A 57,671-nucleotide genomic window follows, 5' to 3' on the forward strand; every position below is an offset into this window, starting at 1 on the left:
TGACAGTCTCAAATAAGAAGAGCGTATTGCCACTTCATACACATTGAAATGAAGTTAAACCGGCAATCACAAAATGGGGACTGGGGTCAAAAGCTTTGGTCAATTCTGTACTTAGGGAGTTTTTCGAAAAAAAGGTAGAAAAAGATGAAAAAGAGTATCAAGTTACAAGTGGTTCGCCCAACATTGTTAGCTGCATTGATAGCGGCCTCTTTCAGCGCCTCTGCTGCTGATCGCGTTGATCTGAGTAAGTTTCAAGGCGCACAAAACAAGTCGTTTGCTGGCGGTGCATCACAAGCGCATGAAGTTTTAGGTTTGGGGGCTTCTGATTTGCGCGCTGTTCGCAGCCAAAATTATGGCAGTAAAGTCGTTACTCGCTATGAGCAGTTACATCAAGGTGTCCCTGTTTGGGGTGAGGCAATTATTGAACATAAAGACAGCACTCAATCTATCGTTGCATCATCGGCACGATCCTTCCATGGCGCAATGTTGAGCAATTTACGCAACGATATTCCAAGTGCAAAACCTCTGTACTCAGAAGCGCAAGCATTGGGCCTGCTAAAAAATGCGAAACGCCCAGCGAACTCAAGTAACGAACAATCTAAATTGTTTGTCAAGTTAGGTGCGAATAATGTCGCTAAACTGGTTTATTTGACTTCTTATGTGACGGTCGCTGCAAACGGCGCACCAAGTCGTCCATATGCATTGATCGATGCAAATACCGGTGCTGTTCTTGAGCAATGGGAAGGCATTACACATTTAGATGCTGGTGGTCCTGGCGGTAATCAACGTATAGGCCAATACACCTACGGTCCAGCTGGTAGCGGTTCTACTTACGGTCCCCTGAATGTATCTAGTACTTGTCAAATGACTAGTCCAAATGTTGATACCTACAATATGAATCATGCAACGTCTGGTTCAGGTACATTGTATAAATTCACTTGCCCAACGAACACTTTCAAGGCTATCAATGGTGCGTATTCCCCTCTGAATGACGGTCATTTCTTCGGTAATGTTGTATTTAATATGTACCAAGATTGGTTAGGTTTGCGTCCAATTTCTGGCAAATTGCAAATGCGTATTCACTACGGTACTAACTATGAAAATGCATTTTGGGATGGTACAGCAATGAGCTATGGTGATGGTGGTTCTACATTCCATCCTTTGGTTTCTTTGGGTGTTACTTCACACGAAGTCAGCCATGGTTTCACAGAGCAAAACTCTGGTTTGGTGTACTCAGGCATGTCTGGTGGTATGAACGAGGCGTTCTCGGACATGGCGGGTGAGGCGGCCGCTTGGTATATGCGCGGTACTGGTACATTCATGGTTGGTGACGACATCAAAAAAGGTTCTGGTGCAATGCGTTACATGTACAACCCAGAGTTGGACGGTATCTCTATTGGCCACGCAAGCAAGTACACCAGCAGCATGGACGTACATCACACAAGTGGCGTATTTAATAAAGCCTTTTACTTGTTAGCAACTAAATCTGGTTGGACAGTTCGCAAAGCTTTTGAAGTGATGGCTGATGCAAATCGTTTGTACTGGACTGCGAACAGCACGTTTAATCAAGGTGCTTGTGGCGTAGAAAAAGCGGCCATCAATCGCGGATATGCAGTGGCTGACGTGACAGCTGCATTCTCATCTGTCGGCGTAACTGGCGGTTGCGGTGGTACAACGCCTCCTCCAACAGGTGGTGTATTGACGAAAGACGTTTCTGTGACTTTCTCAGCAGCAGCGGGTCAAGGCGCAAATTACACTTTTGTAGTACCAACTGGTGCAACTAACTTGACATTTAAAATGTCGGGTGGGACTGGTGATGGCGACTTGTATACCAAGTTAGGTTCAGCTCCAACGACGACGTCATATTTGGCTAAATCCGACGGTTCTAGCAACGCTGAGACAATTACTATCGCCGCACCAACTGCTGGTACTTATCACTTGTTGGCAAATGCTTATGCTGCTGTCAGCGGTGCTTCAATTGTTGCTAGCTATCAAACTGGTACTACACCTCCAACTGGTAATGTATTGGTGAGTGGTGTAGCACAATCCGTGACTCTGGCTAAAAATGGTTCTAAGGTGTACAACATCACAGTTCCGGCTGGAAAAACTAGTTTAACGTTCACCTTGTCTGGTGGTACGGGTGATGGTGATTTATATGCTCGTATGACGACCGCGCCAACAACGACTAGCTACACAAAGAAATCTGATGGTGCAACAAATACTGAAACTATCACTTTCAGTGCGCCAGCGGCTGGTACTTACTACTTGTTAGTAAATGCCTACGCAGCGGTTGGTAGTGCAAATGTGAAAGCTGTTGTTCAGTAATCTGTTAGCGGCAAATCTCGGGTAGCTACAATTTGTTTGTAACTGCCTGAGACAAATAATTGATGCCTGATTTTGGCTGATTTTATTGTTTGGATAGTTTGCAAAAAAAACCGTCGACATAATCGGCGGTTTTTTTTGATCATTTTTTTTGATACAGAATCTAGCTTGTAATGATATTTTTAAGTAATGAATGTTGCATTTGTAGGTATCGGGACTCGAGAATTTATCAATTTATTTTAAGCGCAAACGCCACAAGGAAGTGATTTCAGCAGCACGAGCTTGATGTAATGGATCATTGGCATCACGACTCTTTGCATGTTGGGGGCGTATGTCCATCTTGCCGACTACGGTCAAGCCTCCAGCCTCAATCCACTCCCAAAATTCTTGTGAACTGCGTAAACCCAGGTGTTCAGCAAGATCAGACATAATTAACCAAGCTTCTCCATCTGCTTCTAAATGTTGTGCTACGCCAGCCAAAAAACTACGCAACATGCGACTCTCAGGGTCGTAAATTGCATGTTCAATTGCTGCATTGGGGCGTGCCGGAATCCAGGGCGGATTGCAAACGACCAAAGCTGCCCGACCCTCGGGAAATAAGTCAGCCTTGATTAGCTCAACCTGCTCCAAGATGCCTAATCTTTTCAGATTGTCAGCCGCACAGGCTAAGGCGCGAGGATCTTGGTCCGTTGCGATGATTTTTTGTATGCCACGTCGTGCTAAAACAGCAGCGATGACACCGGTGCCAGTGCCTATGTCGAAAGCTAAGTTGGTCGAGGCCAAGGGCGCTTTTGTTAAAAGTTCTAAATACTCACCACGAACCGGAGAAAACACGCCGTAATATGGATGAATTTTGGCGCCTAATGCGGGAATGCCTACGCCATTTTTACGCCATTCGTGAGCACCGATGATGCCTAATAATTCACGTAAAGAAATCGCAAAAGCTTGTTCTACTTTTCCATAAGCTTCTTGGCAAGCTAGTGTCACATCGGGTGCCCGACGTAAGGGAATTGAAAAATCAGGATTGACCGGAATAATTAGCATAGCTAACACACGGGCTCTTTGTGCTTGTGCTTGTCGATGCAAGTGAAAAGCTTGCGCGTTATTAATAGCAGAAGCGGGCGCCTTTTTTTTCTTACTTGGTTTTTTATCGATTCTTCGAGCAATCGCTTGCAGTAAATTTTTGGCGTTTTGAAAATCACCACGCCACAATAAGGCTGTGCCTTCACAAGCCAAGCGATAGGCACTTTCTGCATTCATCGTATCATCGGCAGTTTGTACATATTTTGGTGCCACACTGCCATTTTCAGAATGCCAAATTAAGCTATGTGTTTCTTGATTTTCTATCCAGTTGATGACTTGTGATGGGGAATTCATGTGAAATGCCTGTTCGATGATGGGTGCAAATTTAGTCGCTAAATTTGCTTAGGTACTGCAGCGAGTGTGTGCGAATAGTCGGCAGTGTAACAAATCACGGGTGAAAATAGAGAAAATGCTGTTTTTTCAATTTTCTATGATTGCTTGCCTTCAGTAATGGCGCTAACGCCGATAAAGACAGTCTTGAGTGTCGGCGTGATTAAAAATCGGCATGAAAACTGTTATTACATTTCAGAAGCATCGATAAGGTCTGCATCACTGACTTGTCCATTTGAACCATCTGAACAATTAACTTCGGCAAGGTGAGCAACGGTCGTTTCTTGAGTGAGTGCGATAGATAACTGAAATCAACTTCGCTTGCAAACTATGCCTTGCCATCATAGCTCTGCGTTCGAATGAGTCTTCCTAGCTGAACTTTGACCGACCTTAATTCGCTCTTGTAATAGAGTTGATCAAGATGGTTGTTTTTGGTGCGTCAGGATAACCAAAAACATTTCTTTCGGTCGGTACGACTTTGATCTTGTCAACCACGTCCATACCAGAAATGACTCTACCAAACACGGCATAGCCCGAATTACCAGTGCTCGAGTTAAGAAAAAGATTGTCAACGACATTGATAAAAAATTGTGAAGTTGCCGAGTCGTCGACACTTGTACGCGCCATTGCAATCGTGCCTCGTAGATTGCTCAGTCCATTGTTGGCTTCTAACTTGATGGGGGCATATGTTGAAGCCTGAACATAGTTTGTAGTGAGGCCGCCACCTTGAATCATAAAGTTACTGATCACACGATGGAATATCTTATTGTTGTAGAAGCCGACATCAGTGTAGCGTAAAAAGTTGGTAACTGTGATTGGTGCTTTGATCGGATCGAGCTCAACTAAGATATTTCCCAACGATGTATTGATTAACACTTGTGGTATTAATTTAGCCAGGTTCAAATCCAATGCGGTGTCTGCAATACCGATTTTGTCCTTCGCAGCTGTTGTATCGTTTGGTTTAACTAAGGAGGCGATCTCCACACCTTTCGTGATGGATTCATTCGGTGTGTTGTAATTTAGGCCTTGTTGAATGGAGAAGTATTTTCCGACGATGACTTTGTTATCTAACAGGTTTGCGACCCAACCATAATCCACATTGTCCTTAGATCCATGAGCCGCATCAATGATGACGCGAATCAAATTGCCACGTGATTTTCGGCCGCTGTCGATCTCTCCGGACCAGTAATTAAGACCTTCTTGATCGACTTCATCGCGGCCCAAGACATTCTTGTAAATTTTACGTACGAAGTTTTCTGTGCTCATGTTCGCGGTGTAGCCGGTGACAGCAGATAACTTTGGGTCAATGGCAGAAGTGTAAAAATTCTCAGCCAATTGCTCAATTGTTCTTCCATCTTTAATGGTACCGATCCAATAAATCATCCCTTCTGCATCTGGTACACGATTAAAGAATGCAATGTATAACTCAATCAACGTGTCCAAATCTTTTTGGGAAATTGTTTTGGATTTGTTGCCAGCTAGAAGACTGACGGTGAAGTCATTAAACTTTACGGTTGTTTGAGTGGACGTCAGATTCGTGGTGTCGCTAGGTGATGCTTTGTTGATAATTGAAAAGCCGTAATTGTTGGTTTTGATAATGTAGTCGTTGCGAGATGCATTGACAGTTACAATATCCGCTGATGGTGCGGCTTGCGCAGCTGGCGCACTTGGAGGACTGCTTAGTTTGACGAGCTTGGTTTCTGTGTTGGAACTATTGTTACCGCCACAAGCGCCAAGTCCCAGCGTGACTGCTAATAGCGTGCTAGTTATGATGAATTTTTTATTCATAAATCGCATTTTAAATTTCATCGCAATGAACCTAACCTAAGTTATCGAAAAAGAGGGCATTATATCGATGAATTTGTACAATTTTTGAGGAAAAAAGAATCAAATTGTAAAATGCATGTTCTTAAAATGACACCAATTAATACCCCCAAGGTGTTGGCGGTAAGTCTATGGCTTTTGTTAGATCAAAATTAACACGGAATTCACGACCCTCTCGCGTCAAGCGATAGCTGAAACTTTTAGGGTAAATAAAGATTTGCCAGACATTGCTAATCGATTGAGCTCCACCTAGGCGAGCAAACAATTCCTTGGAATATTGATCGGCAGGGAAAGTTTGCACATTGTTCCAGCCAGCATCTTGGGTATGTCCGCCATACATGGTTTGTGTATCGTGACTTCCGTCTGCGTGCCGGTGATCATGCTTAAGTGAAAGGCCAGAGCCAGTTTTTGTGATGACCCAGGTACGCGAGTGATTATCGCCAACATGGAAGGGTATTTGTAATTGTGTGTCAGTACACTTGCGAACGTGCATCACGAGTCTTCCTTCGAATCCTTCGGACTTTGGATTATCGACTGCAATTTTTCCTTCGAAAGCCTTGCCACATAATTGGCGCAGTTGATCAAAGAACGCATCATGTGTAGCGATGGAGACTAATGGTGCTTCTTGCTTGACTTGCGCTTGCACCAAATTAGCCTGACCTATGAATAACGCCAGAAGCAAGCTTGGCAGGCAGTAGTTTTTCATATTTTTATATGGATGAGTTAGATTGAACTTTAAGTATGAATTCACATGCCGCCCCAGGCGGCGCTAATCACGCTAATTGCAGTGAGTCCAGCGGTTTCTGTTCTGAGCACACGCGGCCCCATACCCAGCATGATCGCACCTTGCTTGATCGCGAGTTGTTCCTCATTATCTGAAAAGCCACCCTCAGGCCCGATCATGATGGTCAGCGCTTGTGCTGGATGATGTCTGGTCCAATCTGCAAGAGACTGCTCGGCACGTGGTGATAGCAGAATTCGTTTATGCAAATCTTGTTGCATCAGCCATTTTTGAACATCGACCAGCTCCGCTAAATGGGCCATACGTTTGCGTCCACATTGTTCAGTGGCGCTCTGTATGATACCTTGCCAGTGCTGCATTTTTTTCTCGGCACGCTCTGGATTCAGTTTCACCACGCTACGTTGTGCTGCGAGTGGTTGAATATGATTCACGCCAAGTTCGATGGCTTTTTCGATGATCCAGTCCATTTTTGAAGCTTCGGGCAGGGCTTGCGCCAAGCTTAAATTAAATGGCAATTCGACTTCCTCAGGTAAAAAAACTTTGACCTCGGCGCTGACTTGCTTCTTGCTAATCGATGTGAGTGAAGCCAGAAAACTGCCACCTTCACCATTGAAAAGTTCAACATGCTCGCCGATATTCAAGCGCAAGACAAAAATATGATGCGCAGTATCGCCAGGCAGATCAATATGCGCACCGATGATGAGTGGAAGAGGGCAGAAAAAGCGTGGCATGAAATGTAATTAAATAAAATTAGCTGAGAAGAGTGGATCAGTAAGATTGGCAAGCGGCGTTTAGTATCCCCATACCCAAACTTAAAGCACCTAAGAAAATGCCTGAGGCGAGCTTATTGTTTGGTACATCTTTGATTAAATCAGGCAGAAAGATCCGTGCGATCACAAATGCCAGTAATTGTATGACCAAAGCAATCGCACTCCAGATCAACATATCTGGCAAATCGACACTGTGTGCGACCGAGGATGCCAAAGCAATACAATAGCCGAGCACTGCGCCAGATAAGCTGGCAGATGCCGCAGTATTGCCTTCGCGGATCAATGCAATTTCCTTGTAGGGCGTGATGCGAACATAGATCGCAATAAAGACGAACAGAAATGCCAGTGCCGAGCCAAAGTGGCTGATAAAGGCAGGAAAACCATAGGCTAAAAATTGTGCGCTCATGAGGTACTTTCTAATTAATGGTAGAAATCAAAGTTAGAAGTCAATCGTAGAAATTTGTTTGAGGATAAAACTTAGTCGACAAAATAATGTGGGACAAAGCGACTGGTATTTTTCGTAATCAAAGTTTCGTCTTCACGTATACCTATGCCCGCAGCTTCATCACCGACTACCCAAGAACCAATCGAGGTGTATGCGGGCGTTATGCCGTCGTCAAATTTGGGTTGCGGTGCATAGGCTTGATAGATAAATCCTTCTTGCCCATATTCGCCATCAGTATGCATGACATTGCCATCGGCATAGATGGAAATATTTTCTCCTTCGCGTGACAGCAAAGGTTTTTTTACAAAATTACCGCTGATGCGCCATGCTTCTGTGTAGGCGGGCAACAGATTGGGGTGATCGGGAAATAATTCCCAAAGCACTGGCAAAATAGCTTTATTAGATAAAAGCATTTTCCATGCAGGTTCAATAATGCGAGCAGGGCGACTTAATAGATGTGTGGCAAATTGTTCGCGGCATAGCCACTCCCAAGGATAGAGTTTGAATAAATTTTCTATCTTTACATCGTTATCATCGACCAACTCGGCATTCGCTTCGTCCCAGCCCAGATCATTAATACTATTTTGCTTGGTCGCGAATCCAGCTTGAATCGCGGTGTCGCGCAAGTAGGAGAGGTTGCCGATATCCTCTTCGCTGTCGGCACACGCAAAATGTAAGACACCTATGCCATCAAATTTTTTCCATTGATCGATCAGTTTCTCGTGCAAGGAATTGAATTGATCCGCGTGTGGATAGACATCTTGCAGCCAATACCATTGCGCAACGGAGGACTCGACTAAACCCGTGGGCGTGTCAGCGTTGTACTCCAGCATTTTGGGTGCGCCGGTACCATTCCAACTTAAATCAAAGCGGCCAAACAAAGAGAACTCTTTATCACGCCAACTCTCTTCAACCTGAGACCAAAATGCAGCTGGGATCGCAAAGCGTTCGATTTGGCCTTGACGAATTACATGTTCAACCGCTTGCAAACTCATCTGATGGAGATCAAGCGTTGCTTGTTCTAAGACATCAACTTGCGCTGCGCTAAAACGATAGGCGTAACGCTCATCCCAGTATAAACCATCAATTGAGTGATAACTAAAACCCAGATCTTCAAATTGCCGCTGCCAGTTCGAGCGTGGCGTTAATGATTCGCGAATCATAAGCTTTAACCCCCGCCAGAAAAACCACGTGAACTCGATCCGAAACCACCGCGACTGACGCTGCGGGTGATGCTACGACTTACCGCACGATCGCTGAGTTGAGAGTTACTGCCGGTAAAGCGGCTGCCAAGCATATTACGTTGAGCGACATCGCGCTGGCCTTCATAATAGCTTGGTCCCCAATAACGACCACTATAAATATGACCACCCGAGGAGTTGCCGGTGTTCGCTAGCGTATTGCTATTCGGTGGTGCTGGCTGTGGTTGGCAGGGGTCTGTGCTACCCCAATCTTCCTTGCAATCCTCCAGGCTTTTATATTCATCGCGAACACTCGCGAGATTATTCGTTTCACCACCACAGCCACTTAAGCCAGCTACCGCTGCCGAGGTCACTAAAACCAGTGGCAGTGTTTGTGAACTACGGCGTTTATGTTTTTGGTTTGTGCTCATGAGCACTCCTTTTTCGTTTCAAGGAAACTAGATAGATTTGAGTTGATCCATCATTGTAATGTGCCGATCTTGGCTTGTGATGGTGTTCCCTATTTTGTTTTACCGTTGTTGCTTGGCTGTTGTTTCTTGGTTTGCATTTGCTTATTCGACTGTAAATCAGCTAACAAATAAACTGGCATGTTTCGCCGCGCTGTAGAACTGCAATTGAGAAATGCCTTGTGCATCTAAGCGATCTTGAACAGTCGTTTGATCGAGCAACTTGGGATCCGACTTTGTTAATGTAGCGTGAGATTTGCTAGCCATCGCCATGCCCCACATGGCGCCATACAGGGGAATAAAAACCGAATATGGGTGAACGCAATCAAATACCTTGTGTAGTCGTGTGAGCGTGGTTTGATAGCGCACTTGATGATAGAACTCGCTACCCAAATGCAAGACGATAGCCCCTCCGTCATTTAATCGCTTGTAACAAGCAACGAAGAACTCTTCACTCATGCATGGCTCGGCTAAATTGCTACCATTCGGTGCAATCGGATCGGTTAGGTCCAATAAAATGAGATCGTACTGTTCTCTAATTTGTTCGTGACCGTTTTGGATGAAAGCAAATCCATCGGTGTGAATGATATTTACCCTCGGTGAGTCGAAAGCATTCTGGTGGATGGCCTGCAAGTACTGCCGCGAAAGCGCAATCACTTGTTCATCGATTTCACATAGCGTGATGCTTTGTATGCTGCGGTATTTCAATAATTCTTCTGTCGAGCCACCGTCGCCTCCACCTATGATCAGTGCAGTTTGCGGATTGCCATGCGTTATCGCTGCCGGATGCACTAAAGATTCGTGATAATAGAACTCATCTTTTTCCGACGTCATCATGGCACCGTCGATGCGCATGATTTTGCCAAATTCTGGTGTGTCCGCGATTTGTATCAACTGAAATGGACTTTGCACTTCGGCAATCACCTCGCTAATTTGTGTTTGCATCAAGGTGTAAGAACTTAGCCGCTCGGTCGCCAGTTTCGCTGGCTTCGTTCGCGGCAAACCCCGCTGCAACTCTTGAAGTGATACTCGTTGCGGCTGAAAGAGAGCGATCAATTGGTCGACGATGGCACGAGCTTTTGCGCTGTTGTCGCATTCAAAATTACAGACATAGACGTCGAGCGTCACCGCCTGACGCTCGGGCCAGGTGTGAATTGCAAGGTGTGATTCTGCCAAAAGTAAGGTACCCGTCACGCCCGCCGGACTGCCATCTGGGTAGGTGAAAGCATGAAACTTTTCGCCCACGATAGTTAAACCCGCTTGGTTTGTGTAGTTACGGACTAGATTGCTCAAGCGCTTTTCTTCGAATAAGAGTGTGGGATCGCATAGACAATCAAAGCAATCCGCGGTGAGGTGCAAACCTTCCATAAACCCGTCTAGAAATGATGTGAAAGTCGCAATTGTATTCTGTGACGCGCTGCTCTGGTAAAATAACGGACTTTATAGAATAAAACGATAATTTTAGTGCAATATATTTGCCTGTCACTCAGGATAAATCCCCGTTTTGTTCTCCTGCACGATTTTATAAACTTACTTCCTCAGCCGCTATGACATCCACTTTCCAGCCTGAAAATACTTCTAAGATGGCCAATGCGATTCGCGCATTGTCTATGGACGCTGTTCAAAAAGCCAATTCTGGTCACCCAGGTGCTCCTATGGGCATGGCAGAAATCGCGGTGGCCTTGTGGGCAGGACACTATCGCCATAATCCGACTAATCCAAAATGGGTGAATCGTGATCGTTTCGTTTTGTCGAATGGTCATGGTTCGATGTTGCATTACTCTTTGTTGCATTTGACAGGCTACGATTTGCCTATGTCGGAGATCAGCAATTTCCGTCAATTGCATTCTAAAACGGCAGGTCATCCAGAAGTTCACATCACACCGGGCGTGGAAACTACCACCGGTCCACTTGGTCAAGGTATTACCAACGCCGTTGGTATGTCGCTGGCAGAAAAATTACTCGCTGCTGAATTCAATGTGGATGGCGCAAATATTGTTGATCATCGCACTTACGTGTTCATGGGCGATGGCTGTCTGATGGAAGGGATTTCGCACGAAGCTTGCTCTTTGGCTGGCACGTGGAAGTTAAACAAGCTGACAGCATTCTGGGACGACAATGGTATTTCCATTGATGGTCACGTTGAAGGTTGGTTCACTGACGATACCCCAGCGCGTTTTGAGTCTTATGGTTGGAATGTGATTCGTGCGGTTGATGGCCATAACGTCGATGCCGTGAATCAAGCGATTATCGCGGCGAAAGCATCTGATAAACCAACATTGATCTGCTGCCGTACGATCATCGGTAAAGGTTCACCGAATATGCAAGGTACGCACAATGTGCACGGTGCGGCATTGGGCGATAAAGAAATTGCTGCAGTACGTGCGAATATTGATTGGAATTATCCACCGTTTGAAGTGCCTGCTGACGTTTATAGTGCATGGGATGCCAAAGCCGATGGCGCGAAAGCCGAAGCTGAATGGAATGCCGCATTTGCTGCGTACAGCGCAGCGCATCCAACGAAAGCAGCTGAATTGACGCGTCGCATGAATAATGTGTTGCCAGCTAATTTTGACGAAGTCGTTAAGGCAGCTTTAGCAAACGTAGTAGAGAAAAAAGAGACGATTGCTACACGTAAGGCAAGTCAAAACGCGATTCAAGCTTTCGCGCCAAGTTTGCCAGAATTTTTGGGTGGCTCTGCTGATTTGACTGGTTCAAATCTGACTAACTGGAAAGAATGCGTTGCTGTTCGTGCGAATCAAGCCGGCAATCATATCAATTACGGCGTACGCGAATTTGGCATGAGCGCTATCATGAATGGTATCGCTTTGCATGGTGGTTACTTGCCATTCGGCGCAACTTTCCTGACTTTTTCGGATTACAGCCGTAATGCGATACGTATGGCGGCTTTGATGAAAATCCGTACGCTGTTCGTGTTCACACATGACTCTATCGGCCTCGGTGAAGATGGTCCTACGCATCAATCTGTTGAGCATATCTCCAGCATGCGTTTGATTCCGAATTTGGATAACTGGCGTCCATGTGACACGACGGAATCAACCGTGGCATGGGCGGAATCTATTAAGCGCGCTGATGGTCCATCGACTTTGATTTTCTCTCGTCAGAATTTGCCGTTCCAAGAGCGCAGCGCACAACAAGTGGCTGATATTGCTCGCGGTGGTTACATCTTGCAAGACGCAGTTGATGCGAAAGTCGTACTGATCGCGACGGGTTCGGAAATCGAACTCGCTGTGAAATCAGCAGCAGAGTTAGCGGCGCAAGGCATTCCAGCACGCGTCGTGTCTATGCCTTCAACCGATGTGTTTGATCGTCAAGATAAAGCTTACCAATTGAGTGTTTTGGGTAATGGTTTGCCACGTGTCGCGATTGAAGCGGGTGTGACAGCGTTCTGGCATAAATATGTGGGCTTAGAAGGTGCGGTCGTGGGTATCGACACTTTTGGCGAATCTGCTCCTGCTGGCGTTTTGTTTAAATACTTTGGCTTCACGGTAGAGAACGTGGTGGCAAAAGTGAAATCGGTTTTAGCTTAACTCAGTGTATTTTGACCGAACGCAAGTGATCCAGACTCAATATGAATAAAATCAAGGAAATCCAATTACGTCGTGCCACAGTCGCTGATGCCGAAGCCATCGCGGCGATACGCATAGAAGGCTGGCGCACGACTTATCGTGGCATGATCCCTGATAGCTATCTCAATGAGATGGACATGAATCAAAACGTACTGCACTGGCGTACGATTTTGCAGGCATTGCCAGTAAAAGAAGATGGCCTGTGTGTGTATGTCGCGGTGAGCGAAGATGAAATTGTCGGCTTCGTTTCGGCTATGAAATTGCCTGAGCCTAAGCTCGATAAAGACGGTGAAATCAATGCGATTTATATTCGTCCCCAATGGCAACGTTGCGGCATAGGTAAACGCATGTTGCACAAAGCGGCTCGTTCTCTACAAGCGATGGGCTGCACCAGTTGCGTGATCTGGGTGATTGATGGCAATTCTCAGGCACGTAATTTTTACGAAGAGCTCGGTGGAGAGATCCTCATCGAGCAAGATTTTAGCTGGGATGGATTGGATCTGACCGAAGTGGGTTACGGTTGGAGTGATTTGAATGTGATGATGGCGTCGGCGGATGCATTGCCGTTTCCACGCGCTATGCAATAAGGATTTAAAACCTCTCAACACAGAGGCTCAGAGACACAGAGAAAAGCAGGAGAAAATCAAATTCTTGATTATCTAAATCATAGATTGGTTAGAAGAATTTTTTTGACTAAACAAGCATTCTCAAGTTTTTCCTCCGTGTCTCGTAAAGGCATGCCTTTACCTCTGTGTTGAGAGGTTTGGCAGTTTAAGATTTTTTTGTGTTTTATTTTTTGTTGCTGTTTGTCTTTTTGGAGATTGAACCATGACGATTCGCGTCGCAATTAACGGCTATGGCCGTATCGGTCGTAACATCCTTCGTGCACATTATGAAGGTGGTAAGTTTAAGAATGAGATTCAAATCGTTGCGATTAACGATTTGGGTAATGCAGAATCTAACGCGCATTTGACACGTTACGATACAGCTCACGGTAAGTTCCCAGGCACAGTCAGTGTCGAAGGCGACACCATGATCGTCAATGGCGACAAGATCAAAGTATTCGCAGAACGTAATCCAGCGAATATTCCTTGGGGTGAATTGAATGTTGACGTCGTGTTGGAATGCACAGGCTTCTTCACCACCAAAGAAAAAGCATCTGCGCATTTGGCTGGCGGCGCAAAGAAAGTCATCATCTCCGCACCAGGCGGTAAAGATGTGGATGCAACAGTGGTGTACGGCGTGAATCACGGCGTATTGAAAGCAACTGACACTGTTATTTCTAACGCGTCTTGCACAACGAACTGCTTAGCACCATTGGCAAAACCATTGAACGATGCAATCGGTATCGAAAGCGGTTTGATGACAACGATCCACGCTTATACGAATGATCAAGTCTTGACAGACGTGATGCATGAAGACTTGCGTCGTGCGCGTTCTGCAACCATGAGCATGATCCCAACGAAAACGGGTGCGGCTGCCGCAGTTGGTTTGGTATTGCCAGAGTTGAACGGCAAATTGGATGGCTACGCAATGCGTGTGCCAACTATCAATGTTTCTGTGGTTGATCTGACTTTCATCGCTAAGCGCGACACGACAGTTGAAGAAATTAACAAAGTGTTGAAAGAAGCTTCTGAAGGCGCATTGAAAGGTATTTTGGATTACAACACAGCACCTTTGGTTTCTGTTGACTTCAACCACAATCCAGCATCTTCTACTTATGACGAAACATTGACGAAAGTAAATGGTCGTTTGGTCAAAGTATCGAGCTGGTACGACAACGAGTGGGGCTTCTCCAACCGCATGTTGGATACCACTGTTGCATTGATGCACGCTAAGTAATCTGCGTGACTTTGAAGCTAGTTTGAACTTAGTAAAATGAAGTAAACAAAAGCCCCGAACTTTCGGGGCTTTTGTGTGTCTTACCGTAGCGCTGTTTATCCTGGAGATTTATCATGAACTTTAATTTACGCAAATTAATTGCCGACAATAAGACTTTCTTATTCTTTGTTGCCGGCATGATTTTGATGCGTAGCGCTTTAGCGGATTGGTATGTGGTGCCGTCAAGCTCTATGTATCCGCATTTGTTAGAAGGCGATAGAGTGATTGCTAATCGCATTGCTTACGATATCAAGCTGCCATTCACGGATGTAATTTTGAAGCAAGTCGGTGATCCACAGCGAGGTGATATTGTGACTTTTAGCTCGCCTGCCGATGGTGTGCGTTTAATTAAGCGCGTGATAGGCCTGCCAGGTGATGTGGTTGAAATGCGGGATCAAAAGTTGATTATTAACGGACAATTGGCCGATTACTCAGAAGTCGCAGAACCTGATCCTGCGCACCTTACGCCTAAGCGGGAATACCCAAATCAGCAGTTGATGTACACCGAAAAACTCGGTAGCTTGCAACACAATATTTTAGTCATGCCTGAACGTCCGGCATTGCGCTCGTTTGATCCAGTGACGGTGCCTGCAGGCCACTACATGATGTTAGGTGATAACCGTGATAACAGTAATGATTCCCGTTTTTACGGCTTGGTGAAACGCGAATTGATTACGGGTCGTGTCAATCGTTTGATGTTTTCGCTCGATTACGATAATTATTACTTGCCGCGCGTTGAGCGTTTTGGTGCAAAGCTGACACAATCGGCGCAATAAGTTGCAGTATCAACTCTACGTGTTTAAATTTTTTATTTCGCGGTTTTAGGCACATAACCCAGTGCCGCTGAAATCTGTTCAGCGGTACTGATCAAATCACCCAGCCAAGCTTCTTGCAAGCGATCTGCTGGTGCTGAGATCGACAGTCCTGCGATCATTTTGCCGCTGTCATCGTGAATGCCGGCGGCCATACAACGTACTCCCAGCTCTAATTCTTCATTGTCGCGCGCGTAGCCATTGCTGCGTACGGCGGCTAACTCACGTTCTAGTTTCGCGACGTCGGTTATTGAATTCTTATTGTGTCCGGCTAAGCCTGTACGCGTGATATAAGCGCGTAGCGCTTTCGGCTCATCAATCGACAAAAAGATTTTGCCAGTCGATGTCAGATGTAATGGAGCACGACCACCGATCGCACGCACGACTTGCATGCCTGAACGTTCAGAAAATGCACGATCAATGTAGACAATTTCGTCACCCTGACGTACCGATAAATTAATGGTTTGATTGGTGATGCGATGCAGATTACGCATAAATTCTAAAGCAGCTTCGCGGACATCCAAACGACTCTTAACAATATTACCTAGTTCTAGTAGGCGCATGCCAAGTCGATACGTGCCGGTATCAGCGCGATCCACAAAGCGGGTGATACAAAGATCATTCAAAATGCGATGTGCGGTAGACGGATGTAAGCCAGTTACACTAGCCAGTTCTTTGAGACTAACCGGATCGTGATAGCGTGACAGCGCATCTAATAATGAGACCATGCGCTCGATTACTTGTATCGAAGTTTTTTCAGCGGAAATTGGCGCGTCGTTTTTCATAATGTGGATGGTGCATTGCAATAAATCTCTTTATACCATGATGTGAAATCACTGTGTTGAACTAAAGATTCTATTTCGGTGATTGTTGTAAGACTTTGCTTCACGATAAGTGATTATCTTGTTAAATATGAAAAAAATATTTGCTAGCTAGCATCTGCGTCTATAAATTTGTGGAAAGTGGTGTTGCTAGGCAGAATTTTTTTCCGCTTCTGCTTTTCTTCGGTGTACTATCGAATTAGACGATTAATATACTTTAGGACTTACGCAAAACAGACTCTGGCGTCGTTGGATTCGCCTCGCCGTACATTTGTACTGTCTTCGGCTCTCCGCCTAGCCAGCGCAATTTTGCGTGAGTCCTAATGAACAATAGTCTTGATATCCTTGATTTGGCGCCTCTGGTTTTGTCTGCTGCTTCATTTTTTTTAGGGAAATGCGGTCTATGTCGAATACCTCACCAGTTTCATCAAAATCGGCACCATGGAAAATTCTGTTGGTGGATGATGAGCCTGACATCCATGATGTGACCAAGTTGACTTTGCATCGCTTTGAATTAGATGGCCGGCGCTTGCAGTTTTTTGATGCTTATAGCGGCCCTGAGGCGAAAGAAATACTGAGTCGTGAGCCCGATATCGCTTTAGTATTTTTGGATGTAGTGATGGAGTCGGAAAACAGCGGATTGGAAGTCGCACGCTGGATGCGCCAGGATTTAAGAAATCAATTCACCCGCATCGTATTGCGCACCGGGCAACCGGGACAAGCGCCAGAAGAAAGTGTCATAGTCGATTACGATATCAATGATTACAAAGAAAAAACTGAACTCGACCGCACTAAATTATTTACGACCACGTTCGCAGCCTTACGGGCTTATCGCGACATCTATACCGTGGAAGAAGCGCGGCGTTTTCAAGTGACATATCGTGAGGGTTTAGAGCGCGTGATTGAAGCCTCTGCCCATATCTATCAACAAAGAAATATGCATGACTTCGCCAATGGCTTGCTGCAACAAGTGGTGGCCTTGTTGCGCCTGGAAAAAAGCATGTTACTGCGCCTACGTGGTGCAAGTGGTGTTTCGGGTGAAAATTCCTATGAAGTGCTGGCAAAAATAGGCAATTTTGATGATGATCATCAGTTGTTCAATCAGGAGTTGCTGGAGCACTTACAACAAGTGACGATCAATCGCATTTCGCATTTATTCGGCGATACTTATGTAGGCTATTTTCCTAACGAGAGTGGCAAAGCATCATTGCTGGTATTGCAAGGTGTGGAAAGTGTCAGTGAGATAGACGCCAAATTATTAGAGGTTTTTTCCTCAGGTGTCGCCATTGCTTTCGATAATATTTTGCTTAATCAAGAAATCAGTGACACCCAGGGGGAGCTGATTATGCGCCTTGGTGATGTGGTCGAATCGCGCTCCTCGGAAGCAGGAAATCATGTGCGACGTATGGCTGAGGTGTGCTATCTGATAGCAATTACTTCTGGCATGGACCCAGACGAAGCCGCCATATTAAAGCAAGCCGCTCCTATGCACGATATTGGCAAGATCGCGACACCCGATGCGGTGTTGCTCAAGCCAGGTAAATTGGATCAAAGTGAGTGGGATATCATGAAGATGCATCCAGAAGTCGGGATGTCGATTTTGGATGGCTCGCATAGACCTATCTTACGTGCCGCATCCATCATTGCACATCAGCATCACGAGAAGTTTGATGGCTCTGGTTATCCGCAAGGCTTAGTCGGTAGCGAAATTCATATCTATGCCCGCATTGTTGCTGTAGCCGATGTTTTTGACGCCCTGATGCATGCCCGGGTTTATAAAGTAGCCTGGCCAGTTGACCAGGTGATCGCCCATTTAAAGAGCGTGAGCGGCAGTCATCTTGATCCGCAGTTTGTAGAACTCTTGATACAAAATGTTGATAAGGCGGTCGATATTAATCAACGCTATCCCGACTAATTTATTCCTTTTTTTGCGCTATTACGATGATTTTGCGGCTAACTTAGCATGCAAGGGAAAACGTAATTGATAAACTAAACCTGCACCTGGAGTTGATTGCGCTTTAATGCTGCCACCTAATAAGCTGGTGACGAGGTTGTACACGATGTGGGTACCAAGTCCGCTGCCGCCTTGACCTCGCTTAGTCGTATAAAAAGGGTCAAATAATTTACCCAAGGCTTCTTTATCCATGCCATGGCCGTTGTCTTGGTACAGAAATTTCAAATCATCATCTTCAACTTCAAATTGTATTTGTATTTTCCCCTGACTGAGATTTTCGAAACCATGCGTCAGAGAATTCATCACGAAATTGGTTAGGATTTGTGAGAAGGCACCAGGGTAACTATCAATGATCAGGTTCTCCGGGCAATCTATGCTGATCGCTACGTGCCGACCCTTGAGCTTGGGTTGTAGCGATACCAAAATCTCATTCAAGTAAGTGGCTAATTGAAACTTACGTTTATCGTTAGAGGTTTGATCGACTGCAACTTGCTTAAAGCTACGCACCAGTGCTGCCGCTCGTTTGGTATTGGTGCTGAGTATGCGCAGACTTTGATCGAGAATCTCTAAAAACTGATCGCGTTGCGTATCATCAAATTGCGCGGCGGCGATGTCTTTACGGGTCAAGCGGACTTCTTCTATCAAGTGGCTGGTTGCCGTAACGCAGATACCCAATGGGGTATTAATTTCATGGGCGACACCTGCAACCAAGCCACCTAAGGAAGCGAGTTTTTCTTGTCTTACTAATTCTGTCTGCGCTTCTTGTAGTGCCAGCAGGGCTTCATTTAACGCATTATTTTGGTGCTCCAGGTTCGCTTTGGCCTGACGTAATTCTCTATCGGCATTCATGCGCGCAATGGCCACCGCGATATGGCTGGCGACAAAGGCTAATAAATCCAGATCGGCATGCGTATAGGTGTGGTGCAAATCATAGCTCTGCACAATGATGACACCATAAATTTTGTCTTTAATTAAGATTGGCGCGCCTATCCAGCTTTCAATATCACTGCCACCTAAAACCTGGCGAATTTCACCGTCTTCGATCAATTGTTGTAAACGAATTTTATCAATCAATTGGGCTTTGCCCGTGCGTATTACGAATGAAGTCATGCCTACGCCTAGAGGGAAGTGCGAATGCGTGGGGACAGGATCTTTTTCGTCGACAAAATATTGAATACTAATTTCTTCGTTTTCTTGATGATAGATCGCCACCATAAAATTTTTGGCGACAATTAAGTTCTCAACGATCAGATGTAATTTTTTATATAAGTGATTACCTTCTTCCCCTGAAAATGAGAGTTCAGCGATCGCATACAGCGCGCTTTGAATTTTTTCTGAGCGACGCCGTTCGGCAATTTCGTGGGCAAGCAATGAGGTACGTTCTTGTACCGCACGTTCCAATCGATCGACACTTTGAAAAACTTCTAAAGCGTTGGAAACATGGCTGGCAATTAATTCAAATAAGGCCTGATCTTCAGCGCTGTATAAATATTGTTTGTCATAGCTTTGTATTACCATCGCGCCCAGGATGCGCTTATTATGATCAATTAAGGGATAGCCCATCCAATGTTCAGACGGCGCACCGGTAACACCAATTTGTTCTTCAGCACGGATGGTGACCATCTCAGCCGCCGTTGCGACCAAGGGTTTGCGATTTAAGATCACCCACTTAGTGAATGAGGAGCCTGGGGCTTCCAATTTGAAGCGTTTTTCCGGATCGGGTGCTGGATCGACTTCATCTAAAAAGTAGGCGAACTGTAGGGTATCGTCATCAGAATTATAAAGTGCAATATAAAAATTCTTAGCGTACATAATGCGGCTCAATGCCATATGTATTGCATACAGAAATTCACGTAAGTCGTTGGTGTTGGAAGAAATTTTGGCAATCTCCAGTACCATAGATTGCACTGCCTCTAAACGTTGTAAGCGACTTTCCATGACGCGTCCTTTCTTCGAATTTCTGTTTAGAGCGTATTGCGTGGGAGTCCTTGAAGTGGGAATCTCGATTCAGCAAGCTTAGTCTAAATCCGTTTGAAATGAAATTGCCTTGTGGGCTTTTTGTGGATTTTGGAATTCATTTCTCTTTCGCTATTTTTAAACAGGTCAGGATTTATTCAATTCGTCATATACACCTGATAGAATTTGCTATTACATTTTTTGATCTGAAGGACATTTTCATGCAGCCACCTGATAAGCTAGGACAGCAAGAAAAAGGCGACACCCAGGCCGAGCTGAGTGAATTCAAAAGTAAAAGTGGACTTAAACGCATTTTCTCCGCCTTCTTTTACTCCCTCGACGGTTTGCAGGCGGCATGGCGCCAAGAGCATGCGTTTCGTCAGGAATTAGTGCTGGTCGTGATTGGTGCGGTAATCGCTTTGAGTTTACCCGTGTCCGCATTTGAAAAACTATTGATGATCGCTGTTTTGGTCTTGATGCTCATAGTTGAGTTGTTGAACTCCGCCATTGAAGCGGTAGTTGATCGTGTTTCGCTAGAGCGTCATGCCTTATCAAAAAATGCTAAGGATTTTGGTAGCGCTGCTGTTTTATTGACTTTTTTGTTAGCGCTGGCGACCTGGACTGTGATCTTGTTTGACCGTTTCTACTATTAATTAAATTTTATGAGTTGGCGTGCACCAAGTCACGTCCCAGTTCGTTATCAGCTTACTTCACACTTTTTGATGAGTTAATCATGATCCTGCAAAAAATCTATTTTAAAAGTCTGGTTCTATTCGCACTCTTGTGCAGCCTGATGAACGTGGCATTAGCACAGCGAGATGATGGACAATTTCAAATCCTGCATGCACGTTATGGCACTGCGGAACGCAATGTAGATGTGACGCCTGCGCTGAAAGACTTAGCTCGCCGTGATGTGAATTTTCGTATGGGTAATGAGAGCTTTGGCATAGATCCCCATCCAAATCGTGTAAAAACTTTGCGTATTTATGCTCGCAGCGATCGCGGTGAAACGCGCACGTTTGAATATCGCGAAGGCAGCTTGGTTGATGGTGCTTTATTTAAGGGTTGGGGTGGAGGTAATTGGGGACGTGATGGCGATTATCGCGGCGGTTGGGACAATCCTGACTCGCGCCATAATGGCAATGACAGAGCGGACAGGGATGATCGTGACGATGGCGAATTCCAAATTCTGCGTGCGCTTTATGGTACCGCGGAACGTAACGTCGATGTCACCGATAGGCTGAAAGAGCTGGCACGTAACGACAGAAATTTCCGCATGGGGAATCGTAGTTTTGGTGTTGATCCCCATCCTAACCGGATTAAGACCTTACGTATTTATGCACGTGGAGCACGCGGAGAAATGCGTACTTTTGAATACAGTGAAGGTAGCGTAGTGGATGGCGCTATGTTCAAGAGCTGGGGCCGCGGCAATTGGGGAAATCGTGGTGAGCACAAAGGGGGGTGGGGTGACAACAATGACCGCAACAATGACCGCAACAATGATGGTCGTAACGATAATCGCAATAACGACCGTAATGATGGCCGATACGATAACCGTGATAGATCATTTGAAGCCAAACAGCTGAATATTATCAGTGCTTATTATGGTATTGAATCACGCAAGATAGATGTAAGTCGCCAACTGCGTTCTTTGGTAAATAATGGTCGTTTAGAGCTGCGCGTTGAAAACAATATCTTAGGCGGAGACCCGGCGCCTGATGTTGCCAAATTTCTTTGGGTGACCTACAGCATGAATGGTGGAAGAACACAAACCGTGCGGGTTGAAGAGCGGGGATGGTTGAATCTGCGTTAAGTTGAGTGGCATCAAAATGATGCGTAAAAAACGGATTCTGAGCACTTCAGAATCCGTTTTTTTTTAGGTTTTTTTAAGCAAATATCAATACAGTGAAAATGATTTGTATTGGTCACTGCTTGTAAGGCACACGGCCAGTTGGCACCACACTAGAAGCATGCATGCAATGACCATGTTGATCGTCAAAAAACATATGGGGTTTAAATGCAGCCAGTACAGCTGATTTATTCACGCCGCCCATGAAAAAAGTTTCATCAATTGCGATATTCCAGGCGCGCAAAGTGCGGATCACTCTTTCATGGGCAGGTGAAGAACGTGCGGTCACCAATGCCGTACGTAACGGTAGAGCGCGACCGTCGGGGGCTTTGAAATTATTCTGTATGTAGGACAAGGCCACGAGCAAGCGGGCGAACGGGCCTTCCGGTAAAGGTTTTTTTGCATTGTCTCGCTCGTGCTGTTCGAACGCTTCTATGCCTTGTGATTGATAGATTTTCTCTGCTTCATCCGAAAAAATGACCGCATCGCCGTCAAATGCGATGCGAATTTGATCGAGGTCGGCGACGTTCTCGGCTAATTGATAGAGCAAGGCAGAAGCGATGCCCGCATTCACTGCCGCTTGCACATCGTCTTCATGCAACGATAGAAAAAGACTGACATTAAAGGCTTGCAAATACGGAGACAGCGGTGCGCCCCCTGCCAAGGCGGCACGACTAATATCCAATCCATAGTGTTCGATAGAATTAAATATGCGCAAGGAAGTTTCGGAGGAGTTGCGCGACATGATGACCACTTCGACCAAGCGATTGCCTGGTGTCAGATGGTTTAGCTTTAATAAAGCTTTCACCAGTGCGAAGCCTGCACCAGGCTTGAGAATCTTATTTTCATGTTCGAGTTGATGCTGACGATAGGCATCTAAGCCTTGATCTTGAAAAATCAATTCTTCGGCTTCCAGGTCAAACAGTGCACGGGAAGAAATGCCAACGACCAGTAATTTATCGAGAGAGAAAGGCATGGTGAGTATGTTGCGATAGTTATTGAATAAAGTCGTTTAGGTGAGAAATTAAAGCATCAATTTCTTCCACTGTATTGTAATGCGCAATCGACACGCGAACGACACCGCCGTATTTTTCTAAGCCTAATGCGGCGATCAGATGGCGCGCATAAAAATCGCCAAAGCGTATACCCATATTGAATTGATCGATGTGGCTGACGATCGCCTCCGATGGCGTCTCCGCGACCACAAAACTAATTGTTGGCACTCGGCTGATACCGTTTTCCTGCACTTGTGATAGTCCAATAATTTTGACGGTCTTTTTGCTGCGTAAGAATGCGAGCAGGCGTTCGGCTAAGAAATTTTCATGTGCTTCGAATTTATCAAACGCTAATTGCATTAGTTCACGACGACTGCCGCTACCACCAAATTGTGTCCCCATTGCGACTAAATAATCAGTAATACCTCGGCAGCCGTACGACAATTCGAAATTCACATTGCCCGGTTGCAGTTTGTAAGGCAGATTATCTTCAGCGATAAAAAAATGATTCAAATTTGCGAGGCGATGTAGGAGTCCGTATTTTCCCCACAGTACCGCATAGTGGGGACCGAAGACTTTGTAGAAACTGAAGACCAAAACGTCCGCACCACTCGCTTGCACGTCGACTAAACGATGCGGTGCGTATGCCACTGCATCAATACAGACGCGGCCACCAACCGCATGTACACGGCGTGCGACTTCGGCGGCTGGGTTGATGGTGCCGAGTACATTAGAGGCAAAAGTCATCGCCAGCCATTTGGTCTTGATGCTCAGTAAGTTGTCTAAATCGTCTAAATCGAGTTGCAGCGTTTTTGGATTGACTTGCCAGATTTTGACAATAGCGCCGGCTTGTTGCAGACGCTTCCAGGCACCGACGTTGGCCTCATGATCGGTATTTGTCAAAATAATTTCGTCGCCAGCCTGTATCGAGGGAAGAATGGACTGTATGAGTTGAAACATCAAGCCAGTAGTTGATCCACCCATCACGATTTCACGATCATCTGCCGCATTGATCAGTTCAGCAATCGCTTTTCTCGCATCCAGCACTCTTGCACTCGCAACGGTGGAGCTAGAATAACTGGCGCCCAACTGCACGCTGGTCGTCAACAGATAGTCGTGAATTCGGTCGGCAACCCGTTTTAAGACTTGAGAGCCGCCGGCATTATCGAGAAAAACGCATTGCCCGGGGATTTGCAGTGCGGGAAATTCAGCCCGTACCGCGTTGATTTGACTAGGGGATAAAGCTTGCATGTGAATGTAATTGCCTGTGTGGGAACGGGCATAAACATATCACGATTCGGGTGCGCATTGATCGGCAATGTGATAGGCGATGTGCCAGCAACTACAGCACTCGATATTTCTACACAAACCAGCACGTCTAGCCTGGTTGTCCGTCGGCACGAGCACCCAGATAAATAGGTAGCATTAAAGCGACCCAAGTGAGTAAGAGTAGCAACCAGACACTGGCTGACAAGTTCAACATATAAGGGATGGCAGTCACGCTGGCGGCAACACGTAACAACGCAGCTACATGCAATGCCAGATAAATAGCCCACAGTAAATTATTGACCTGCAGTGGCCGGCCACTATGCCCAAAACTGACCCGGCTGACAAAGCCCACCAACATCGTTCCCATAAATCCTAAAGCCAAGGCATGCACCATGGCAGAGCCTATTTGTACCCCAAAAGCACTCGCAGCCTGCAATGCAAAAACAATCGCGAGCCAGGCAAATGACAGGTGCAACATCGCCAATAAGCGATTTTGCAAGCTGCGGAACAAGCCCCAACGCCACGAAGTATTCGCAAAACTAAAACTGAGTAATGTGGCGATCAAAGCCTCTAGTAAATGCGCGCCAAAGATGCCGGCAATTGCCAAAGCCCAGCAAGCTGCTATCCAAGTTGCCAATAACCAGTAAGGGCGCCACATCGTATAGGGCTTGATTACATTGCTGCTAAAGAAGGGCAGCATGCGATGACAAACCGTCAAAAACACAGGCAATAGGAAAGCAAAAAAGGCCAGTTGGCGCGCAGCGATCCAAGCCTCACTTAAACCTGCACTCCACAAAAAAGCGCAAAAAATTGCCAGCATACCGCCCAGCATCGCCAGTAACAAAGCTTGCGGATGACGTTTGTCTTTCACCTGGCTATGGATCAGTAGTCGTGCCCAGCGTACGGTGACAGCACACCATGCCGCCAGCATCAGGGCAAAACCAGACATACGTAGCGGGCTAAGTTCAAAAGTGGAGGCAATTAATACCAACACGACGCCACCGAAATAGGTAGCACCATGCAGTATGAAATTATGCGGTGGCTCATTCACCGCCAACCACTTAGGCCCAGCGGTAAAGGTAAATCCGAGAATGAATAATGGAAATACGCCTAATGGCATGAGTAATGCATGTAATGGCAGGTTCAATGTGCGTCCGCTTTGCAAATGTAGCCACCACCAAGAAAATAAAATCAAGACGGCGACTGCGCCAAGAAAAAAATACAGGCGATGTGGGGCGAGAGCTAGGCGTTTCATGATGTTTGTGGTCTTGAAAAAGAGAGTGCAAGGAGTTGCCTCCATCATAGTTGTAAACCACGAATTGATTCTTGATCGAAAACAAGAGATTGGTATGAATTTAGGCTATCCCCAATTCTTACTCGTCAGCGCAGGCTTGACCTCGATTCTTATTGGCTGTCATTAGATGCACTTGACTCGCGATCACCTCAGATCGTACTCAAGATAGTTAACCGATAAGCTTGACATTGCTGATTGAGTTTTTTTGAACTATCTTTAGTTGGTGCGATGCCTGTGCGTGGTCAAATTAATGGGAATTGAGAATCGCTTTTAGGCTAAATTTTTTTCAGAATGGAGATGGCTGACGAAGAATGTGCAAAAAGGTAGATCTTTTTTGATGGCTTAGTTCAGTGCGCTTACACGTAAAAATTGAATCATTCATGTCACTGATTGCCACCTTATTGCATGCGAAATGGGTCGCCGACTTGAGTTCGGTGAGTCCCATGCAATCAGCAAAAAAATCGCATTGCTACGGTGCAGTCAGGTCATCAGTATCAATTTTTTCGGGTTTCAGTGTAGTCAATATCTGGCACAGATCGCCAATGTTGCGTGTGAATTGAAATTTATTTACACGTAAATTCAGGAGGTGCGAAGGTGTGAGTGCAATACGACAATAGCACCATAGTGCTATAGGAATGCGATTGAGTTTGAGTTTTAATTGCACTATATTGTTCCGTGGGGCAACATTTTGATCGAGCTGTAGTTCCTGTTAGAAGTGTAAAACCTTGAAGAGCGCACATGAATAAACTAATTAGCAATGAAGGCGGCAGACTTTACCCTATAGGCTTAGCGCTGCTCGGTGCAATCGAAATTATTGTCTTATCTGGCTTTGGTTGGGGGGCAATCGCAGCCGCTGCAAGTTTGCTTGTCGCTGGTTTTTTTATTAGTCGCCAACTGGGTATCGCCAATTCCGAAGCAAGTCCCGATATTGCCGCTTACTTGGATAGTCGCCAACGCTTTGGTGAGACGGTGATGCCAGTCTGGAGTCGGCACATTGAATCTTCCCGTAGTCAGATGGAAACAGCCATATCAGAATTGGCCGAGCGTTTTTCTGGCATCGTCGATAAGCTCGATGAAGCCGTCTATTCTTCTAGCATGAGTAGTGATAGCGGAGGGAGCGGTGATTTAGTCGCGGTGTTTGCTAACAGTGAAAAACAATTAGGAACCGTGATAGCTTCTATGGAGTCAGCGATGTCTTCTAAGAAGGAAATGCTGGCAAAAATTCATGAGCTGGAACAATTCACACGCGAGCTTCGTGCCATGGCCGAAGATGTCGCCAGTATCGCGGCACAGACCAACTTACTCGCCTTAAATGCAGCGATTGAAGCGGCTCGTGCCGGTGAGGCTGGACGCGGCTTTGCGGTGGTGGCTGGTGAAGTTCGTAGTTTGTCAAATCGCTCGGCTGAAACCGGCCGCAGCATTAGCGATCGCATTGGCAAGATCAGTAGTGCCATCAGTAGCGCTTGCAAGGCAGCAGAGCTTTCCAGTGCATATGAAGATCAGACCATGCAGAGTTCAGAGAGCACGATAGAAAAAGTACTGACAGATTTTCGTACTGTTACCGACGCATTGGTACAGTCTTCAGAGCAACTCAAACAAGAGAGTATAGGCATCAAATCCGAAGTCGGTGAAGCGCTGGTGCAACTGCAGTTCCAAGATAGGGTGAGCCAGGTCATGACGCACGTGCGTGAAAATATGGACTTACTACCTACTGTCCTTGCTGACAATCGTCGGCGCTACACCGATGATCAAATACTCGAGCCCTTGCTCGCTTCGACTTTATTGAACGAGCTCGAAAAAACTTACGCAATGAAAGAAGAACATTCCGCCCATCATGGCAGCACCGCTGTCGTGGTTAGGCCTGATGATGAAGTTACATTTTTTTAAGGAGGATGCATGGCAAAGACCATCATGGTGATAGACGATTCCGCGTCGTTGAGACAGGTTGTAGGCATTGCCTTAAAAGGTGCCGGATACGAGGTGATAGAGGGGCGTGATGGCATGGATGCACTGTCCAAGCTGACAGGGCAAAAAGTCAATCTGGTGGTGTGCGATGTGAATATGCCGAATATGGATGGCATTACCTTCGTTAAGGAACTCAAAAAATTGCCGAATTATCGCTTTACGCCGGTGATTATGTTGACCACAGAATCTCAGGAAAGTAAGAAGCAAGAAGGTCAGGCCGCTGGTGCTAAGGCCTGGGTGGTGAAACCATTTCGCCCCGAGATCTTGCTCAATGCCGTACAAAAACTCGTTTTGCCCTAACGCTTAATTTCTCAAGGAAATCGCATGACATCGCAAATGCAGTCTGAATCGACATCGGCATCTTTGGCTATTGAAGGCGAGATGAGCATTTACCGTGCGGCAGAACTCAAGCCTTTGTTGCTTGAAGCACTCGTAAAAACGACCTCGCTGGAGCTCGATCTGTCGGGCGTGACGGAGTTGGATACTGCAGGGCTGCAAGTCTTGATGCTGACAAAACAGACGGCGCTTTCTCAAGGACGTGAATTGCGTCTGGTGGGTCATAGCCCAGCGGTGATTGAGATTTTTGAAATGCTCGATCTCGCGTCTTATTTTGGCGATGCATTAGTGATTGCGCCGCGTGCCCAAAGTCGCGCGTAATTGCTTTTTTCTTTGTAACTTACTTTTCTTTCAAAGGCTTTCAGATGAATCTTGACCAAGCCCTGCAAACCTTCATCGCAGAAAGTCGCGAGTTGTTGGAGGATATGGAAAATGCTTTACTGAATATAGAACACAAAGATGATAAGTCTGAGGCGGTGAACGCGATTTTTCGTGCGGCGCATACGATCAAAGGCTCGGCGGGTTTGTTTGGACTCGATCACTTCGTTAGTTTTACCCATGTAGTGGAAAGCTTGCTCGATGAAGTCCGCGACGACACATTGGAAATTAGTGAGGGACTAATTGTTTTATTACTGTCTTGCTGCGACTACCTGTCGGGTATGACAGATGCTTTGGAAAACGGTCAAATTGAAGCTGATGCCGAGATGCTGCAACAAGGCGAACCCTTACTGACTCAGTTACACCGGTACTTGGATACCGATAAGGCAGGCAAGACAAGCGAAGCTGTGTCTGGCGGTGCAATGATCACACAGGAGCAAGAACCGCTAGAGAGAATTGGTGAGGAGCCAGGTCACAATGATCATTGGCATATCTCCTTACGATTTGGGCCGCAAGTGCTGCAAAACGGTATGGATCCGATTTCTTTTTTGCGCTACTTGGGCAAGATAGGTCGCATCGTCAGGATCGTCACCATACCGGATGCGATACCGGTCGCCGATGAAATGGATCCTGAAATTTGCTATTTGGGATTTGAGATTGCATTCAGTACAGAGGCCGACAAAGCCACTATCGAAGCGGTGTTTGAATTTGTGCACGATGATTGCGCCTTACGCATTTTGCCGCCGAATAGTCGTATTTCAGAATATCTGCAATTGATTGCGCAGTTACCGGAGCGACCCGCTCGTTTGGGCGAAATTCTGGTGCGTTGTGGCAGTATGACCGAGCGAGAATTAGAGATCGCCCTAGTGGCACAGGCAGAAGCAAATACAAAAGCAGAACCGCTAGGGAAAATTTTGGTAGAACAAGGTAGCGTGCAACCGGAAGTGCTGGATGCGGCCTTAGCAAAGCAGAAAAAAGCGAACGATCAAAAACCACAAGAGAGTAAATCGATCCGTGTCGATGCCGATAAGCTCGATCAATTGATTAATCTGGTGGGGGAATTGATTATTGCCAGTGCCCGCGCCAATATGATAGGTCAGGATTTACAGAACGTCGCTTTGCAGGAAGCTACCTCGACTTTGTCAGGTTTGGTCGAAGACGTGAGAGATGCGGCGCTTGAACTACGTATGGTAAAGATTGGTGCAACTTTCAATCGCTTTCAACGAGTGGTACATGATGTTTCACGCGAAATTGGTAAAGATATTGGTTTGGTCGTGAACGGTGAAGATGCCGAACTAGACAAGACTGTCGTTGAAAAAATTGGTGATCCTTTGATGCATTTGGTGCGTAACGCCATCGACCATGGGATAGAGTCTAGCGAGTTACGTTTTGCCCGTGGCAAGCCAGCTCGAGGTACGGTCAGCCTAAATGCTTTTCATGATTCCGGTAGCATCGTGATCGAAGTCAGTGACGATGGTGGTGGCTTAAAACGTGACCGTATTCTGGCAAAGGCGATAGAGCGTGGATTGGTCGATCCCGAGGATAAATTAAGTGACAGCGAAATATACGGTCTCATTTTTGAGCCTGGATTTTCTACGGCTGAAACCATTACCAATCTTTCCGGCCGTGGTGTTGGCATGGATGTCGTCAAACGCAATATTACCGCGCTGCGTGGCAGTGTCGGCATAAACAGTGAAGAGGGAATTGGTACGACCGTGACGGTGCGGCTGCCACTGACCTTGGCCATCATTGATGGATTCTTGGTGCAAGTCGGAGAGTCAGTGTTCGTCATTCCTCTCGACATGATAGAAGAATGCATAGAATTTTCCGCTGAGACGGGGCATGACTATACCAACTTGCGTGGACAGATATTACCTTTCATACGATTACGCAATATGTTTGGGGTTCAGGCAGCTCAAACACGTCGTGAGAGTATTGTCGTGATCAAACATGGTGATCAGCGTGCAGGCTTGGTCGTCGATGTTTTACTGGGTGAATTTCAGACTGTCATTAAACCATTGAGTCCGATGTTTAACGGTATTGAGTGTATCAGTGGCTCAACCATACTGGGCAGTGGTGCAGTTGCATTAATTTTGGATATCGCCAGTTTGTTTAAATCAAACCGACATCAAAAGCATCTAGGCAACCAGGCTCAGTTAGTGGCTTGATTTGCTTGCCTATTTTGGAGTGAAGCATTAATTAGAATTCGGACCGTAGTCTTAATCAAATACAGGTATTGATTAAGTTAAAAATTGTGATCCAAAACGTAACGACATTACTTAGATTTTCTTAGCAGAATTTTTCACGGAGACAAAAGATGAACTTCACTACACTCAAAGCAAAACTGATACTAATTGCATTGATTAGTACATCCGCCCTGATCGCCAGTTCGTTCATTGGCTTTACTGGCATCAAATTAGGACAGCAAAATATTAATGAGGTCGGTGCGGTGCGCTTACCATCAGTGCTTGGTTTGGAAATCGTGAATGAAGGACAAACCGCCATGAAAGCGGCGAATTTAGAAACAGCGATTTGGGAAAATGATTACAAGGCGCACAGCCATTTTCAAGATGTCGTGAAATCTAAAAAAGAAGTTTGGACTCGCATAGAAAAGGGTTGGAAAATCTACGAACCACTACCTCAGACTAAAGAAGAAGAAGTATTGTGGAAGCAGTTTGAAAAAGAATGGGCAGCATGGAAGACTATGGATGCCAAACTGAGCGACATTATTGATGCATTGGGTCGCAACAGCGGGGAAAAAGAACAGAAAGAATTGTTCGCGAAATTTTATAAACAATACTCAGAAAGCGAACCTCTGTTTCATGCCGCCGAAATCACACTCGATAAGATTGTCGACTTGAATATCGGCATCGGCAATGAGACCGTGAAACACGCTGAAAAAGACGCGGCATCTTCTGTGTGGACTATGAGTATCGTGAGTATCGTTGCGCTCGTCTCATTGATACTCGCAGTCATCTTGATTGCACGCAGCATCATGAAGCAACTCGGTGGTGATCCCGGCTATGCGGCTGAAGTGGTAAATCTGGTGGCTGCTGGTGATTTGACCGTCGAAATTGTTACTAGTGCCAATGATAAAACGAGTCTGCTAGCCTGCATGAAAACCATGGTCGCCAAATTGTCGCATGTGGTGAGTGAAGTTAATTCTGGCTCAGAAGCTTTAGCCAGTGCGTCGGAAGAAGTGAACGCTACCGCGCAATCCTTAGCACAAGCGGCCAGTGAGCAAGCGGCAGGCGTAGAAGAAACTAGTGCTTCGGTAGAGCAGATGACAGCCTCGATTGCACAGAATACCGAGAACGCTAAAGTAACCGATGCGATGGCTAGCAAAGCGGCGATGGAAGCGGCTGAAGGTGGTGATGCAGTGCGCTCCACGGTGGCAGCGATGAAGCAAATCGCCAAGAAAATTGTGATCATTGATGATATTGCCTATCAAACTAATTTGTTGGCATTAAATGCAGCGATTGAAGCAGCCCGTGCAGGTGAACATGGTAAAGGTTTTGCGGTGGTCGCAGCCGAAGTGCGTAAATTAGCAGAACGCAGTCAGGTCGCTGCGCAAGAGATAGGTGAAGTGGCTGGTAGCAGTGTTGAGTTGGCAGAAAAAGCCGGTAATTTACTGGATCAGATGGTGCCTAACATCAAGCGTACTTCTGATTTGGTACAGGAGATCACCGCTGCATCCGAAGAGCAATCCTCTGGTTTGAGTCAGATCAATACCGCGGTAGGACAGCTTAGTCAAACCACGCAATCGAATGCCGCTGGCTCTGAACAATTAGCTTCGACGGCTGAAGAAATGAGTAGTCAGGCAGAAGAGTTACAAGAGACTATGTCCTTTTTTAAAGTGGCAGGTGGTTCACACTCGACAGCGAAATCAAATCAGCGTCGTCATACCGGTATACCGTCAAGGATTACGGAAAAAAAATCAGATAAGGGTGGTAACAGTGATTTGCGCGGTTTTTTTAAAGATGCTGAGCCGGATGAAAGCCAATTTACTCGGTTTTGATGAATACGCCACGCGCATCTAAATAGGGATCATCATGAATGCATTGATCAAATCAAGTAAGCAGACAAATGGCATGACAGCGACGGTGTCTGAGCCTACTCAGTACCTGACTTTTATGTTGAGTGGTGAAGTCTTCGCCATCGGTATTTTAGGAATTAAAGAAATCATAGAGTATGGAGGGCTAACTACCGTACCTTTGATGCCCAGTTGTATACGCGGCGTGATTAATCTAAGGGGCGCCGTAGTACCGGTCATGGATCTGGCGGCACGTTTTGGCAGGCCCAGTAGCGAAGTCACTAAGCGTACTTGCATCGTCATCGTTGAGAGTGCAGGGCCAAACGAAGGAGAGCAGCAAGTAGTTGGGGTGATGGTTGATGCGGTCAATGCTGTGTTAGAAATTGCTGCTAGCGATATAGAACCGGCGCCCGCATTTGGTGCTCGGGTCAGGTCCGATTTTATTTCTGGTATGGGCAAAGTCAATGGCAAGTTTGTGATTTTGCTCGCCATAGAAAATGTCTTGTCGATTGCAGAAATCGGTGCTTTGGTGACTGGGGCTGAATTTGCCATGACTGAAAAAACCAAAGATGATTAGTCGACAAGTAAGGAATGGTAGCTAAGATGGCTAGTATTCTGATTACCGATAAGGAGTTTTCGCAGTTTCAGCGCTTTATTTTTGAAATCGCTGGAATCTCTATGTCAGATGGTAAGAAGGCGCTGGTGAGCGGTCGGCTTGCTAAGCGTATTGCACATCATGGTTTGGATAGCTACGGCGCTTATTTCTCTATGCTGACGAGCGGCAAAGAGCCTGCTGAAACCCAAATGGCGATAGATCTCTTGACCACCAATGAGACCTATTTTTTTCGGGAGTCCAAGCATTTTGATTTACTACGAGAATTAGCGCTGGCTGCCAGAAGCAAAAACGCAAGTTTTAGGGTGTGGAGTGCGGCTTGTTCGACGGGGGAGGAGAGCTATAGTATTGCCATGGTGTTGGCGGATGTATTGGAAGACAAACCTTGGGAAATTCTTGGTACGGATATCAGTTCGCGTGTGCTGCAACGAGCTAAGCTTGGGCATTATCCCATGGAGCGTGCTACGCAAATTCCACAGAATTACCTGAAACGTTTCTGTCTTAAAGGGCATGATAAAGAAGCGGGTACTTTGTTGATAGAGCGCAGTCTGCGACAAAGAGTGCAATTTTTGCCCATGAATTTGAATGTTGCCTTTCCTCAGATTGGGATGTTTGACGTCATTTTTTTGCGTAATGTCATGATCTATTTTAATCCCGAGACCAAACGTAAAGTCGTGGCGCGCGTCTTGCAACATCTTAAACCAGACGGCTATCTTTTGATTGGACACTCAGAGACTTTGAATGATATCAATAGTTCAGTGCAGGCTTTGGCACCGTCGATTTACTGTAAGATTTAATCAAAAGTAGAAGTAGAAGCATGTATGGATGAGCATAAAAAATTTGATGTGTTTTTGTTACCGGGTGAATTTTTCGTTGGAAATTATCAATACACAATTCGTACTTTATTAGGATCTTGTGTCTCAATTACTTTGTGGCATCCACACAAGCGAATAGGTGCTATGTCACATTATTTGTTAGCGCAACGTTCTGGTAATACAGAAAACGAATTGAGCGGTCGTTATGGTGAAGAAGCATTAAACTTGATGTTGGAACAACTTGCAAAATTGGGTGTTAATGGTAAAGAGTGTCAGGCAAAAATTTTTGGTGGTGGGCAAATGTTTCCAGGGCGACCTGATTCAGACGTGGGCAAAAAGAATGGTGATGCGGCGCGTTGGTTGTTGCAAGAACGCGGGATTACTGTCGTGTCAGAGAGTTTGTTTGGTGAAGGGCATAGAAAAATCGTTTTCGACGTCAACACAGGTGATGTCTGGAGTCGTCAAGTGAGTCCGACTAGTATTGTTCTGCCACAGAAGAAGGAAACCATATGACAAAAATCAAGGTCATGATAGTCGACGATTCTGCTGTCGTGCGCCAGGTTTTGAGCGGCATACTTAACGCTGCTCCCGGTATCCAAGTGATCTATGCGGTGGCGGATCCCTTGTTGGCAATAGAGCGTATGAAAGTGCAATGGCCGGATGTCATTGTGCTCGATGTGGAAATGCCGCGTATGGATGGCATTACCTTCCTAAAAAAAATCATGCTTGAACACCCGACTCCCGTCGTTATTTGTTCGACCTTGACCGAAAAAGGCGCCAGCACTTCGCTGGAGGCCTTAGCTTCCGGTGCCGTCACCATTATCACGAAACCCAAGCTTGATTTGAAACAGTTTTTGAAAGACAGCACCGAAGATTTAGTCTCTGCCGTGCGTGATGCTGCCGCGGCAAATGTGAACCAATTGGTGCATAAACGTACCGCATTACCTCTCGTGCCTGTAGCGAAAAATACGGCGGATGTCATTCTGGCGCCAAGTGATACTCGCGCCATGATACAGACCACAGAAAGAGTGGTGGCGATAGGCACCTCCACAGGTGGTACGCAGGCGCTGGAAGAAGTGCTGACAGCCTTACCGCGCGTGACTCCCGGCATAGTCATCGTGCAGCATATGCCTGAGAAGTTTACCGCAGCCTTCGCTGCTCGCTTAAATACCTTGTGTCAAATCACGGTGAAAGAAGCAGAAAATAATGACCGCGTTGTACAAGGTCGCGCCTTAATTGCACCGGGTGGTAAGCATCTGTTATTGCGCCGCAACGGTGCGCAATATTTTGTTGAGGTGGTCGATGGTCCGCTGGTAAATCGTCATCGTCCATCGGTAGATGTTTTGTTTCGGTCCGTCGCCAAGTGTGCGGGAGCCAATGCACTTGGTGTGATTATGACCGGAATGGGCGATGATGGAGCTGCCGGCTTGTTGGAAATGCGCAAGTTAGGGGCGCGCACTGTCGCTCAGGATGAACAAAGCTGCGTGGTTTTTGGTATGCCCAAGGAAGCAATTAAGCGTGGTGGAGTAGAAAAAATCGTACCCTTAAATACGATATACAAAGAAATTTTGGCGCAACTGTCCTCCTTTACCGCATGAGTATTTCTATGAAACTGTCAGCCAGGCCTCGCAACAAGCTTCAAGTGCAGTCACAATTATTCCTGTGCAAGGAGCGGCAATGAACCCCTTCGTAAGTCAAACTGTGATGGTGGTAGAAGACAGTGCAGTGCAAAGGGCGCATCTGGTTGACTTGTTACGGCAACTACAATTCCAGACCATATTGGAAGCGAGTGATGGTAATGAGGCCTTACGCGTGTTGGAGCAACACGGTAAAGCGCCGATTTTCTTAGTACTGACGGATCTCGAAATGCCGGGCATGGATGGCATAGAATTGACGCGGCAATTAACCGAATTGCATTTGACACAAAATCTGATCGTGGTCAGTGCGCGTGATCCTCGTCTGTTGGAGATCATAGAAAACATGGGATCGGAAGATCCCTCTATCGGCTTACTCGGTACTTTATTAAAACCTGTGCGTCGTGATGATTTATTGCTGCTATTAGATAAAATCGGACAAACTAAGCAATCAAAAGCAATCGCTCTGGAAAACAAACCAGCATGTTTAACTGAATTAAAGCAGGCCCTGGAACAGGGGCAATTCATATTGCATTACCAGCCCAAGATTTCTATGCGTTCTGGTTTTATTAAAGGTGTAGAAGCATTGGCGCGCTGGCAGCACCCGGAACGCGGCATTATTTCTCCCTTTCATTTTATTCCGGCGATGGAAGGCAGTGCACTAATGGAGCCATTTACCCTGGCGATTGTCGATCTGGTGCTAAAGCAATTACAGAGCTGGCAAGAGAGTGGCTTACCTTCGATGACGGTATCGGTTAATTTGTCGGCGGATAATCTGGCCGACCGTCATTTTATGGATTTACTGGAGGAGCGCGTTAAAGCACAGGGCATAGAGCCACATGCCTTGATTTGGGAAGTGACCGAAACCATGATCATGAATAATATGACCCAGGCTTTAGCCAATTTGGGTAGGCTGCGATTGAAGGGTTTTGGCTTGGCGATGGACGACTATGGCATAGGTTATTCTTCCATGCAGCAATTATCGCGCTGCCCATTTACTGAGCTTAAGATAGACCGCATTTTTGTCGATGGTGCCAGCAAGCGACCGAATCGCCATGTCATTTTAGAGAACTCGATAGAATTGGGTCGTCGCCTAGGCATTACGACTGTTGCAGAAGGCGTGGAGAAAGAAGAAGATTGGCAGCTCTTGAATAAACTTGGTTGCGATTTGGCGCAAGGCTATTTGATCGCAAAACCCATGCCCGGTAATGAAATCTTAAGCTGGGTCAAAAATAACCGGGCACGTCTGCGTGCCCTGGTTGCAGGCAACGCGGGCAATAACGAAAATACCAAGGCATTGGGCTAGCGCGCAAATTGCCGTGGCTTGTAGACTTATTGCAAGTGCTCAGCTATTTTGTTGAGCCAGGCAGGGCGCTCATTAGCGTCTATCCAATATTTCACCGCGATGCCCAGTTCGGTATCGCCTTCGATTTTTAAGCGACGCCGGAAGAATAAAGTATCAGCGTCTTCCAAGGCAGTTGCCAGTTTTAAAAAATCCATGGCACAGGCGCTCAGGCTGACGTCGCTGGCTTGAAGTGGGATGGCTTTAAAGCGGCCATGGTCACAACGAAAACATAGGCGTAAGCCTAGGTCTTCGACCTGAATTTGAAATGTTCTGCCGTAGAGATTTTCTGGTGCGATCAGCCAGCTGCGTTGTCGCGCCAGTTCCAACATCAACATGAGCGGCGCACCCGCCACAGCTGAGGGCAGACGTTGGCCGATTTTGCCAAAGACTTGGGGAAAGCGGAAATCAGTGAAGTTCATCATAGGTGAATTTAAATTGCTTGAATCGGAATGGTTTGCCATTGCATGCCAGAGCTGCCATTCCAATAACCATTGCAGCGCTCCGCTTGCGGCGGTAAGAATGCGGGTTCAATTACGGCGGCTTGCTCACCTTGGCGGGCGGTATCGAAGGCGTGGACGATTTGTTCCATATGTTTAGATTGCACTTGCAGACGCATGACATCGACTTGCAAATTCTTCAGGCTAGGAATTTGCGGGCTTAAATCCAGGCAATTCGCGCTTTGCGTTTGTATGCCGTTCATCGTCAGAAATTCGTTGTGCTCGCGGGTTTGCAGGGCCAAGCCATCGGGATAATGTTCGCAGCGAAATTCGCAATTGTCTTTGCGCAGGCGATGATGACGCGCTGTGAAGCAGCGTGAAGAAAAAGCGAGCGCCATGCGTCCCCAGACTTGCACTTCTGTTTCTAATCCAACTGGTCGTTGCGCCTGCAATGCTGCCAAGTCCGCACCACTGAGTTCTATCGGTGGCGTAAAGCGCATCGCCCCTAATTCACGCAGCCAATTCAAGGTGCCAGTGTGATACACATTGAGATGCGGGCCAGCAACAAAAGGCCGTCCTTGCATCGCGCGCACGGCACTAAAATCATTCGCCTCTATCAACAAATCTTCAGCAAGCGCCGCATCAATTAATTTATGCATGGCACGTCGATCTGCTTCGTTATCAATTAAGGTTAAGGTCGAAAGAACGACCTGCTTACCTGCATCACGACAAGTTTTTGCCAAACTAATCCAGTCAGGTAAACGCATCACATGCCGACGCGAACAAACGACTTCGCCCAGATAAATAATGTCCACTGGCCAGTGCATCGCCTCCACATAAAAGCGCATCGTGGCTTCTTTAGACCAGTAATAAGACAGTGGTGCGAGTGAGAGTTTCATAGGTTCTTTAAGTTTGTATTTTCAAGCAACGGGTAAAGCGTGGTGTCTAAATAGCGATGTTTTGTAGGGCGGGTGCAACCCGCGCCGCCAGAACGTAATGCACGCGCGATCAATGTAAGTACACGGCTGGTTTTACCTCATAGGCGCTAACCAAAAAGCAGAAAGTCAAAACCAAAACCTCTCAACACAGGTAAGCAGCATGCTGCGCACCAGAGGCGCAGAGAAAGGCAGGAGAAGGCCAATATTATCCAATTTTCTTCAGCTAGACATTTCCTCTGTGCTTTCTCTGTGTCTCTGAGCCTCTGTGGTTAGTGGTTTTAGAATTTGGTTAGCGCCTATGGGGTTTTACCCGTCCGACGTTGTCTTGTGCATCTTTAAACTGTGCATTTTCTGAACCGTCCTCACTTCTGAACCTCCCTCACCCTAACCCTCTCCCGCTTGCGGGAGAGGGAACTTTTTAATTCGTGTTAATCGTGTTCAGAAATTTAATGCATACTCCACACCAAGAGTAGTTTAGAAATTCAATTTCAGGGATGCAGTACAAGGCGCCAAGCACAGCAATACGTCGGTATTGCGAGCATTGGCAACGCCGTAATGCGCCCTGAAATTGAATTTATAAACTGCTCTTATTTCCAGGGCCGCTCAAATGCGCCCTGCGTCACCTGCGCCCCCTCAGCGTGTTTCGCCAAAGTTGCATTCCAATCCGGCTTTGCCGTATATCGCTCAGGATCACGCTCTGCCGAATCGAGCGCGGCTCGTAAAGTGCCTACCACTTGCGATACGTAATTCGGACTGCGTTGACGCCCCTCAATCTTGATCGCTTTTACGCCCATTTTGAGTAACTGTGGCAGTAAGCCTATGGCATTCAAACTGGTCGGTTCTTCTATGGCGTAATCGATTTGCCCTTCCACTTCAAAACGGCCTTTGCACAGCGTGGGATAACCAGCCGCTTCGTTCGGTGCATAGCGGTCGATCAAGGTGCCGCTCAAACGCGCGGATAAGACTTTGTCTTTTTCTTCCCAGCTGACGGCATGAGCGGGCGAGCAAACGCCTCTATTGTTGGGCGAATCGCCAGTGACATAACTCGATAACAGGCAACGTCCTTCGGCCATGACGCACAAACTGCCAAAGCCAAATACTTCAATTTCAACATCCGTCTGACGAATGATTTTTTCAATTTCGGTCAAGGTCAATACGCGTGGTAACACTGCACGGCGTATGCCAAATTGCTCGCGCATTAATTCAATCGCATCGACGGTAGTCGATGAACTCTGCACGGATAGATGCAAACGAACATCCGGATAACGATGACGTGCATATGCCATTAAACCGGGATCGGCCAAAATGATGGCATCAGCACCAAGCAATACGGCGGTGTCGACGGCGGTGTGCCATTCATGTGCGATGCGCGCTTGCGGGTAAGTATTGATCGCGAACAGCACTTGTTTGCCGCGTTGATGGGCGTATTCGACACCTAGGCGAATGTCGGCATCGGTGAAATTTAATCCACCAAAATTACGGGCATTGGTGGCATTGCGTAAGCCTAAATAAACGGCATCGGCACCTTTGTCGACGGCCGCTTTGAGTGCGACTAAGCTGCCTGCGGGCGCTACAAGATCGAGTGTTTTCATGCGCCAGATGTTAGCGATACAGGCGCTCAGCGTCTTTGTCTTAAGTCAATGAATTGTGGTCTGCGTGCATAGAAATCGTCTTTAATTGAAATACACTTAACTAAGCTGCCTATTTTTTGAGCTATGATTGATTAGGGCGTGTTGACATAATATTTAGGCATGCGAATGAGTCGAAATGAGCGCAGGGCTAGGCTAACGCTATGGGAAAGTTCCCTTGCAAGGGAACTTCGTTACGTCAGCGGACAGCATGCTGTCCGAAACCCTGACTACACCGCAAGCTGCGCGGTAGTGCGAGCACTATGAGCAGATTGCAACAACGCCATGCGCTCATTTCGGCCATTCCCGAAGGGTTCTTGTCAAAACGCACGATGGACAGCGTTGCATCTCTTGCTGGGGCGGCCAGCCGCAGCGGCGAGATGCGCCTTGCCATCCTGCGTTTTGTCAAGAACGCATTGCCTAAATATTATGTCAACACGCCCTAGGTTCACTGCTTTTTACTCGATTCTCTCGTTGTTGATTCGCCTGTATTTAAGGAGCCCACGATGAATAAATTTAGATTTTTGCCACATTCCGCTTTCAAACTTAGTGCTGCTTCATGCATGCTTCTCAGTGCTGCTGGCTTACTTAATTTTCCCTTGAGCGCGCAGGCGCAAACTAAGGCCAAGCCAGCGCCAGCAGCAAAGAGCGCAGCACCGGCGAAAGAGGTTGTGCAGGTGGTAAAGCCGCCAATCGCATTGGCCTTTATCGATGTAGCTACCAGTGCCAGTGATATGCCTGGCGGTAATTTGATGACGGGAGCAGCGCAGGGCGCACAGTCTGGCGGTGGCTTTCTGGGTGCTTTGAGTGGCATGGCGAAAGGGGCTGTTGCTGGTAACAGCGATCGTGGAAACGTATTCGGTAGCACCCATGCCATGGGATTTTCTAGTGGCAAATATGTCGATGTATCGGTCTACACCACGAAAAACCCGGGTTTAAGTGACGCAAAACAGATGATCCCCAGTGTGATGAATCTCGGTGAAAGCTTGCAACTGAATGCACCAGTGCCAGAAAAAACAACGCACGTGCCAGTTGATGAAACGCCTATTGAGCCGACCTACGAAAAACCCAAAGGTAAAATTTCTGTGTATTGGGGCTGCGGTGAAACGATACGCCCGGGGCAGCCACGTACTTTAGATGTCGCCACCGCCTCGATGGAGGACTATGCGAAGTTCTTTGTAATGCGTGGCAAGACCACCAAAGGCGCGCGCTGGCAAGCTGGTAATCCGGCATGGCCAAATAAAATTGACGATCGTAAAGTTCCCGATACTGCTTCTTTGGTCGGGCAGCATCAATTTGTCGGGAATGGCATACCCGAAAGTTTCAAAGTGAGTTTAGGTGCGCCACAAGATTTGATGCCCGCAATCGAATTGCAACAAACCAAAAAAGAAGGTGCCGTTGCTTTGCAATGGAAAAGCATAGCGCACGCTCGTGGCTATTTTTTGGCGGTGATGGGCGGCCAAGCTACAGGTGGCGATAGTGGCGAAATGATCGTTTGGACATCGAGTGAGTTGCCCGATTTTGGATTTGGCTTAATGGATTATCAGTCGAATCAAGACATTGATAAGTGGATTAAAGAGCAGGTGATTTTGCCTGCCAGTGCGACGCAATGCGCAGTACCCAAAGGCATATTTGGTGAAAGTGGTGCTGGCATGTTGCGTATGATTGCCTACGGCTCAGATGCCTATTTCGCTTACCCACCACGCCCCGAAGATCCGAAAATTGCTTGGGAACCTGATTGGCAAACCAAAGTGCGGGTGAAGTCAGTATATGGTTCTATACTAGGTGGCATGGGTGATATGGGCGGCAAGTCCAAACCACAGAAGGAAGAAAAGAAACCGAAAGCGACTGATTTGTTGAAGAGTCTTTTTGGAAATTGAGTTGTATACTTCAAATGCCGCGCTAGGGCCGCGCTAAAGCCGAGACAGGGCAGCTTGTTTAATAGCTTGATGGGTAGCTCAAAAGTTCATCAAGCCGACGTACTAAACAAACTGCCAATTGAAGTGCTACCTTGAATATTCACTGCGACTAATTTCAGAAAGGACTGCAGATTTTCAGCGCTGGGATCGCCTCCGCTTTTTTTCACAAGGGCATTGAACGACTCTTGTAAATTGCCCAAGCCAGAATCTTCACTCTTATTGTTATCGAGTTGGGTAATCAGTTTTTGGATGCTGTTTTGTAGCTTGTACGAGCTACTTGATTGATCTAGTTCGATGCCTGCTACTTTGTTCTCGGTACCATTTGCTGAATTTAATCCGGGTAGATTGGACAGTAAACTAGAGGTGAAATCTGATCCTGCCTGCTGACCATTGTCTGAAGAAAAGAAAGCGCTGATATCTTTGGCCGAATTGATTTGGCTTAACACTTGGCGTACCGCTGCGTTTAATTCACTGTTGTTGCTACTAGCTCGGTCATTAGCTTCGACCTGATTTGCAGAACTTGTTTGACTCGCGCCAGCTGAATTGGTGGCGTAAGTAGTTTTCAAGTCTTTTATCGTTTGAAAATTACTGGTACTGAGTGGTGTGATAGCCATGGTGCTTACTCCTTGCGAGATGTGGTTTGTTCCGTCACCAATTATTTCGCTTAATCGACAGTCACTATCATCTGACAAATCGCCGTAAATTGAAATGGCAATATGCCTATATTTTGAGCAGTTTTAAATTTACTAAGTTTGAAATCCTCAGTCGCAGCAAGATCATTCAATTTTAGTCATAATGACGCCACGCTATGTTGCGTATGCATGATTTATATTAGGAGATCTAAAGTGATGAAATCCCGTTTCAGCTTAGGTGCCGGTACTTTGGCACTCACATTATTATCTGCCACCATTGCTTCCTTAAGTATTGCGCCGGCTTATGCAGATGCACCTATGGTTAAGACAGCGGCTCCCGGCTACTACCGCGTAATGCTAGGCGATTTTGAAGTCACCGCTTTGTCCGACGGTACTGTAGCCTTACCTATGGATAAGTTGTTAACAAATACAAGTCCAGAAAAAACGATCAAGTCTCTGAAAAAATATCACTTGGATACGCCAGTACAAACCTCTGTTAATGGCTATCTGATTAACACCGGAACTAAGTTAGTGTTGATCGATACTGGTGCCGCCAGTCTATTTGGTCCCACGCTGGGCCGTCTGGCAAATAGCTTAAAAGCCGCAGGTTACACACCTGAGCAAGTCGATGAAATCTATATCACGCATATGCATGGCGATCACGTCGGTGGCTTAATGAAGGGTGATCAAATGGCTTTTCCAAACGCCATCGTTCGTGCAGATAAACACGATGCAGACTATTGGTTGAGTCAGGCAAATTTGGATAAAGCGCCAGCCGATGCAAAAGCTAGTTTTCAAGGTGCGATGGCATCCTTGAATGCATATGTGAAAGCAGGAAAATTTAAATCTTTTGATGGCGACACTGATTTGGTGCCGGGCGTGAAAGCTATTGCCGCTCGGGGACATACTGCTGGACATAGTATTTATCTGGTAGAGAGCAAAGGTCAAAAATTAATGTTGTGGGGCGATCTGATGCACGTCGCTGCCGTGCAATTTGAAAACCCTACAGTCACTATCGCATTTGATAGCGACAGCAAAGCGGCGATGGCCCAAAGACAGAAAGCTTATGCAGATGCGGCTAAACATGGTTATATGGTGGGTGCGACGCATATATCGTTCCCTGGCTTAGGATATATTCGTAGTGAAGCTAAGGGCTATGCCTGGATGCCGATCAATTATGTACCTGTGAAGTAAACTGAATATATGAAGCTGTGACGATGAAGTGAAAAGGAAGTACGGAATATCCATGTACTTCCTTTTTTCATCGCTAGTCGTCAGAATCCACCGTTTTCGCTTTAATTTTTCTCGATTTTTCACACTTATGTCGTCATTTACTATTCGCCCTATTCAAGCCAATGATAACGCTGCTATTGCTGAAGTTATCCGCACTGTTTTGATAGAAATGGAAGTGCCCAAAGTCGGCTCTGCTTATGCCGATCCTTCACTCGATCATTTGTATCAACACTACCAAAATGATCGGGGGGCTTATTTTGTGGTGGAGCAAGATGGTGCAATCATTGCTGGTGGTGGCATCGGCAGTTTGCCGGGTGAGGATACAGCCATCTGTGAATTACAAAAGATGTATATGCTGGCCAAGACGCGTGGTCAAGGTATAGGCACGGCCTTGATACAAAGCTGCATTGCAGCTGCCCGGGAGTTGGGCTACAGCCAATGCTATCTTGAGACTATGCCAAATATGTTGGCTGCACAAAACCTGTATAAAAAAACGGGTTTTGATTATGTTTGTAAGCCTATGGGCAATACGGGACATACGGCTTGCCCAGTATGGATGCTCTTGAAATTTTGACCGAGATTTTCAATTAGGATTTGAGATGACGAGGGATGCACTTTTCGAGGCAGTTTTGGTGCGAATGAGGCGCCAATAGCGAGCTATTGGCAACGAAGAGCAACAAAAATGACCGAAAATGCGCCCTCGGCGCTCAAATAGCGCCTTCGGCGCGCCTAATGAAAATCTCGGATCAATGCCTGGGTAAAAAATTATGGCAAAACAAGTTCGAATTGAGCGCCATTGCTATTGGATAGATGTATGTGACCGGTCTTGCCCTGGTTTTGGTGTAGGGTGACTACGCGCTGCGCTAAGCGTAATCCTAAGCCCGTGCCATGTCGTGTCACCGGGCTATTATCTCCATGATGCTCGAGTACCGTCTGGGGAAAGCCATCGCCATCATCGAGTATTCGAATGAATAATTGTCCAGAATGCTCCGCTACTGTGATTCTGATTTGATGTCGGGCATAGCGCAGGGCGTTTTGTATCGCATTCGCTAAAACCATATGAATTAAGGTTTTATCGTAAAACCATAAACCGGGGGCATGCTCGACATCACTCGTGACAACAATTTTATTGTCAATGCTTAGGCCAGCAGGAAGACTCGCGATCAAGTCGGCGACTAATTCTGCGGGATCTTGTGGCTCTATTTGCACATGCAGATTATGGGTTTCTGATTTGTAATAGCAAAGCAGACCACTTAGAGTCCCAGAGGCTTCCAAGGCGACTTGCATGCTTTTAAAATCACCACGAGACTCGGCCTCTGCCGCTAGTTGTGCCAGTTTATTTTTGACGTCGTGTATCGTCAATGCCGCAATATCGGCGAAATCCTGATTAGTATTATCGTGTTCCATCGATTGCGTGCTTACTCTACTGATTCGGTTTTGTACTTGCTCTGAACCTTTGCCAACAGCGCATTGATTTCTAATAATTTGGGATGCTGATTATTCTTTTTGCTGACGGTATCTTGAAATTGCTTGGCCTGCATAGACTTCGCCACGTCGTAGCCATTCATTAAAATGTCCATCAAAATAGAGAGCGCCGCGTTGGACGCGATTTGCAAATTATTGGGTAAGCGTAATGCCGCTTCAGTCAGCATTTTTGACGCCTCATCGTAGAGTCCCGACTTGGCTTTTTGTACGGCATCATTGTTTAGATTGACGACCTCTTTGACGGAATTGTCTATCAGTTGTTTGGCCGCATCGAGGCCACCATGATCTTTGAAAATAAGGCCTATGTGATCTTGTAATTTTTGTGAGTCTGGATTGTTTTGCACCACATTCTTTAATATTGCCATCGCTTCGTCTGTTTTGTTATGTGCCATGCAGGCCTTGGCAATGGCCAGATTGGTGGCTTCCGATATACCTTCTTCGGCTTGCATTGCGATCGCCAAAGCTTTTTGTGCTAGATCACGATTCCCAGCTTTTTGTTGAGTAACTGCTTCAACGGCGGCGACTAGTTTCAATTCATGTGACTCTGTGAAATTGTCTTTGGCTTCTTTAATAATGCCGATTGCGCGTTCTAGTTCTCCGGTTTCGGTCAATGCGTTGCAGAGTTTTGCATAGTCATTGGAATCGCGTAGTGGTGAATTTTTGGTTTGTTTCACGACGACGGATAAGGCCTTATCGACACGAGCATAGTCTCCAGAGTCTTCCGCCAATTGCGCAATTGAACGCTGCCTTGTCAGTGAATGCGGTGCTATGTTGCAGGCATTATCTAAAATTTGTAATGCTTTAACGCTGTCGCCAGCTTCAGTATGTATACGTCCCAATAAATCGTAGGCGGCTAACAATCTTGGGTTTTCTTGGATAACAGTTTCCAAAATTTGTCCCGCTTGTTCGCCTTGTCCTTTGGATTTTAAAGCTCGTGCAAGGCCTAATTTCGCCCAAGGCATTTCGCGCATTTTTAGCGCGTTCTGATAAAACACAACTGCTGCGTCGAACTGGTTTAAGCTCATCAAAGAATTCCCTTTGATACGCATGGCGTCAACAATATATTTGTCTTTGCTGGCGATGATCTCGTCGCAGGCTTTGATCATGCCTATCCAATCGCCGAGATCTTGCAATTTGTCGACGGTTGCGAGGCGCGCTTTGCGCTCTAACAAACGTTCAAGACGTATCTTCAGTGTTTCGCCTGTAAATGGTTTTAATAGGTAATCGTCAGGCATACACTCAGCCGCGGTAATTACGCTGTTAAATCCAGTTTCCGCGGTAATCATGATGAATAGTGTGGCGCGGCTAATCGCATTGGTACTGCGCAGATATTCGAGAAACTGTTGGCCGTCGGTAGAACCGCCCAAGTAATAATCACATAGGATGACATCGTAAGTACGTTGTTGAATGTAGTTGAGCGCTTCGCGTACATTCGAGGCCAGATTGACATTGGTAATGCCAAGCGCCTGCATCTGATTGCGCATGGTCGTGCGCATGTCCGGCATATCATCCAGTACAAGAATTTTCTTGTCGGAAAAGCTGATCGCGGAAGTAGTTTGTAATCCTGGTAGCGCCATAATGTTTCGTAGACCCTATAAAAATCAACGACAAACTAGTGATGAAAACTGGTAGAGACTCAGCCTGACCCTGTGCTCTGCAGACGATAATTGTAGGGTTATAGTTGCAGCAAAACACACCATACACAAGACTATAGTCGCTATGCAAGAAAACACAATAATAACTCAATTGTTTCTCGGTGGAAATAATTTGTTTGTCATCGTGGCTTAAATTTTGTCTCTTTATTGCAGATATTTCAACTCAGCCTCAGGTATTTTCTTAGAAAAAAGTGCAGGGCCTCCTTGTGTAAATTGTTCAGTTCGTTTCGATTAGTTCGGTTTTTAGTTTGAATTCCTCTCGCTTCCAAGTGCCGCCGAATTTAGCTATGCAGGTGAGGTACCTCAAGAGCCTCATGGATAAAGCTTCTCACGATGGTGATTGTTTTTGTTTCTTTTAACCCGAGTGCTTGTAATGAATGTTTCTTGCTGGAATTAATTCATTAAATAACCACAGTATTCCAAATTTAATTCTTCATATATATTTTTAATATATTTAAATTTTGTTGCCGACTTCTGGCCACTGAATTTTCTCTGTATTTCACTAAAACCTCCCAAAATCGCTCACCACGTTTAAATATTTAATTGATATTTATTAGATATATTAATACCATGATTTCGTCCTTGGAGCTTGGTTCGCCATTAGAGGAGGTAATGGCGGTAAGAGGTCTGGTGATGTTTCTTTGTTAGGAGCGACCCTTTTTTACCTAATGAGGAATCAATTGCAAAGGACAAGAGAACCGCAAATTGCTCGTTTTTAGCAAGTTGCGGTTGCCATAGAGCGGCTTGATGCTTGCGCTTTCTGCTTGGGTAGCTCGCTAGCTCATAATTAAAATAGAGGAGACAATCAATGTCTATGAACCGAAATACCATGATCGTGGCGGCTTTGATCGCTGCCAATGTGACAGGCGTGACGCATGCCAGTAGCGCAATCCGGAAGGAGAGCTTAGCGCATGCCGAACCAATTGCTGGACATCAGCACACGTCCAAGCAAGTGAAACAAGCACCACGCCCTCATGAACGTCTGGCATTGCCGCCCAGCGCAGAGCAGGTCAAATTTAATCTGCCTGTCAGTAAGCGTGATTTGCAAGCATTCCAAACGCCGAACAAGAGCACGGCTTTAGCCAAATCCAGCACGATGATGGCGGCGGCGCCAACCGTGGCCTGTAAAGATATGACGACAATGGCGAGTTATAGTGGTGCCGCTCTCGCCAACTATCTGGTGTCCTTACCTGATCCTGAATGTACTTACGGCTTATTTTCTCTCACCGCAGCGCAAGGTGCTGGAATTTATTCCGCCAGCAATATGACTGCGGTGGCTTCGCGTTTCTCACAAGAAGCGACTAGCTACAATGCCACGAATATTGCGTTGGTCAACTTAGCGCTGTATTTACGCGCGGGTTATTACCTGGCAAGTGGTAGCACCATTCCAGCACCATCGGCTTCTATTATGACCAATCTGCGAGCGCCGATTAAACAACTGATTGATGGCAATACCTTGTATGCCTCAAATGCAGCTTGGGGCAATACCGCCAGTGAAGTGTTTAAGCTAGTCACCAATCTGAATGACGAAGCTTATTACTTACCCAGCGTGAAGAACGTGTTTGTTCGTTTTACGAATATGCCATCCAATCCCAATGCATCAAATGGCTTGCTGCAATCATCGGCGGCGGGTGCAGTCACGGGGGCTTTGACTGTGATGTTCTATGCACATGATCGTGCGAATGCGGCATCGATAATTCAGGATATGTCTTATCCGACCGCATTGAATAATTTTGTGGTGAACAATAAAGCCGCGCTGCTAAATACCAGCAATGCCTATCAGTTGAATGATGCCGAGAACGAAGCTTTTCGCTTCATGAAATACCCAGCCTTACTGCCGAGCGTGAAACCGATGGTGAAAAACCAACTGGCGACATCTAGCATGACCGGTGTTGATAGCGATTTGTGGTTGAATGCGGCATCCGCGGTTGATTACTACGATAGCGCCAACTGCGCAGAGTATGGCACATGCAATTACAAAACCCAGCTCGCCAATATCGTCTTAAAAACCAGCTACACTTGCAGCCCCACAATCAAGATTCGTGCGCAAGATATGACGACCGCGCAGTTGCAAGACTCTTGCAATATCCTGGGCGCTGAAGAGGGCTATTTCCATACTATGCTGGTATCGAATCAACAGCCTGTTGCCAACGACAATAATAAGTCTCTGGAACTGGTCGTGTTTGATGACTATACCAACTACAGTAAATATGCGGGCGTGTTGTACGGTATTAGTACAGACAATGGTGGTATGTACCTGGAAGGCAATCCGGCTGATGTTAACAATCAGGCGCGCTTTATCGCTCATGAGGCGTCTTGGTTACGTCCCGCATTTTCAGTTTGGAATCTGGAGCATGAATACGTGCACTATCTCGATGGTCGCTTTGATATGGCTGGTGATTTTGGTGCCGGTGTCGAGAAGCCTACTGTGTGGTGGATAGAAGGTGTGGCGGAATATCTGTCACATAAAAATAACTATCAAGAAGCGATTGATGCAGCGAAAACGGGAACTTATAAACTCAGCACCATTTTCGGTAATACTTACTCTATGTCTGACTATGTCGCGCGTGCTTATCGTTGGGGCTATATGGCGGTGCGCTTTATGAACGAAAAGCATCGCAGTGATGTCGATGCGATTGTGGCCAAATTCCGTGTCGGCGATTATGCTGGATATCAAACCTATATGGCAAATATCGGGACTAAGTACGATGCCGAGTTCGCCGCTTGGGTGCAAAGTGCGACCGTGACCGGCGAACCGCCATTACCTACGCCGCCTGTCGTGTCCTTGCCAGCATGCAGCTCTACTTCGCAATTGGGTAAAAATTGCTCAATCAGGAACTTATCTTCTAACACGCAAGCCTATGTTTACATCATGGTGCCAGCTGGTACAAAAAATCTGAAGCTTTACACCAACGGTGGGACTGGTGACGTTGATCTGTATGTGAAGAAAAACAGCTATCCAACGACTAGCTCATATGATGCCGCGTCTTTGAAAGCAGGGAATAATGAAAACGTGTTGTTTGCTTCACCGACAGCAAATACCTGGTACTACATTGTGTTGAAGGCGAAACAGCCATTTAGCGGTGTGAATATCAATGCTAGTTATGAATAAATGTCCCTAGATCGTTGATTATTAATTAGCTTTTTGGCTAATGAGATATCCGATGATTTTGCCGAACGTGTCGTGAGACAGGTTCGGTTTTTTTATTGTCGCAGTGATATTGAAGTCGCGAGTAAAGTGCCAATGACAAGAGAATATATTTACATTTCACGAAAAAACTGATTAAATTTTGTGCATAAGTATTGCCTTACGGAAAAATATTCTTTAAAATAGCGGCTGTTTCCATGTGGCAATTTGCAAGTAAATTTGTGCAATAACGTTCTCATGGGCTTATCTCAATCTCTTTTATGTGATCCGACTATGAAAAAAATCTTATTGGCTGTTGCTTTGTTGAGTTCTGTATTGGCTGCAAACGCGGCGGAAGTGCCTGTTGTTGAAAAACAAACATGTGAAAAAGCAGTTTATCCAAAGTCTTCTTTGATGAATGAAGAAACTGGCACCGTGTTGTTGTCCATTTTGGTTGGTCCTGACGGTAACGTAGTTGATTCTAAGGTAGAACAATCTAGTGGCTCTAAGACTTTGGATAAAGCAGCGGTCAAGATTTACGCTTCATGCAAATTCAAGCCAGCCACTAAAGATGGAAAAGCACAACAAGCTTGGGCAAAATTAGAGCACGTTTGGAGCTTGTCATAATCAGCTATAGGCTGTTTTAGGCAATACCAAATACAAAACGCCAGCACTATGAATAAATAGGCTGGCGTTTTTTTATCGTAAATTTGGGTGATCAATACGGTAATTTCCAACGTCGATACAAAAATCCGATCACAAACAAAGGGCCAATCAGAAGAAAGCGCAGATCTTCGAAGAATGAAGGTTTTTTACCCTCGATCTTGTGTCCAATGAATTGGAAAATCCAGGCGATCACAAACACGATGATAGCGACCCGCAACACTAATTCTTGTGGCATCCACCAAAGCGCACCCAACATCAGCGCCGCCATCAAGCACATTCCAAGTGCAAATCCCACTGATAAACTGAAGTAGTAGAGTAGGGCTAAGACAGTGCCAGCGACGGCCACCAGCGGATGCACAGCCCACAATAAGGCTAATACCGTCCACATAATCACCGGTACACAAATGAAATGAATGATTTCATTGTGTGGATGACGATGACTCTCGGCATATTTATTTAGTAGTAGTAAGACTTTGCGTTCTTCGTGTACGTGATTTGACGCTGGTAATTGTTGGCTATCCATCATGTCTCCAAAGCTGCTCTGACGGCAGGTAATAATTGATCAAAGCATCTTAGTGCATGCTTGTATAAAAAGCCGCGTTGCTGCCAAAGAAAACAACAGACGAATTCCTCTAATTTGACCCACACAATAAATACTAACTACTTGATGGGCTCATAGAGCGGCTGTGCCATCTTGATTGGCCGTACATCTAAGCGTAGTCGCATCACCGTAAATGCTTCCGCACCTGAGCTACTCGAGAAGTAGGCCTTGGTATCTGGGGTTTTGCTAAATATAAATTCAAAACCTAAGCCAGGTTGGATCTTGCTGTTGGTATCAAATGCCAAGCCTAAGGCTGAACTGCGCGGGCTTTCCGCAAGGCCAGACATTAACTCTACCACCGCAGTATTAGCCAAAATATTGGGATAAAAAACAGCAGCCTGATCGCTGTCTTCTGATGCCGTATTGCTAATCAAAGACTTGTCTGAGCCAGGGATGATCTGCTTACTTTGAAGTTCGAAACGATCACCATGCGACATATAGGAAATGCCCACATTCTGTAGATTGAATTCAGGCAGTGAGGAGTTGGTTTTCACAGCATCGAAGTCAATCAGAATGGCGCCTTTATAGCCTATAACTTCAACGTCGCGCTGAGGACGCACCAGCAAGGCGGTATTTTCGTCTATGCCTATACCTAGTTTGTAATTTTTCTTTAACATGACTGGCAGCATGCGAGCAAAACGACCACGAATGATCAGGTGTTGATCGATGAAAATATCCTTGCCGATAAAACCTAAACCAGCAGCGATTTCCTTATCATCGCTGACTCCCAGTTTTAAGGTCGCCAAGACACCTTTGGCATCGTTGAACATCGTAGTACTCATGATCGCTGCACCAGCGCTGGTGCCAGCGATGACGCCACCCCTTTGATAGAGTGACCAGATGGCATTTAACATCGGGCTGGGTTTGCCATCTGCATTGACTAATGCACGGGTAATTTTCGCTTGATCACCGCCAGTGAAGTAGACGCCGTTGGCTTGTTCAATTTGCGTGATCCAATGTGAATCTTGATTGATTTGTGAAGTTTTTTTGTGACCATCTTTAGTTTCGTACTTAATGGAAAGCGGAACGACAAAAGCATTGCCACCATATTTTTTTAAGGTCTGTACGACAAAGTCAGCAGCCCGATCAGGATTGCCGGATGCCGCCGGGATGACGGCGATTTTGCTGTCTTTGCCACCGGCTTGCTCAATTAATTTTTCCCAAACTGCTGCATTGTCATTGCGTAAAGCGCCGCCAGCAATGAGTAGAGAACCGCGTACTTTGCTAAGGTCAGTGATGGCTTGCGATGGTGCGGAAAGTAAGCTTAGGCAGATGAACGTAAGGCGTAACAGCACTGCACCCGGCTTACTTAGATATTGGTGTAGTGGCGAGAAAACGCAAGTCACTGTGAGTGTCATGATTTATCCAAAATAGATGTGTGCCATGTTGTTCGGACAGTTAGGGCGAACTAATTTATGGCGATTGAATTCTATGTAAAAAAAAGGGTAGCGATCCTAAGATGCTACCCCAAATGCGGGAGAAAAGCCGCACAAGAAAATGGTACTAGTTATCCTATATTTTTTTATTTGAAGGCGTAGTTCAAACGAACATAAAATGCGCGTCCACGTGGATCAACATAGGTCGAATCGAAGCCCGCAAAGTAAGTCAAAGTTTGATTTGAGAACGGTGGTTTCGTGTTCAAGACATTCAAAATGCCGCCAGTAATTTTGATATCCTTGAAGCCGTAATAACCCGCTTGTAAATCCCACAAACTATACGAAGCTACGGTAGGACGATTACCTTGAGGATCTAACTGTTGATCTTCATGATGCAACTGGAAGCTATTCGCGACCGTGAAACCCCAGTTGCCGATATCCCAATCCGCACTCAAACGATGACGCCATTTTGGTGTCACGTATTCAAAACCCCATTTGCCGAGATTGTCGAAAACTTTAGAGTTCTCGGAAAATTGCTGTTCGCTCTTGGTCATCAAAGTACCAGACAAGCGCGTCGTCAATTTACCCATGTCATCGAACTTGGTGCGATAAGCGAAATTCAAGTCGATACCGCTCTTGGTTTCTTTACCCTGATTTTGTGCGGTTAAGGCCCAGTTGGTGATATAGCCATCGCTATCACGAGTGATCGATTTTTCAACGAAGGCAGGATCTGTGTCGATTAAAGTTTCTGGTGCAAATTTAATGACATCCGTTTTACGTACACTCCAATAATCGACTGCGGCAGAGAATGCGGCTAAAGGTTCCCACACAAAACCGACGGAGAATTGTTTAGATTTTTCTGGTTTCAGATTTGGATTGCCTGCTTCTGTCGTTGGGATCTGATCGCTATAACATTGTGAATTGTATTTCGCACATCCTATGGTGTCGAAGTACAAGCCACCTGTGGATGTTTCAACAGCAGAAGGATCAAGGTCCTTCATCGTCGGTGCGCGGAAACCAGTACCGAAGGATATACGGAACAAGAAATCCTTACTTGGCTGGTAACGCAAGGCCACTTTAGGATTAGTCGAGCTACCGATATTCCCGCCATAGGAGTCATGGCGCAAGGCCATTTGCGCACTCAAGTCTTTGGCGAGTGGCACATCGAATTCGGCAAAGATCGCTTTTACATCCCGAGATTCAGAAACGCGGCGTGATTTTGAGGTGGAGTAAATTGTTCCTGCCAAAATTTCATCGGAGGAATTGTCTTCCAGCTTTTCACGGCGGAATTCTATACCTGTCGCCATTCCGACCGGACCAGCATCAAGTTGTGCGATTTCGCGGGTAAAGCGCGCATCGAATACATCGGTAGTGGATTTGCCTTTGCGACCATCGATATTACGTTCTGCTGCATCCAACAAAGCTTGGCCTTCTTGCGATTGTGCGCCGAAAGGATTGATTTGCCCGGTTTTAAAAGCAGCCAGTAGTTTTGCTTTATCGTAGTAACCGTTAGTCAAAGTCTGCGTATTTTCAGAGACAGAATGAGCAAACGCCGTGTTGTAATCCCAACCTGCAATCACGCCTTCAGCGCCTAATAAGAAACGTTGTTGCTCAGATTCTTGACCATTGGTACGTGCGCCGCCTGGTGTCATACGCATACGAACGTTGAATGGTTTACCGTCCGTTGCAACTGTTTGTCCGGCGGAGTTGACATAGGATTTTGGATAGAATGGGCCGCCCGCTGGGTAAGTCCAGGCACTGCCGCTGGTGCCTTGATTACCGTTCACACCAGTGGGAGATAAGCGATACTTCGCTTCATTTTTGGATGCTGTAAATTCTGCAAAGATCGTGTGATCGGCATTAATCGCCAAAGTGCCGCGGGTGATTAAATTGGTTTTTTGTGATTCTGGATAGACGTCAGCGGCTGCCTGATAATCAAAGCGGCAAGCGCCATTGATCAAGATGCTGGACGGTGGTGCGCAATCTGGTGCACTAGGATTACCCAGATATTTCTTGCCAGAGACAGCATACATTCCAGCTGGGAAGGTATTGGCGGAAGTGAAGTTGTCAGGATAGCCGCGTGCTTCTAATGGACGCCAGGCACTGACAGCGAAATCGCGTTGCGCTGTGCGTAATTGATCATTCTTTTTGTGTTGCAGGCTAGCGAAAAAATTGTAGCCATCATTCGCGAGATTACCAAAACCACCTAACAAACTCACCGACTTATCGCCACCGCCACCTTCGTCCGTGCGCATGCCGCTCACGCTAGCTTCAAAACCTTTAAAATCTTTGCGCGTAATAAAATTAATGACGCCACCAACGGCATCCGCACCGTAGACAGCGGAGGCGCCATCTTTCAAAACTTCGACGCGATCAATGGCTGACAATGGGATCGAATTCAAATCCGTACCTTCACCACCGAAAGCAAACGCCGCCATACGACGACCATTGAGCAGTACCAAAGTTGAGGAAACACCTAAACCGCGCAAGTTGGCACCCGACATACCGCTGGAACCTGGTTTGTCGCTGATACTTGCAGATTCTTGGGTGTAACCGGTATTGGCACTCAAGGTGGTCAGTAATTGTTCTGCCGTTGTCGCGCCAGTTTTGGCGATTTCAACACGGCTGATCACTTGTACCGGCAGCGCAGTTTCTGCATTGATACGTTTGATGGATGAGCCTGTGATTTCAATTTTCTGTATAGCAGGTTCGGCTGTTTTTTCTTGTGCGAACGTGGTATTCGCAGAAATACTCAGCATGGCCATCACGCTCAGTGCGGACCAGGTTGCTGATGTGATTTTCTTCGGCACAGATGGGAAGCGCTGTGTGCCTGCTTTGTAGTTACTCATCTTGATTGACTCCTCAGGTTTTAAAAATAATGCAGCAAAAATTTTGCGAAAAAGGGATCCCGTTCAAGCACTTTTCAAAGTGCTTGTTGTAAATAATAGGTAGGGGCGGGAACTTATTTCTTCGGCTTGCGACTTTCCAGTTGCGAGGTTCTTGTGGTGTTATCGTTATTGTGTAAATAGCCTGAGAGCGCTTCCGTTAAACGAATCGCTTTCTCGACGTTTTTCTTATTTGAAACCATGATGTTGCTAACCAAGGCTTCGATCACGGCAGTGGCCGCAGTCGAGCTACTCGATAGAACTGCATGGGTACTCGGTGCTAATAATAAGTAATCTCCAAGTTGCGCGATCGGTGATGCGGATGAATCGGTAATGGCAACAATGCAAGTCGCATGGTTGCGTGCAAATTGTGTGAGGCGAATCACGTCTAAGGCGTAACGTGGAAATGAAATCACGATCAGTACGTCTTTGTCGGTGATATTTGCCAGATTGCCGGCAGCGACTTCGGTGCCGCCATAAGCCACCACTTCAACCACGCGATTGCAATATGGTTGTAAATGCAGCGCGAGCATGCCAGCCAAATGTGAGCTGATGCCAAAGCCCATGATATACACAGTGCCAGCTTTGCTAAGACGACTCACGATCTGATTCATCTGCTCGTCTTCTATGCCTTGACTGGCAGCGTTGATATTGGCGGTTGCTGATTGCAGACTGGCGTTGGCAGGTGATGAATTCCCTTTGCGTGCTTCTATGGTGTTACGCAATTTTTCTACCGGTGAAAAAATTTCTTGCACGGTTTCTGCAATTTTGTTTTTCAGTGCTGCGTAATTGGTAAATCCCAAATCGCGGGCAAAGCGGCTGATCGTTGCGGTAGAGACTTCGCATTGTTCTGCCATGTCTTCTATTCCCAGTGCAGTGACTTTGACTTGATTACGCAACAGGTAATCAGCAATCCGCTTGTAAGAAGAGGAGCCTTCCTGGAGTTGCTGCATCAAGCTTTCACCTAGGCTGGATTTGGCAAATACCAGGTCAGGCGAGTGTGATTCAGTGGAAATTAAGCTTTTTTTCATTTTCTCGATTTCTGAAAAAAATTAAACAATGTCGATGGCTGCACTTTAGAACGAATCAAAATAAATTTCAATAGTTATTGTCAGATTTTTTTCATAAAGATAGAATGTGTAAAAAATCAGACAAAAATAAATTAATCAAAAAACCTTTTTGGAACAAAGTTTTGTTTTGATTATTGTTTGCAGTCGTAAAAAAGAGATCGATAATGCAGTGGAGTGAAGGCAGCTACAGGATTGGTAGGCATAGTTATGGGTAGATGCTTAACTTTGTCTATAAGATGAATTTGTAATTTTTTTAGAAAGTATTGTTATGCGTATAGTGAAACATGCTCTGCCGACGCTGAGTGCGGGAACCCATAGAGACATTACCAGCTACCATTTTGGTCAGGGCAGTGATGGTAAAAAAGTGTATATCCAGTCGTCGCTGCATGCCGACGAAATTCCTGGCATGTTGGTCAGCCATTATTTGCGCCAGAGCCTGACCGCCTTAGAACAAGCAGCTGCGATTGCTGGTGAGATTGTTCTGGTGCCAGTGGCGAACCCGATTGGCCTGGCACAGGACATACAGGGCAGTGCTTTCGGACGCTTTGATATGGCGACAGGTATCAATTTCAATCGTGGCTATCAATATTTAACGCCTGCACTGAAACAGCGATTAACAGGAAAACTCAGTGCCGATGTTCGAGCCAATACGATCTTAATTCGTGAGCAGGCATTGGCGCTCATGGCTGAGTGGCAACCTAGCAGCGAAGCAGCCGCACTTAAAAAAATAGTGCAAACGCTCGCGATTGATGCTGACATCGTGCTGGATTTGCATTGTGATAATCAAGCTGTGATGCACTTGTACACTGGCACACCTTTGGCAGAAGCGACCATGCCTTTAGTGCGCTATTTGGGGGGACGTGCTTTGTTGCTGTCAGTCTTATCCGGTGATGATCCATTTGATGAATCATGTTCGCGGCATTGGTGGGAACTTGCCGAGGAATTTGGTGCAGACACACCGATCGCTTTGGGCTGCCAGTCGGTGACGATAGAGTTGCGGGGTGAGAGTGATGTTGCACACGATTACGCCCGGCAAGATGCGCATGCCATTGTACAGTTTCTAATGCATGCGGGGCATATACAAGCGGCAGCAGAACCTATGCCAGACGCTTTGTGCCAGCCTACCCCTCTGGAAGGTTCTGAGCCTATCATCGCCTCGCATGCAGGTATTTTAGTTTTCACAAAGAATGTCGGTGATGTGCTTGCCGCAGGTGAATCGATAGGCGATTTGATTGATCCGATTTCTGGCCAAGTGACACCGATGATTTCTAGCGTGGCTGGCATCTTGTATGCACGTGTTGCACGGCGTTATGCG

General features: G+C 46.2%; 48 protein-coding genes (1 of these 48 only partly in view). 25 read left to right on the forward strand and 23 right to left on the reverse strand.

The genetic code is table 11. The features are described from left to right. Positions 1-144: 144 nt before the first annotated feature. Entirely contained in the window at positions 145-2,325 is a 2,181-nt protein-coding gene (locus AC1RR2_RS05775) for a M4 family metallopeptidase (protein WP_493221348.1), read from the forward strand. A gap of 231 nt (positions 2,326-2,556) precedes the next feature. Here AC1RR2_RS05775 and AC1RR2_RS05780 read toward each other — a convergent pair whose 3' ends face one another. The 8 genes from AC1RR2_RS05780 to speE all read right to left on the reverse strand — a co-directional run bounded on the left by AC1RR2_RS05780 (position 2,557) and on the right by speE (position 10,532). Beyond that, a complete protein-coding gene (locus AC1RR2_RS05780) occupies positions 2,557-3,699 on the reverse strand; it encodes a methyltransferase (protein ID WP_493221349.1) in 1,143 nt (380 codons plus the stop codon). Between the two features lie 426 nt (positions 3,700-4,125). Beyond that, positions 4,126-5,523, reverse strand: a complete 1,398-nt coding sequence (locus tag AC1RR2_RS05785) for a peptidylprolyl isomerase (RefSeq protein WP_493221350.1) — start codon at positions 5,521-5,523, stop codon at positions 4,126-4,128. Between the two features lie 136 nt (positions 5,524-5,659). Continuing rightward, positions 5,660-6,265, reverse strand: a complete 606-nt coding sequence (locus AC1RR2_RS05790; RefSeq protein ID WP_493221351.1) for a hypothetical protein — start codon at positions 6,263-6,265, stop codon at positions 5,660-5,662. Positions 6,266-6,306: 41 nt separating this feature from the next. Continuing rightward, complete coding sequence (locus AC1RR2_RS05795) at positions 6,307-7,032, reverse strand: 16S rRNA (uracil(1498)-N(3))-methyltransferase (RefSeq protein ID WP_493221352.1); 726 nt, start codon at positions 7,030-7,032, stop codon at positions 6,307-6,309. A gap of 37 nt (positions 7,033-7,069) precedes the next feature. Next, a complete protein-coding gene (locus tag AC1RR2_RS05800) occupies positions 7,070-7,477 on the reverse strand; it encodes a DUF350 domain-containing protein (protein WP_493221353.1) in 408 nt (135 codons plus the stop codon). Between the two features lie 71 nt (positions 7,478-7,548). Continuing rightward, entirely contained in the window at positions 7,549-8,679 is a 1,131-nt protein-coding gene (locus AC1RR2_RS05805) for a glutathionylspermidine synthase family protein (RefSeq protein WP_493221354.1), read from the reverse strand. Between the two features lie 5 nt (positions 8,680-8,684). Then, the gene (locus AC1RR2_RS05810; RefSeq protein ID WP_493221355.1) at positions 8,685-9,128 is read right to left on the reverse strand and encodes a hypothetical protein; all 444 of its coding nucleotides are present in this window, start codon (positions 9,126-9,128) and stop codon (positions 8,685-8,687) included. 156 nt (positions 9,129-9,284) lie between these two features. Then, complete coding sequence (gene speE / locus AC1RR2_RS05815; protein WP_493221356.1) at positions 9,285-10,532, reverse strand: polyamine aminopropyltransferase; 1,248 nt, start codon at positions 10,530-10,532, stop codon at positions 9,285-9,287. Between the two features lie 179 nt (positions 10,533-10,711). Between speE and tkt the strand changes: the two genes are divergently transcribed. From tkt to lepB, 4 genes are all read left to right on the forward strand, one after another. After that, entirely contained in the window at positions 10,712-12,715 is a 2,004-nt protein-coding gene (gene tkt / locus AC1RR2_RS05820; protein ID WP_493221357.1) for a transketolase, read from the forward strand. A 41-nt stretch (positions 12,716-12,756) separates the two neighbouring features. After that, the gene (locus AC1RR2_RS05825; protein ID WP_493221358.1) at positions 12,757-13,341 is read left to right on the forward strand and encodes a GNAT family N-acetyltransferase; all 585 of its coding nucleotides are present in this window, start codon (positions 12,757-12,759) and stop codon (positions 13,339-13,341) included. A 241-nt stretch (positions 13,342-13,582) separates the two neighbouring features. Further along, a complete protein-coding gene (gene gap / locus AC1RR2_RS05830; RefSeq protein WP_493221359.1) occupies positions 13,583-14,596 on the forward strand; it encodes a type I glyceraldehyde-3-phosphate dehydrogenase in 1,014 nt (337 codons plus the stop codon). A gap of 113 nt (positions 14,597-14,709) precedes the next feature. Continuing rightward, a complete protein-coding gene (gene lepB / locus AC1RR2_RS05835; RefSeq protein ID WP_493221360.1) occupies positions 14,710-15,411 on the forward strand; it encodes a signal peptidase I in 702 nt (233 codons plus the stop codon). A gap of 32 nt (positions 15,412-15,443) precedes the next feature. On the opposite strand, the gene AC1RR2_RS05840 is transcribed toward lepB, so the two are convergent. Further along, positions 15,444-16,232: an IclR family transcriptional regulator gene (locus AC1RR2_RS05840; RefSeq protein ID WP_493221361.1), complete on the reverse strand. Its 789-nt coding sequence runs from the start codon at positions 16,230-16,232 to the stop codon at positions 15,444-15,446. Between the two features lie 439 nt (positions 16,233-16,671). Between AC1RR2_RS05840 and AC1RR2_RS05845 the strand changes: the two genes are divergently transcribed. Continuing rightward, positions 16,672-18,183, forward strand: coding sequence for a DUF3369 domain-containing protein (locus AC1RR2_RS05845; RefSeq protein WP_493221362.1), 1,512 nt, complete (start codon positions 16,672-16,674; stop codon positions 18,181-18,183). 21 nt (positions 18,184-18,204) lie between these two features. On the opposite strand, the gene AC1RR2_RS05850 is transcribed toward AC1RR2_RS05845, so the two are convergent. Next, on the reverse strand, positions 18,205-20,160 hold the full coding sequence (locus AC1RR2_RS05850) for a GAF domain-containing sensor histidine kinase (RefSeq protein ID WP_493221363.1): 1,956 nt from the start codon (positions 20,158-20,160) through the stop codon (positions 18,205-18,207). Between the two features lie 239 nt (positions 20,161-20,399). On the opposite strand from AC1RR2_RS05850, the gene AC1RR2_RS05855 reads away from it, so the two are divergent. Together AC1RR2_RS05855 and AC1RR2_RS05860 are read left to right on the forward strand one after the other, a co-directional pair. Beyond that, complete coding sequence (locus tag AC1RR2_RS05855) at positions 20,400-20,831, forward strand: diacylglycerol kinase (protein ID WP_493221364.1); 432 nt, start codon at positions 20,400-20,402, stop codon at positions 20,829-20,831. An 80-nt stretch (positions 20,832-20,911) separates the two neighbouring features. Beyond that, positions 20,912-21,991 carry a DnaJ-like protein C-terminal domain-containing protein gene (locus AC1RR2_RS05860; RefSeq protein WP_493221365.1) on the forward strand — a complete coding sequence of 360 codons (1,080 nt, stop codon included), beginning with the start codon at positions 20,912-20,914 and terminating at the stop codon, positions 21,989-21,991. Between the two features lie 112 nt (positions 21,992-22,103). On the opposite strand, the gene AC1RR2_RS05865 is transcribed toward AC1RR2_RS05860, so the two are convergent. The 3 genes from AC1RR2_RS05865 to AC1RR2_RS05875 all read right to left on the reverse strand — a co-directional run bounded on the left by AC1RR2_RS05865 (position 22,104) and on the right by AC1RR2_RS05875 (position 25,546). Beyond that, entirely contained in the window at positions 22,104-23,003 is a 900-nt protein-coding gene (locus tag AC1RR2_RS05865) for a 5'-nucleotidase (RefSeq protein ID WP_493221366.1), read from the reverse strand. A gap of 19 nt (positions 23,004-23,022) precedes the next feature. After that, positions 23,023-24,273, reverse strand: a complete 1,251-nt coding sequence (locus AC1RR2_RS05870; protein ID WP_493221367.1) for a cysteine desulfurase-like protein — start codon at positions 24,271-24,273, stop codon at positions 23,023-23,025. A 127-nt stretch (positions 24,274-24,400) separates the two neighbouring features. Continuing rightward, the gene (locus AC1RR2_RS05875; RefSeq protein ID WP_493221368.1) at positions 24,401-25,546 is read right to left on the reverse strand and encodes an NnrS family protein; all 1,146 of its coding nucleotides are present in this window, start codon (positions 25,544-25,546) and stop codon (positions 24,401-24,403) included. 777 nt (positions 25,547-26,323) lie between these two features. On the opposite strand from AC1RR2_RS05875, the gene AC1RR2_RS05880 reads away from it, so the two are divergent. The 10 genes from AC1RR2_RS05880 (at position 26,324) to AC1RR2_RS05925 (ending at position 36,665) form a co-directional block, all read left to right on the forward strand. Continuing rightward, a complete protein-coding gene (locus AC1RR2_RS05880; protein WP_493221369.1) occupies positions 26,324-27,472 on the forward strand; it encodes a methyl-accepting chemotaxis protein in 1,149 nt (382 codons plus the stop codon). A 9-nt stretch (positions 27,473-27,481) separates the two neighbouring features. Continuing rightward, positions 27,482-27,850 (forward strand): response regulator, encoded by a 369-nt coding sequence (locus tag AC1RR2_RS05885; RefSeq protein ID WP_493221370.1) that lies wholly within the window; start codon positions 27,482-27,484, stop codon positions 27,848-27,850. A 24-nt stretch (positions 27,851-27,874) separates the two neighbouring features. Then, entirely contained in the window at positions 27,875-28,207 is a 333-nt protein-coding gene (locus tag AC1RR2_RS05890; RefSeq protein ID WP_493221371.1) for an STAS domain-containing protein, read from the forward strand. Positions 28,208-28,251: 44 nt separating this feature from the next. Continuing rightward, positions 28,252-30,432 (forward strand): chemotaxis protein CheA, encoded by a 2,181-nt coding sequence (locus tag AC1RR2_RS05895; protein WP_493221372.1) that lies wholly within the window; start codon positions 28,252-28,254, stop codon positions 30,430-30,432. Between the two features lie 149 nt (positions 30,433-30,581). Further along, positions 30,582-32,282 (forward strand): methyl-accepting chemotaxis protein, encoded by a 1,701-nt coding sequence (locus AC1RR2_RS05900; RefSeq protein WP_493221373.1) that lies wholly within the window; start codon positions 30,582-30,584, stop codon positions 32,280-32,282. A 34-nt stretch (positions 32,283-32,316) separates the two neighbouring features. Next, entirely contained in the window at positions 32,317-32,874 is a 558-nt protein-coding gene (locus tag AC1RR2_RS05905) for a chemotaxis protein CheW (RefSeq protein WP_493221374.1), read from the forward strand. A gap of 26 nt (positions 32,875-32,900) precedes the next feature. Continuing rightward, positions 32,901-33,707 carry a CheR family methyltransferase gene (locus tag AC1RR2_RS05910; protein ID WP_493221375.1) on the forward strand — a complete coding sequence of 269 codons (807 nt, stop codon included), beginning with the start codon at positions 32,901-32,903 and terminating at the stop codon, positions 33,705-33,707. Positions 33,708-33,731: 24 nt separating this feature from the next. Then, positions 33,732-34,238 carry a chemotaxis protein CheD gene (locus tag AC1RR2_RS05915; protein WP_493221376.1) on the forward strand — a complete coding sequence of 169 codons (507 nt, stop codon included), beginning with the start codon at positions 33,732-33,734 and terminating at the stop codon, positions 34,236-34,238. Then, a complete protein-coding gene (locus AC1RR2_RS05920) occupies positions 34,235-35,323 on the forward strand; it encodes a protein-glutamate methylesterase/protein-glutamine glutaminase (RefSeq protein ID WP_493221377.1) in 1,089 nt (362 codons plus the stop codon). Before AC1RR2_RS05915 ends, AC1RR2_RS05920 begins: the two co-directional genes overlap by 4 nt. Positions 35,324-35,402: 79 nt before the next feature. Next, positions 35,403-36,665, forward strand: a complete 1,263-nt coding sequence (locus AC1RR2_RS05925; RefSeq protein WP_493221378.1) for an EAL domain-containing protein — start codon at positions 35,403-35,405, stop codon at positions 36,663-36,665. Between the two features lie 26 nt (positions 36,666-36,691). Here AC1RR2_RS05925 and ubiT read toward each other — a convergent pair whose 3' ends face one another. The 3 genes from ubiT to ubiU form a co-directional block, all read right to left on the reverse strand. Beyond that, entirely contained in the window at positions 36,692-37,126 is a 435-nt protein-coding gene (gene ubiT / locus AC1RR2_RS05930) for a ubiquinone anaerobic biosynthesis accessory factor UbiT (RefSeq protein WP_493221379.1), read from the reverse strand. Between the two features lie 8 nt (positions 37,127-37,134). Next, positions 37,135-38,040, reverse strand: a complete 906-nt coding sequence (gene ubiV, locus AC1RR2_RS05935) for a ubiquinone anaerobic biosynthesis protein UbiV (protein WP_493221380.1) — start codon at positions 38,038-38,040, stop codon at positions 37,135-37,137. A gap of 626 nt (positions 38,041-38,666) precedes the next feature. Next, on the reverse strand, positions 38,667-39,671 hold the full coding sequence (gene ubiU / locus AC1RR2_RS05940; protein WP_493221381.1) for a ubiquinone anaerobic biosynthesis protein UbiU: 1,005 nt from the start codon (positions 39,669-39,671) through the stop codon (positions 38,667-38,669). 299 nt (positions 39,672-39,970) lie between these two features. Between ubiU and AC1RR2_RS05945 the strand changes: the two genes are divergently transcribed. Continuing rightward, the gene (locus tag AC1RR2_RS05945) at positions 39,971-40,153 is read left to right on the forward strand and encodes a hypothetical protein (protein WP_493221382.1); all 183 of its coding nucleotides are present in this window, start codon (positions 39,971-39,973) and stop codon (positions 40,151-40,153) included. Positions 40,154-40,213: 60 nt separating this feature from the next. Then, positions 40,214-41,587 carry a hypothetical protein gene (locus AC1RR2_RS05950; protein WP_493221383.1) on the forward strand — a complete coding sequence of 458 codons (1,374 nt, stop codon included), beginning with the start codon at positions 40,214-40,216 and terminating at the stop codon, positions 41,585-41,587. An 89-nt stretch (positions 41,588-41,676) separates the two neighbouring features. Here AC1RR2_RS05950 and AC1RR2_RS05955 read toward each other — a convergent pair whose 3' ends face one another. Next, positions 41,677-42,240, reverse strand: coding sequence for a hypothetical protein (locus tag AC1RR2_RS05955; protein ID WP_493221384.1), 564 nt, complete (start codon positions 42,238-42,240; stop codon positions 41,677-41,679). Between the two features lie 234 nt (positions 42,241-42,474). On the opposite strand from AC1RR2_RS05955, the gene AC1RR2_RS05960 reads away from it, so the two are divergent. Then, entirely contained in the window at positions 42,475-43,452 is a 978-nt protein-coding gene (locus AC1RR2_RS05960) for an MBL fold metallo-hydrolase (RefSeq protein WP_493221385.1), read from the forward strand. A 127-nt stretch (positions 43,453-43,579) separates the two neighbouring features. After that, on the forward strand, positions 43,580-44,065 hold the full coding sequence (locus AC1RR2_RS05965; protein ID WP_493221386.1) for a GNAT family N-acetyltransferase: 486 nt from the start codon (positions 43,580-43,582) through the stop codon (positions 44,063-44,065). A 191-nt stretch (positions 44,066-44,256) separates the two neighbouring features. On the opposite strand, the gene AC1RR2_RS05970 is transcribed toward AC1RR2_RS05965, so the two are convergent. Further along, positions 44,257-44,898: a sensor histidine kinase gene (locus tag AC1RR2_RS05970; RefSeq protein ID WP_493221387.1), complete on the reverse strand. Its 642-nt coding sequence runs from the start codon at positions 44,896-44,898 to the stop codon at positions 44,257-44,259. A gap of 11 nt (positions 44,899-44,909) precedes the next feature. Further along, positions 44,910-46,553, reverse strand: coding sequence for a response regulator (locus AC1RR2_RS05975; protein ID WP_493221388.1), 1,644 nt, complete (start codon positions 46,551-46,553; stop codon positions 44,910-44,912). 886 nt (positions 46,554-47,439) lie between these two features. Between AC1RR2_RS05975 and AC1RR2_RS05980 the strand changes: the two genes are divergently transcribed. Next, complete coding sequence (locus tag AC1RR2_RS05980; RefSeq protein WP_493221389.1) at positions 47,440-49,743, forward strand: M9 family metallopeptidase; 2,304 nt, start codon at positions 47,440-47,442, stop codon at positions 49,741-49,743. Between the two features lie 309 nt (positions 49,744-50,052). After that, complete coding sequence (locus AC1RR2_RS05985) at positions 50,053-50,385, forward strand: energy transducer TonB (RefSeq protein ID WP_493221390.1); 333 nt, start codon at positions 50,053-50,055, stop codon at positions 50,383-50,385. 91 nt (positions 50,386-50,476) lie between these two features. Here the strand turns inward: AC1RR2_RS05985 and AC1RR2_RS05990 are convergent, their stop codons facing one another. From AC1RR2_RS05990 to AC1RR2_RS06005, 4 genes are all read right to left on the reverse strand, one after another. Further along, positions 50,477-50,947, reverse strand: coding sequence for an Mpo1 family 2-hydroxy fatty acid dioxygenase (locus AC1RR2_RS05990; protein WP_493221391.1), 471 nt, complete (start codon positions 50,945-50,947; stop codon positions 50,477-50,479). Positions 50,948-51,084: 137 nt separating this feature from the next. Then, positions 51,085-52,383: a cyanophycinase gene (locus AC1RR2_RS05995; RefSeq protein ID WP_493221392.1), complete on the reverse strand. Its 1,299-nt coding sequence runs from the start codon at positions 52,381-52,383 to the stop codon at positions 51,085-51,087. Positions 52,384-52,547: 164 nt separating this feature from the next. Continuing rightward, positions 52,548-55,250 carry a TonB-dependent receptor plug domain-containing protein gene (locus AC1RR2_RS06000; protein WP_493221393.1) on the reverse strand — a complete coding sequence of 901 codons (2,703 nt, stop codon included), beginning with the start codon at positions 55,248-55,250 and terminating at the stop codon, positions 52,548-52,550. Between the two features lie 113 nt (positions 55,251-55,363). Continuing rightward, positions 55,364-56,317, reverse strand: a complete 954-nt coding sequence (locus tag AC1RR2_RS06005) for a MurR/RpiR family transcriptional regulator (RefSeq protein WP_493221394.1) — start codon at positions 56,315-56,317, stop codon at positions 55,364-55,366. 307 nt (positions 56,318-56,624) lie between these two features. On the opposite strand from AC1RR2_RS06005, the gene AC1RR2_RS06010 reads away from it, so the two are divergent. Then, positions 56,625-57,671, forward strand: the 5' portion of a protein-coding gene (locus tag AC1RR2_RS06010) for a succinylglutamate desuccinylase/aspartoacylase family protein (protein WP_493221395.1). The gene runs 72 nt beyond the window's last position; only the first 1,047 of its 1,119 coding nucleotides appear in the window; the start codon lies at positions 56,625-56,627; its stop codon lies beyond the right edge, outside the window.

The sequence above is a fragment of the Undibacterium sp. GW821-FHT11H02 genome, from assembly GCF_058808015.1.

Coding starts and splice junctions, on each gene's coding strand:
- ubiU (WP_493221381.1), bottom strand. CDS start 39,671: ATGAAAACACTCGATCTTGTAGCGCCCGCAGGCAGCTTAGTCGCACTC.
- AC1RR2_RS05795 (WP_493221352.1), bottom strand. CDS start 7,032: ATGCCACGCTTTTTCTGCCCTCTTCCACTCATCATCGGTGCGCATATT.
- ubiV (WP_493221380.1), bottom strand. CDS start 38,040: ATGAAACTCTCACTCGCACCACTGTCTTATTACTGGTCTAAAGAAGCC.
- AC1RR2_RS05845 (WP_493221362.1), top strand. CDS start 16,672: ATGTCGAATACCTCACCAGTTTCATCAAAATCGGCACCATGGAAAATT.
- AC1RR2_RS05960 (WP_493221385.1), top strand. CDS start 42,475: ATGAAATCCCGTTTCAGCTTAGGTGCCGGTACTTTGGCACTCACATTA.
- AC1RR2_RS05810 (WP_493221355.1), bottom strand. CDS start 9,128: ATGAGCACAAACCAAAAACATAAACGCCGTAGTTCACAAACACTGCCA.
- AC1RR2_RS06005 (WP_493221394.1), bottom strand. CDS start 56,317: ATGAAAAAAAGCTTAATTTCCACTGAATCACACTCGCCTGACCTGGTA.
- AC1RR2_RS05995 (WP_493221392.1), bottom strand. CDS start 52,383: ATGACACTCACAGTGACTTGCGTTTTCTCGCCACTACACCAATATCTA.
- AC1RR2_RS05990 (WP_493221391.1), bottom strand. CDS start 50,947: ATGGATAGCCAACAATTACCAGCGTCAAATCACGTACACGAAGAACGC.
- AC1RR2_RS05860 (WP_493221365.1), top strand. CDS start 20,912: ATGATCCTGCAAAAAATCTATTTTAAAAGTCTGGTTCTATTCGCACTC.
- AC1RR2_RS05785 (WP_493221350.1), bottom strand. CDS start 5,523: ATGAATAAAAAATTCATCATAACTAGCACGCTATTAGCAGTCACGCTG.
- AC1RR2_RS05875 (WP_493221368.1), bottom strand. CDS start 25,546: ATGAAACGCCTAGCTCTCGCCCCACATCGCCTGTATTTTTTTCTTGGC.
- AC1RR2_RS05900 (WP_493221373.1), top strand. CDS start 30,582: ATGAACTTCACTACACTCAAAGCAAAACTGATACTAATTGCATTGATT.
- AC1RR2_RS05885 (WP_493221370.1), top strand. CDS start 27,482: ATGGCAAAGACCATCATGGTGATAGACGATTCCGCGTCGTTGAGACAG.
- AC1RR2_RS05915 (WP_493221376.1), top strand. CDS start 33,732: ATGGATGAGCATAAAAAATTTGATGTGTTTTTGTTACCGGGTGAATTT.
- speE (WP_493221356.1), bottom strand. CDS start 10,532: ATGGAAGGTTTGCACCTCACCGCGGATTGCTTTGATTGTCTATGCGAT.
- AC1RR2_RS05780 (WP_493221349.1), bottom strand. CDS start 3,699: ATGAATTCCCCATCACAAGTCATCAACTGGATAGAAAATCAAGAAACA.
- AC1RR2_RS05890 (WP_493221371.1), top strand. CDS start 27,875: ATGACATCGCAAATGCAGTCTGAATCGACATCGGCATCTTTGGCTATT.
- AC1RR2_RS05955 (WP_493221384.1), bottom strand. CDS start 42,240: ATGGCTATCACACCACTCAGTACCAGTAATTTTCAAACGATAAAAGAC.
- AC1RR2_RS05800 (WP_493221353.1), bottom strand. CDS start 7,477: ATGAGCGCACAATTTTTAGCCTATGGTTTTCCTGCCTTTATCAGCCAC.
- AC1RR2_RS05850 (WP_493221363.1), bottom strand. CDS start 20,160: ATGGAAAGTCGCTTACAACGTTTAGAGGCAGTGCAATCTATGGTACTG.
- AC1RR2_RS05950 (WP_493221383.1), top strand. CDS start 40,214: ATGAATAAATTTAGATTTTTGCCACATTCCGCTTTCAAACTTAGTGCT.
- AC1RR2_RS05925 (WP_493221378.1), top strand. CDS start 35,403: ATGAACCCCTTCGTAAGTCAAACTGTGATGGTGGTAGAAGACAGTGCA.
- AC1RR2_RS06000 (WP_493221393.1), bottom strand. CDS start 55,250: ATGAGTAACTACAAAGCAGGCACACAGCGCTTCCCATCTGTGCCGAAG.
- AC1RR2_RS05825 (WP_493221358.1), top strand. CDS start 12,757: ATGAATAAAATCAAGGAAATCCAATTACGTCGTGCCACAGTCGCTGAT.
- AC1RR2_RS05920 (WP_493221377.1), top strand. CDS start 34,235: ATGACAAAAATCAAGGTCATGATAGTCGACGATTCTGCTGTCGTGCGC.
- AC1RR2_RS05870 (WP_493221367.1), bottom strand. CDS start 24,273: ATGCAAGCTTTATCCCCTAGTCAAATCAACGCGGTACGGGCTGAATTT.
- AC1RR2_RS05865 (WP_493221366.1), bottom strand. CDS start 23,003: ATGCCTTTCTCTCTCGATAAATTACTGGTCGTTGGCATTTCTTCCCGT.
- AC1RR2_RS05905 (WP_493221374.1), top strand. CDS start 32,317: ATGAATGCATTGATCAAATCAAGTAAGCAGACAAATGGCATGACAGCG.
- lepB (WP_493221360.1), top strand. CDS start 14,710: ATGAACTTTAATTTACGCAAATTAATTGCCGACAATAAGACTTTCTTA.
- AC1RR2_RS05980 (WP_493221389.1), top strand. CDS start 47,440: ATGTCTATGAACCGAAATACCATGATCGTGGCGGCTTTGATCGCTGCC.
- AC1RR2_RS05970 (WP_493221387.1), bottom strand. CDS start 44,898: ATGGAACACGATAATACTAATCAGGATTTCGCCGATATTGCGGCATTG.
- AC1RR2_RS05910 (WP_493221375.1), top strand. CDS start 32,901: ATGGCTAGTATTCTGATTACCGATAAGGAGTTTTCGCAGTTTCAGCGC.
- ubiT (WP_493221379.1), bottom strand. CDS start 37,126: ATGATGAACTTCACTGATTTCCGCTTTCCCCAAGTCTTTGGCAAAATC.
- AC1RR2_RS05880 (WP_493221369.1), top strand. CDS start 26,324: ATGAATAAACTAATTAGCAATGAAGGCGGCAGACTTTACCCTATAGGC.
- tkt (WP_493221357.1), top strand. CDS start 10,712: ATGACATCCACTTTCCAGCCTGAAAATACTTCTAAGATGGCCAATGCG.
- AC1RR2_RS05985 (WP_493221390.1), top strand. CDS start 50,053: ATGAAAAAAATCTTATTGGCTGTTGCTTTGTTGAGTTCTGTATTGGCT.
- AC1RR2_RS05895 (WP_493221372.1), top strand. CDS start 28,252: ATGAATCTTGACCAAGCCCTGCAAACCTTCATCGCAGAAAGTCGCGAG.
- AC1RR2_RS05790 (WP_493221351.1), bottom strand. CDS start 6,265: ATGAAAAACTACTGCCTGCCAAGCTTGCTTCTGGCGTTATTCATAGGT.
- AC1RR2_RS05975 (WP_493221388.1), bottom strand. CDS start 46,553: ATGGCGCTACCAGGATTACAAACTACTTCCGCGATCAGCTTTTCCGAC.
- AC1RR2_RS05855 (WP_493221364.1), top strand. CDS start 20,400: ATGCAGCCACCTGATAAGCTAGGACAGCAAGAAAAAGGCGACACCCAG.
- AC1RR2_RS05840 (WP_493221361.1), bottom strand. CDS start 16,232: ATGAAAAACGACGCGCCAATTTCCGCTGAAAAAACTTCGATACAAGTA.
- AC1RR2_RS05805 (WP_493221354.1), bottom strand. CDS start 8,679: ATGATTCGCGAATCATTAACGCCACGCTCGAACTGGCAGCGGCAATTT.
- AC1RR2_RS05775 (WP_493221348.1), top strand. CDS start 145: ATGAAAAAGAGTATCAAGTTACAAGTGGTTCGCCCAACATTGTTAGCT.
- gap (WP_493221359.1), top strand. CDS start 13,583: ATGACGATTCGCGTCGCAATTAACGGCTATGGCCGTATCGGTCGTAAC.
- AC1RR2_RS05965 (WP_493221386.1), top strand. CDS start 43,580: ATGTCGTCATTTACTATTCGCCCTATTCAAGCCAATGATAACGCTGCT.
- AC1RR2_RS05945 (WP_493221382.1), top strand. CDS start 39,971: ATGAGCAGATTGCAACAACGCCATGCGCTCATTTCGGCCATTCCCGAA.